Source organism: Burkholderia sp. Ed8 (assembly GCF_040761425.1).
Classification (GTDB): Bacteria; Pseudomonadota; Gammaproteobacteria; order Burkholderiales; family Burkholderiaceae; genus Burkholderia; species Burkholderia seminalis.
In genome coordinates, this window is sequence record NZ_CP142886.1 from 3,762,312 (window position 1) to 3,809,753 (window position 47,442).

Annotated in this window: 44 protein-coding genes, 1 tRNA gene and 1 pseudogene (1 of these 46 cut by a window edge); 19 read left to right on the forward strand and 27 right to left on the reverse strand. The window is 64.8% G+C overall.

Features of this window, described 5'->3' with window-relative positions:
- Positions 1 to 454, reverse strand: partial view of an acetyltransferase gene (locus VXM69_RS31280; protein WP_367189749.1) — the start only. Its footprint begins 527 nt before the window's first position; 454 of the gene's 981 nt are visible here — the first part of the coding sequence; the start codon lies at positions 452 to 454; its stop codon lies beyond the left edge, outside the window.
- A gap of 17 nt (positions 455 to 471) precedes the next feature.
- Positions 472 to 594: an SDR family oxidoreductase gene (locus VXM69_RS31285; protein ID WP_226103845.1), complete on the reverse strand. Its 123-nt coding sequence runs from the start codon at positions 592 to 594 to the stop codon at positions 472 to 474.
- A gap of 364 nt (positions 595 to 958) precedes the next feature.
- Here VXM69_RS31285 and VXM69_RS31290 point away from each other — a divergent pair, with 364 nt between their 5' ends.
- Both VXM69_RS31290 and VXM69_RS31295 read left to right on the forward strand, forming a co-directional pair.
- Positions 959 to 2,326, forward strand: a complete 1,368-nt coding sequence (locus tag VXM69_RS31290) for an MFS transporter (protein WP_034190376.1) — start codon at positions 959 to 961, stop codon at positions 2,324 to 2,326.
- Positions 2,313 to 3,359 carry a lactonase family protein gene (locus VXM69_RS31295; RefSeq protein ID WP_367189750.1) on the forward strand — a complete coding sequence of 349 codons (1,047 nt, stop codon included), beginning with the start codon at positions 2,313 to 2,315 and terminating at the stop codon, positions 3,357 to 3,359. Before VXM69_RS31290 ends, VXM69_RS31295 begins: the two co-directional genes overlap by 14 nt.
- 21 nt (positions 3,360 to 3,380) lie before the next feature.
- Here VXM69_RS31295 and VXM69_RS31300 read toward each other — a convergent pair whose 3' ends face one another.
- Positions 3,381 to 4,418, reverse strand: a complete 1,038-nt coding sequence (locus tag VXM69_RS31300; protein WP_034190374.1) for an AraC family transcriptional regulator — start codon at positions 4,416 to 4,418, stop codon at positions 3,381 to 3,383.
- A 200-nt stretch (positions 4,419 to 4,618) separates the two neighbouring features.
- Here VXM69_RS31300 and VXM69_RS31305 point away from each other — a divergent pair, with 200 nt between their 5' ends.
- Complete coding sequence (locus tag VXM69_RS31305; RefSeq protein WP_367189751.1) at positions 4,619 to 5,728, forward strand: fatty acid desaturase; 1,110 nt, start codon at positions 4,619 to 4,621, stop codon at positions 5,726 to 5,728.
- An 18-nt stretch (positions 5,729 to 5,746) separates the two neighbouring features.
- On the opposite strand, the gene VXM69_RS31310 is transcribed toward VXM69_RS31305, so the two are convergent.
- From VXM69_RS31310 to VXM69_RS31360, 11 genes and pseudogenes are all read right to left on the reverse strand, one after another.
- On the reverse strand, positions 5,747 to 6,367 hold the full coding sequence (locus VXM69_RS31310; RefSeq protein WP_367189752.1) for an HAD family hydrolase: 621 nt from the start codon (positions 6,365 to 6,367) through the stop codon (positions 5,747 to 5,749).
- Positions 6,368 to 6,505: 138 nt separating this feature from the next.
- Positions 6,506 to 7,381 (reverse strand): hypothetical protein, encoded by an 876-nt coding sequence (locus VXM69_RS31315; RefSeq protein ID WP_124610078.1) that lies wholly within the window; start codon positions 7,379 to 7,381, stop codon positions 6,506 to 6,508.
- Between the two features lie 51 nt (positions 7,382 to 7,432).
- Positions 7,433 to 8,089, reverse strand: a complete 657-nt coding sequence (locus VXM69_RS31320) for a TerD family protein (RefSeq protein ID WP_034190370.1) — start codon at positions 8,087 to 8,089, stop codon at positions 7,433 to 7,435.
- Positions 8,090 to 8,189: 100 nt separating this feature from the next.
- Positions 8,190 to 9,206 carry a DUF475 domain-containing protein gene (locus VXM69_RS31325; protein ID WP_034190369.1) on the reverse strand — a complete coding sequence of 339 codons (1,017 nt, stop codon included), beginning with the start codon at positions 9,204 to 9,206 and terminating at the stop codon, positions 8,190 to 8,192.
- Positions 9,207 to 9,250: 44 nt separating this feature from the next.
- Positions 9,251 to 9,991, reverse strand: coding sequence for a VWA domain-containing protein (locus VXM69_RS31330; RefSeq protein ID WP_049035304.1), 741 nt, complete (start codon positions 9,989 to 9,991; stop codon positions 9,251 to 9,253).
- A 20-nt stretch (positions 9,992 to 10,011) separates the two neighbouring features.
- Entirely contained in the window at positions 10,012 to 11,097 is a 1,086-nt protein-coding gene (locus VXM69_RS31335; RefSeq protein ID WP_367189753.1) for a toxic anion resistance protein, read from the reverse strand.
- A gap of 422 nt (positions 11,098 to 11,519) precedes the next feature.
- Positions 11,520 to 12,845, reverse strand: a pseudogene (locus VXM69_RS31340) (virulence factor).
- Between the two features lie 47 nt (positions 12,846 to 12,892).
- Positions 12,893 to 13,156, reverse strand: coding sequence for a PAAR domain-containing protein (locus VXM69_RS31345; RefSeq protein WP_027784933.1), 264 nt, complete (start codon positions 13,154 to 13,156; stop codon positions 12,893 to 12,895).
- A 9-nt stretch (positions 13,157 to 13,165) separates the two neighbouring features.
- The gene (locus tag VXM69_RS31350) at positions 13,166 to 14,647 is read right to left on the reverse strand and encodes a virulence factor (RefSeq protein ID WP_176730102.1); all 1,482 of its coding nucleotides are present in this window, start codon (positions 14,645 to 14,647) and stop codon (positions 13,166 to 13,168) included.
- Entirely contained in the window at positions 14,644 to 16,905 is a 2,262-nt protein-coding gene (locus VXM69_RS31355; protein WP_069706939.1) for a hypothetical protein, read from the reverse strand. The genes VXM69_RS31350 and VXM69_RS31355 overlap by 4 nt, the downstream gene beginning before the upstream one ends.
- A 23-nt stretch (positions 16,906 to 16,928) precedes the next feature.
- On the reverse strand, positions 16,929 to 19,706 hold the full coding sequence (locus VXM69_RS31360) for a type VI secretion system Vgr family protein (RefSeq protein ID WP_034190365.1): 2,778 nt from the start codon (positions 19,704 to 19,706) through the stop codon (positions 16,929 to 16,931).
- Positions 19,707 to 20,056: 350 nt separating this feature from the next.
- Between VXM69_RS31360 and VXM69_RS31365 the strand changes: the two genes are divergently transcribed.
- A tRNA-Ser gene (locus VXM69_RS31365) sits at positions 20,057 to 20,147 on the forward strand.
- A 193-nt stretch (positions 20,148 to 20,340) separates the two neighbouring features.
- Here VXM69_RS31365 and VXM69_RS31370 read toward each other — a convergent pair.
- From VXM69_RS31370 to acs, 3 genes are all read right to left on the reverse strand, one after another.
- Positions 20,341 to 22,356, reverse strand: coding sequence for a sodium:solute symporter family protein (locus VXM69_RS31370; RefSeq protein ID WP_034190364.1), 2,016 nt, complete (start codon positions 22,354 to 22,356; stop codon positions 20,341 to 20,343).
- A 4-nt stretch (positions 22,357 to 22,360) separates the two neighbouring features.
- Positions 22,361 to 22,708, reverse strand: a complete 348-nt coding sequence (locus VXM69_RS31375; RefSeq protein ID WP_059560139.1) for a DUF4212 domain-containing protein — start codon at positions 22,706 to 22,708, stop codon at positions 22,361 to 22,363.
- 83 nt (positions 22,709 to 22,791) lie between these two features.
- A complete protein-coding gene (acs, locus tag VXM69_RS31380) occupies positions 22,792 to 24,774 on the reverse strand; it encodes an acetate--CoA ligase (protein ID WP_059560137.1) in 1,983 nt (660 codons plus the stop codon).
- Between the two features lie 316 nt (positions 24,775 to 25,090).
- On the opposite strand from acs, the gene VXM69_RS31385 reads away from it, so the two are divergent.
- The 9 genes from VXM69_RS31385 to VXM69_RS31425 all read left to right on the forward strand — a co-directional run bounded on the left by VXM69_RS31385 (position 25,091) and on the right by VXM69_RS31425 (position 32,388).
- Positions 25,091 to 25,999 (forward strand): DMT family transporter, encoded by a 909-nt coding sequence (locus VXM69_RS31385; RefSeq protein ID WP_034190361.1) that lies wholly within the window; start codon positions 25,091 to 25,093, stop codon positions 25,997 to 25,999.
- A 113-nt stretch (positions 26,000 to 26,112) separates the two neighbouring features.
- Complete coding sequence (locus VXM69_RS31390) at positions 26,113 to 26,721, forward strand: TIGR00645 family protein (RefSeq protein WP_367189754.1); 609 nt, start codon at positions 26,113 to 26,115, stop codon at positions 26,719 to 26,721.
- A gap of 34 nt (positions 26,722 to 26,755) precedes the next feature.
- The gene (locus tag VXM69_RS31395; protein ID WP_367189755.1) at positions 26,756 to 28,279 is read left to right on the forward strand and encodes a fumarate hydratase; all 1,524 of its coding nucleotides are present in this window, start codon (positions 26,756 to 26,758) and stop codon (positions 28,277 to 28,279) included.
- A 193-nt stretch (positions 28,280 to 28,472) separates the two neighbouring features.
- The gene (bfr, locus tag VXM69_RS31400; protein ID WP_006478315.1) at positions 28,473 to 28,949 is read left to right on the forward strand and encodes a bacterioferritin; all 477 of its coding nucleotides are present in this window, start codon (positions 28,473 to 28,475) and stop codon (positions 28,947 to 28,949) included.
- A gap of 34 nt (positions 28,950 to 28,983) precedes the next feature.
- Entirely contained in the window at positions 28,984 to 29,841 is an 858-nt protein-coding gene (murI, locus tag VXM69_RS31405; RefSeq protein ID WP_367189756.1) for a glutamate racemase, read from the forward strand.
- 150 nt (positions 29,842 to 29,991) lie between these two features.
- Positions 29,992 to 30,228, forward strand: a complete 237-nt coding sequence (locus VXM69_RS31410) for a (2Fe-2S)-binding protein (RefSeq protein ID WP_034190359.1) — start codon at positions 29,992 to 29,994, stop codon at positions 30,226 to 30,228.
- A 218-nt stretch (positions 30,229 to 30,446) separates the two neighbouring features.
- On the forward strand, positions 30,447 to 31,178 hold the full coding sequence (locus VXM69_RS31415) for an energy transducer TonB (RefSeq protein ID WP_034190358.1): 732 nt from the start codon (positions 30,447 to 30,449) through the stop codon (positions 31,176 to 31,178).
- A gap of 36 nt (positions 31,179 to 31,214) precedes the next feature.
- Entirely contained in the window at positions 31,215 to 31,946 is a 732-nt protein-coding gene (locus tag VXM69_RS31420; RefSeq protein ID WP_034190357.1) for a MotA/TolQ/ExbB proton channel family protein, read from the forward strand.
- Positions 31,947 to 31,959: 13 nt separating this feature from the next.
- Positions 31,960 to 32,388 carry a biopolymer transporter ExbD gene (locus VXM69_RS31425; RefSeq protein WP_006478310.1) on the forward strand — a complete coding sequence of 143 codons (429 nt, stop codon included), beginning with the start codon at positions 31,960 to 31,962 and terminating at the stop codon, positions 32,386 to 32,388.
- Between the two features lie 387 nt (positions 32,389 to 32,775).
- Here the strand turns inward: VXM69_RS31425 and VXM69_RS31430 are convergent, their stop codons facing one another.
- A complete protein-coding gene (locus VXM69_RS31430) occupies positions 32,776 to 33,750 on the reverse strand; it encodes a LysR substrate-binding domain-containing protein (RefSeq protein ID WP_049028631.1) in 975 nt (324 codons plus the stop codon).
- Positions 33,751 to 33,872: 122 nt separating this feature from the next.
- Here VXM69_RS31430 and VXM69_RS31435 point away from each other — a divergent pair, with 122 nt between their 5' ends.
- The 3 genes from VXM69_RS31435 to hemP all read left to right on the forward strand — a co-directional run bounded on the left by VXM69_RS31435 (position 33,873) and on the right by hemP (position 35,712).
- Positions 33,873 to 34,745: a pirin family protein gene (locus tag VXM69_RS31435; protein ID WP_034190355.1), complete on the forward strand. Its 873-nt coding sequence runs from the start codon at positions 33,873 to 33,875 to the stop codon at positions 34,743 to 34,745.
- A gap of 100 nt (positions 34,746 to 34,845) precedes the next feature.
- Positions 34,846 to 35,328 (forward strand): SRPBCC family protein, encoded by a 483-nt coding sequence (locus VXM69_RS31440; RefSeq protein ID WP_034190392.1) that lies wholly within the window; start codon positions 34,846 to 34,848, stop codon positions 35,326 to 35,328.
- A gap of 138 nt (positions 35,329 to 35,466) precedes the next feature.
- Positions 35,467 to 35,712, forward strand: a complete 246-nt coding sequence (gene hemP / locus VXM69_RS31445; protein WP_034190354.1) for a hemin uptake protein HemP — start codon at positions 35,467 to 35,469, stop codon at positions 35,710 to 35,712.
- Positions 35,713 to 35,983: 271 nt separating this feature from the next.
- Here hemP and VXM69_RS31450 read toward each other — a convergent pair whose 3' ends face one another.
- The 5 genes from VXM69_RS31450 to uvrB form a co-directional block, all read right to left on the reverse strand.
- Positions 35,984 to 37,381, reverse strand: coding sequence for a 4Fe-4S binding protein (locus VXM69_RS31450; protein WP_049028633.1), 1,398 nt, complete (start codon positions 37,379 to 37,381; stop codon positions 35,984 to 35,986).
- Complete coding sequence (locus tag VXM69_RS31455) at positions 37,378 to 38,220, reverse strand: FTR1 family protein (RefSeq protein WP_034190352.1); 843 nt, start codon at positions 38,218 to 38,220, stop codon at positions 37,378 to 37,380. The genes VXM69_RS31450 and VXM69_RS31455 overlap by 4 nt, the downstream gene beginning before the upstream one ends.
- A 58-nt stretch (positions 38,221 to 38,278) precedes the next feature.
- Positions 38,279 to 38,611: a cupredoxin domain-containing protein gene (locus VXM69_RS31460; protein ID WP_034190351.1), complete on the reverse strand. Its 333-nt coding sequence runs from the start codon at positions 38,609 to 38,611 to the stop codon at positions 38,279 to 38,281.
- A gap of 55 nt (positions 38,612 to 38,666) precedes the next feature.
- Positions 38,667 to 39,218, reverse strand: coding sequence for an iron transporter (locus VXM69_RS31465; RefSeq protein WP_034190350.1), 552 nt, complete (start codon positions 39,216 to 39,218; stop codon positions 38,667 to 38,669).
- 227 nt (positions 39,219 to 39,445) lie between these two features.
- Entirely contained in the window at positions 39,446 to 41,536 is a 2,091-nt protein-coding gene (gene uvrB, locus VXM69_RS31470; protein WP_034190349.1) for an excinuclease ABC subunit UvrB, read from the reverse strand.
- Between the two features lie 260 nt (positions 41,537 to 41,796).
- Between uvrB and VXM69_RS31475 the strand changes: the two genes are divergently transcribed.
- On the forward strand, positions 41,797 to 42,996 hold the full coding sequence (locus VXM69_RS31475) for an amino acid aminotransferase (protein WP_367189757.1): 1,200 nt from the start codon (positions 41,797 to 41,799) through the stop codon (positions 42,994 to 42,996).
- A 118-nt stretch (positions 42,997 to 43,114) separates the two neighbouring features.
- On the opposite strand, the gene VXM69_RS31480 is transcribed toward VXM69_RS31475, so the two are convergent.
- On the reverse strand, positions 43,115 to 43,903 hold the full coding sequence (locus VXM69_RS31480) for a 3-hydroxybutyrate dehydrogenase (protein WP_069245676.1): 789 nt from the start codon (positions 43,901 to 43,903) through the stop codon (positions 43,115 to 43,117).
- 164 nt (positions 43,904 to 44,067) lie between these two features.
- Here VXM69_RS31480 and VXM69_RS31485 point away from each other — a divergent pair, with 164 nt between their 5' ends.
- Entirely contained in the window at positions 44,068 to 45,039 is a 972-nt protein-coding gene (locus VXM69_RS31485) for an aldo/keto reductase (protein ID WP_034191151.1), read from the forward strand.
- Between the two features lie 111 nt (positions 45,040 to 45,150).
- On the forward strand, positions 45,151 to 45,996 hold the full coding sequence (locus VXM69_RS31490; protein ID WP_034191150.1) for a 23S rRNA (adenine(2030)-N(6))-methyltransferase RlmJ: 846 nt from the start codon (positions 45,151 to 45,153) through the stop codon (positions 45,994 to 45,996).
- Positions 45,997 to 46,011: 15 nt separating this feature from the next.
- Here VXM69_RS31490 and VXM69_RS31495 read toward each other — a convergent pair whose 3' ends face one another.
- The 3 genes from VXM69_RS31495 to cueR form a co-directional block, all read right to left on the reverse strand.
- On the reverse strand, positions 46,012 to 46,380 hold the full coding sequence (locus VXM69_RS31495) for a hypothetical protein (RefSeq protein ID WP_049032286.1): 369 nt from the start codon (positions 46,378 to 46,380) through the stop codon (positions 46,012 to 46,014).
- Positions 46,381 to 46,494: 114 nt separating this feature from the next.
- The gene (locus tag VXM69_RS31500) at positions 46,495 to 46,641 is read right to left on the reverse strand and encodes a DUF3563 family protein (RefSeq protein WP_006478295.1); all 147 of its coding nucleotides are present in this window, start codon (positions 46,639 to 46,641) and stop codon (positions 46,495 to 46,497) included.
- A 215-nt stretch (positions 46,642 to 46,856) separates the two neighbouring features.
- Entirely contained in the window at positions 46,857 to 47,261 is a 405-nt protein-coding gene (cueR, locus tag VXM69_RS31505) for a Cu(I)-responsive transcriptional regulator (RefSeq protein WP_034191148.1), read from the reverse strand.
- Between the last annotated feature and the right edge of the window lie 181 nt (positions 47,262 to 47,442).

Sequence of the window (47,442 nt, forward strand, 5' to 3'; positions counted from 1 at the left end):
CCTCGCCGATCCCGTGCTCGCGTGCGAGCGCGTCGCCGAGCGCCGGCAGTTCGTCGCCGAATGCCGCGACGATCGCCCAGCGCACGTGCCGGCCGCCGAGATGGCGGTTCACGATCACACTCGTGCAGACGTCGGCCGCCGTGTCGATATGCGCGTCGAAACGCGGATCGTCGGGCAGTTCGCCCGCGAAGTGATGGTCGAAATAGCGGATCGTCGCGCCGCCGCGCAGCAGCCGCGCGCAGGCGTCGCGGTTCTGGTCGTGCGACACGTCGAGCACGGTGACGATGTCGCTCGCGCGTGCGTCGATCCGCTCGAGCAGCCTGATGTCGCGCTTCACGCCGGTCACGAGCGTGCCGCGCACGCGCTCCGCGAGCCGCAGCTGCTGCAGCGCGCACAGGCCGTCCGCGTCGCCGTTGAACGCGAAAAAATGCCGCGCGTGTGGGTTGTCCTGCATGATCCGTTGCTCCATCGTCAAGGCATGAAATCGCCGCCGTCCGCGTCGAGCGTCGCGCCCGTCACCGCGTTCGCTTGGTCGGACGCGAGAAACAGCGCCGCGCGCGCAATCGTCGTCGGTCGGCAGCTTCGCGAGCGCAATATTAGACGCGATCGGCGCGAGGATCTGCTCTTCCGTCATCCCGCCGCCTGCCGGAAACTCCTCGGGGGCGGCACGCCCCACCTCCAGCCCATGTGGATGCTGTTCGCGCGGATGCCGCGCACGCCGACCTCGCGCGTCAGGTAGGGCCGGCGTCTCCACCAATGTCATACGTCATCAGACATTAAGTACCGTCACGCCAATCTCGTGAGATTCCCCAATATTTGAACTAATTCCGGGTAAACCCGCGACGTCTTCGGTCGCGCTCCGGCGTACCATGTCATACGACGACATACTACATAGACCGCCAACCAGACGCGCACGCGGGTCGCCGCCCCGTCCGCAGCCGTCCGACCGGAGACACCGTTGAACCCGCCCTCGCCCGCCCTGCCTGGCCGCGACCCGCTCGCGTCCGCCGTCTCGAAAGTGAAGTGGCACGTGCTGCCGCTCGTGCTGATCATGTTCATCGCGAACTACATCGACCGCGTGAACGTCGGCTTCGTCGATCGCCACCTCGAAGCGTCGATCGGCATCGGCGCGGCCGCGTACGGGCTCGGCGCCGGGCTGTTCTTCGTCGGCTATGCGCTGTTCGAGGTGCCGTCGAACCTGCTGATGCAGCGCTACGGCGCACGCGTGTGGCTCGCGCGGATCATGGCGACGTGGGGCATCGTCGCGGCCGCGATGGCGTTCGTGTGGAACGACACGTCGTTCTATACGCTGCGCTTCCTGCTCGGCGCGGCCGAGGCCGGCTTCTTCCCCGGCGTCGTGCTGTACCTGTCGCAATGGCTGCCGCCGCAGGAGCGCGGCAAGGCGATGGCGATCTTCCTCGGCGGCTCCGCGTTCGCGTCGGTGCTTTCGGGGCCCGTGACCGGCGCGCTGCTGTCGATCCGCGGCTTCGGCCTCGAAGGCTGGCAATGGATGTTCCTGATCGAAGGGCTGTTCTCGGTCGCACTGTGCGGCGCGAGCTGGCTGCTGCTGAAATCGCATATTCGCGATGCAACGTGGCTCACCGCCGAAGAGCGCACGGCGCTCCAGAACGCGCTCGACGAGGAACGGGCGACGCGCGACGTCCGTTCGAACGTGCCGGTGCGCGCGACCGCACTGTTGCGCGACCCGCAGATCGTGCTGTTCTGCTTCCTGTACTTCTCGATCCAGCTGACGATCTACGCGGCCACGTTCTGGCTGCCGACGATCATCCGCAAGATGGGCGGCCTCACCGATTTCCAGGTCGGCCTGTACAACACGATTCCGTGGATGATCGCGATCGGCGCGATGTACGGCTTCGCGGTGCTGTCGTCGAAGTGGAAGCATCCGCAGCGCTGGCTCGCCAGTGCGCTCGTGCTCGCCGCGTGCGGGCTGTTCGCGTCGACGTCGCACGACCCGGTGTGGTCGTTCGCGTCGATCTGCTTCGCCGCGCTCGGCTTCAAGGCCGCGGCGTCGCTGTTCTGGCCGATCCCGCAGGGATACCTCGACACGCGCGTGGCCGCGGCCGTGATCGCGCTGATCAACTCGGTCGGCAACCTCGGCGGCTTCGTCGCGCCGACGGCGTTCGGCTATCTGAAGCAACATACGGGTTCGATCACGGGCGGCCTGTATGCGCTCGCGATCGCTTCGCTCGTCGCCGCGTTCGCCGCGCTGTTCGCACGCACGCAGCGGCGCAGCGATCCGCCGCGCGGCCTGCCGGCCGACGAATCCTTCACGAACGCCTCGATGCTCCGCCATGCCGAACACTGACCGCCTGACCGTCGTCGTCTCGAATGCCGCCGACGGCGACCTCGCCACGTTCTCCCTCGCCGGCGACGGCACGCTCGCACCGCTCGCGCGCTACCCGGCCGCCGACGTCGCGATGCCGATCGCCGTACAGGCCGACCGCGCACGGCTCTACGTCGCGACGCGCGGCGAACAACCGACGATCGTCGCGTTCCGCATCGCCGCCACGGGCGCGCTTGCGCGCATCGGCACGACCGCGATCGACGCGAGCCACGCGTACCTGTCGCTCGACCGCCGCGGTCGCTGGCTGCTCGGCGCGTCGTACGGCGGGAATTCGCTGAGCCTCTACGACGCCGCCCGCGTGCGCGACGGCGACGGCACGCCGCTGCAGGTCGCGCCCGGCATCGCGAACGCGCACTCGGTGATCGTGTCGCCGGACAACCGTTTCGCGTACGTCGGCTCGCTCGGCTCGGACCGCGTGTTCGCCTTCGCGCTCGTCGAGGATGCGGCCGGCCTGCGTGCGGTCGAACACGGCGACACGCGCGTGCCGGCCGGTTTCGGCCCGCGTCACCTGCGGTTCGCGGATGACGGTCGCACGCTCGTCGTCGTCAGCGAATTCCAGGCCACGCTCGCGTCCTTCGCACGCGACCCCGACACCGGCAGGCTCGGCGACGCACACGTGAGCGCACGCCATCCGGCCGTCGCCGGACTCGCGCCCGGCCATGCGCGCCCGCCCGCGCCCGCCGAGCCGTCCGTGTGGGCCGCCGACCTGCACCTGACGCCCGACGAACGTTTCGCGTACGTCAGCGAACGCACGTCGAGCCGCCTGCTCTGCTATCGCCGCAACGAGGACGGGTCGTTCAAACCCGCGCACGCGACGGCGACCGAGACGCAGCCGCGCGGCTTCGCGATCGATCCGTCGGGACGCTGGCTCGTCGCCTGCGGCGAACAGTCGGAACACGTGGCCGTGTATGCGATCGCGCCGGACGACGGCGCGCTGACGCTGCACACGCGCGTGCCGGGCGGACGCGGCGCGAACTGGATCGCGCTCGTCTGAAGCCGCGGCACGTGCCGGCGTTCAGCGCCGCTCGCTCGGCGCGACGCCGGTCCAGCGCTTGAACGCGCGCGTGAAATTGGCGCGGTCCGTATAACCGACGCGCGCCGCGATCTCGTCGACCGGCAGCCGCGTGCCTTCGAGCAGCCGCAGCGCGTCGCGCAGCCGGATCTCGTCGAGCAGCGCCGAATAGGTCGCACCGTATTCGGCGAGCTTGCGCTTGAGCGTGCGCGCCGACACATGGAGTTCGCGCGCGACGTCGTCGACCGACGGATAACCGTCGTCGCCGCAGATCAGCAGGTTGCGCACGCGCTCGACGATGCTCTCCGCATAACCGAGCCGCGCGAGTTCGGCCTCGCACTGCTGGACGATCATCTGCGCGGTCTGCGCGTTCGCGGTGCCGATCGGCTCGTCGAGCAGCGCGGCGTCGCAACGGATACGGTTCGCGCTCGCGTCGAAATGGCAGCGCGGCAGCCGTGCGCGATAACGCTCGAACCACGGCGGCTCGGGCCATTCGAAATGGAGTTCGGCACGCGACTGCAGCGTGCGGCCCGGCGTCGGATACAGCAGCGAATTGAACAGGATCGCCGTTTCGACCAGGAAGTTCTCGACCGCGAACTGGCGCAGCCGGCCGAGCGGAAACGCTTCGAGCACGTCGATGTCGACGATCCCGTCGAGCTGCGCGAGCCGCACCGAGAAAAACGGCACGCGCGTCGGCAGGTAGCGGATGCCGAGCGCGATCGCCTCGCCGAGCGTCGCGCAGCTCATCAGCCCGAAGCCGATCAGCCCCGCTTTCGTCAGGCTGCTGCGCAGGCCGATCTCGATCGCGATCGACGGGTCGTCGGTCGCATCGAGCAGGTTGAACACGATCGCCGCCTGCTGCAGCGGCGTGATGCGCGCATCGGGCTGCGCGAGCCGCTCGCGCTCGACGCCCGAGCCGGCGAGGATGCGGCCGCCGTCGATGCCGCGCTCCTCGGCCAGCATCAGCATGAACAGCGCATACGCGGACGACACCGTCGCCTTGTTCAGCTGGCGCGCGGCATCCGGGACGGACGGGACCATGCGGCGGACTCCGGAGCGGTTTCGGCGGATTGTAGCGTCGCTGGCCCGCAATGACACCGCGGCGGCACTCTAGCCCGGTCGCCAAGGTGGCCCGAAATGACACCGTCATTGGCACCGGCGGCCCTCGCGTGCGCTCCGGCGCGCGCCTATGCTTGTCACATCGGCATTGCGCCCCACTCTTTCCGCACGGATTCCGGTCGATGAGCCAACCCGCACGAACCGTCTTTCGCCACGATGCAGACAAGGTCGCGTACGTCCGCCGCGAGGTCAACGCCGCGAGCGACGCGATCCGCGCGCGCTTTCCGCTGCTCGACAACCAGAACCTCGTCGGCGCGTCCGTGATGGTCGTGTCGGTGAGCGCGATGCTCGCGATCGCGTGGCTGTATGCGCGCGGCGCGATCGCCTGGTACGTCGCGCTGCCGCTTGCCGCATTCGTCACGTCGCTGATCCACGAGCTCGAGCACGACCTGATCCACCTGATGTACTTCAAGAAGACCCCGTGGGCCTATCACCTGATGATGGCGCTGTGCTGGCTCACGCGGCCCGGCACGATCAACCCGTGGACGCGGCGGCGCATGCACCTGCATCACCACAAGGTGTCGGGCGGCGAATCGGATCTCGAGGAATTCGGCATCACGAACGGCGAACGCTGGGGCGTGAAGCGTCTGCTGATGATCGCCGACGGCATGCTCGCCGTCGTGCTGCGGCCGGCCGCGATGCGCCGCAAGGTGAAGCAGTATGTGGCCGCGCAGCCGGTGCAGGATCCGTCGGAACGGTTGCAGCTGCGCGTCGAGCAGGTGTCGTCGTACATGCCGGTCGGTCACGTGTACTACCTGCTGTGGCACGCGTTCATCGTCTATCACGTCGGCCTGTTCGCGCTGCATGTGTTCGGCTATACGGCAACGGTACCGGCCGCCGTCGAGCGCGTGATGAATGTCGTCGATTTCCTCGCGGTGGTGTGGCTCGGACCGAACTTCCTGCGCAGCTTCTGCATCAACTTCGTCAGCTCGAACATGCACTACTTCGGCGACATCGATTCGCGCAACGTGATCCAGCAGACGCAGGTGCTGAATCCGTGGTGGATGCTGCCGTTCCAGCTGTTTTGCTTCAATTTCGGCAGCACGCACGCGATCCATCACTTCGTGGTGCGCGATCCGTTCTACATCCGGCAACTGACCGCGCGCACCGCGCATGCGGCGCTGCGCGAGGTCGGCGTGCGCTTCAACGACGTCGGTACGTTCGCGCGTGCGAATCGCTGGGGCGCCTATCGTCCGTCGCGCGGCACGCGTCAGGCACCGGCAGACGCATAACGCCGGCGGCGCGCGCCCTCAATCGCCGATCGGCGGCATCGGCCCCTGCCCGCGGATCCACGACCAGTTCGCGAGTTCGGCCATTTCCTTGTCGCCGCGGCTGTCGCCATACGCGAACAGCAGCTTCGGCGGCCGGTTGCCCCACCACCCGCGCAGCCGCACGACCTTCTGCGGCCCCCAGCAGTTCTCGCCGTCGAGCCGCCCGGCGAACGTGCCGTGCTCGAACGCGAGCCGCGTCGCGAGCACCGCATCGAAGCCGGCCGTCCTCGCCCACTTCTCCAGATACAGCGACGGCGACGCGCTGACCAGCACGACTTCGTGTTCGCGCGCCCGATGCTCACGGATGCGCTCGAGCATTTCCGGGCGCACGAGGCCCGGCAGATAGGTATCGACGAACGTGCGCGCCTGCGCATCGAGCACGCCCTCGCGGATCGGCCCGAATGCGAACGACGCGAACTTCGCCTTTGCGTCGCCGCGCGACAGCAGCCCGGCCTTCATCGCGACGATCCACGGCAACGCGCGCAGCCCGGCCCATGCGAAGCGCGGCGTGCCGACCGCGTAGCGGACGAAATGACGAAAGCTGTCGGTAGTCGTGATGGTGCCGTCGAAATCGAATGCGGCGACGATGCGGTCAGTCATGGAGAGTCGGCGGGAAAGCGATCGAATGCCCGGGAAGATAGCAGACTCGCGCCGCCGTGCGCGAAACCGCGAGACGCAGCACGACCCCGGCAGCGGCCGCATGCGCCGCAACGCACATGGCCACACGGCGCCGTTTGCTCAGCGCTGCGGCCGCGCGGCAAGCGCCGCCGGCAGCACGACGTTCATCAGGTGATCGGCGCGCGACAGCAGATCGGTCACACGCTCGTCGAGTCCGCGCAGTTGCGCCGGCTGCATCCGGATCTGCTGGACCGCCTGCCCGACGATGTTGCGGCGGTCGAACAGCGTGCGCTCGACGCCCGCATCGTCGGGCGCGCGCACGACGTCCGACACCGCGCTCAGCGCCGCGAGCACGACGACGAGGTTTTCCTCCGCCTGACGGACCTGCGCGGCGAGCGCCTCGGTGCGGCGCGGGAAGAAGCCGAGCGACTGCTTGAGCGCGCCGATCGCCGCCCGGTAATCGACATGCCCCGATGCCGCGCCGAACCAGCGCTCGAACACGCCGGCCTTGCGCGTTGCCTGCGCGAGCATCCCGGCCATCATGTCGGCCGCGCCGAGTTCGTTGAATTCGCGCGTCGCCGCCGCGACGGCTTCGACGAGATTGCCGGCCGTCTCCAGCGCGCCGTCGCCGATCGTCGCGACCGTCGCGAGCTTCAGCGGCACCAGTTGCCGGATGTGCCGCTCGATGCGCGGCGCGTAGTCGGGATAGAGATTCGGGAAGCTGGCCTGCGCGGCGCGGAAGCACGCGTCGAGCTGCGGGTGGTTCGCTTCGCCGAACAGCGCGCGGCCGACCGCATCGGCGGGCGGCACGCGCGCGCCTTTGTCGGCCGCGGCTGCCGGCCCGAAGTCAAGCGCCTGCGGCGCGGGCCGCTCGGGCCGCTCGGGCACGCGCGCGGCCGGCGCACCGGGCGGCGCGTCGAACGCAAGACGCCCGGGCGTGCGCTCGGGCGTCGTATCGAACTCGAGCCGCTTCGGCTCGTCGGACGGATTCGTCATCGCTGCTTCCTGCCCGGCGCCGCGGTGTTCCGCACGCCGGGCTGCCGCCAGTCAGACCGCGCCACCGTACGCGCGGACGAAATCGCCGAGGCCGCGGTTGTAGCCGGCGCCGACGGCCTTGAACATGAAGTGGCCGTCGCGGCGATAGAAGCTGCCGACCTGCACCGACGTCTCCATCGAGAAGTCTTCCTCGAGCGCATACTTCGCGATCACCGCGCCCGTCACCTCGTCGGCGATCTGGATATAGCTGTTGTGCACCTGCCCGAAATTCTGGCGGCGCGCTTCGGCCTGGTCGATCGTCACGACCACCGAGATTTCCTCGACGTCGGCCGCGAGCTTCGTCATGTCGATGAAGATCACCTCGTCGTCGCCGTCGCCGCTGCCCGTGCGGTTGTCGCCGCTATGCACGACGCCCAGACACGTCGACGCGGGCATCCCGCGTTTCGGAAAATCGTCGCCCGGCTGGATGAAGGTTTCCTTGCGCTCCATCGTGCGCACTTCGCTGTTGTAAAACACGAAGTGCCGATCCGAGATCAGCTTCGGATTGCTCTGCGCGTCGTACTTGCACAGGAACACCGACACGTCGAGATCGAAATCCGTGCCCGTGTCCGTCGCGTTCGCGTCCCAACCGAGACCGATGCGGAATTTCTGCGTGCCGGGCGCTTCCTTCGACAGGTTGACGCGACCGCCTTTCGACAAATTGATCATCTGAACCTCTTCTGCTGGAACCGCCGTTGCGCCGGCGGCGATGTCGGGCCGCATGGTGCGGCCCTTCGTTGATGGTGTTCGTGTCGCGCGTGACGCGCGCTTATTTGCCCGCCACCGCGGTGCGGCCTTCCCTGCGCTGCACGACGATCGACGACCACACGGCGGCGGCGATCGTCGCTGCACCGATCAGGCCGGTGACGACCTCGGGCACCTCGAGCTTCACGCCGAGGAACATGATCGCGGCGAGCGCACCGATCGCCCAGAACGCGCCGTGTTCGAGATAGCGGTACTGCGCGAGCGTGCCCTTCTTCAGCAGCACCAGCGTCATCTCCCGGATGTAGGCTGCACCGACACCCAGGCCGAGCGCGATCAGGAAGATGTTGTTCGACAGCGCGAACGCGCCGATCACGCCGTCGAAGCTGAACGACGAATCGAGCACTTCCAGGTACATGAAGCCCGCGACGCCTTCGCGTACCACGCGCGTGCCCGTATCCTCGCCGCCGATCAGGTCGCCGATGCCGTGCGCGATCACGAAGCTGATCACGCCCAGCGCGCCCGCGAGCAGGAAGCTGACCTGCTCGGCCGCCGGCACGTAGAACGACGCGACGATCACGATCGCGAGCGTCAGCGCCACTTCCAGCGCGGTGATGCGGCCGAGATGGCGCATCGGGCCTTCGAGGAAGCCGATCCAGTGCTCGTCCTTCTCGGTGTCGAGCATGAACTTGAAGAACACCATCAGCAGGAACGCGCCGCCGAATGCCGACACCTGGTGATGCGCGGAGGTCAGGATCGCCGCGTACTGCTCGGGCGACTCGATCGCGAGCGTCAGCGCATCCCACATCCCGATGTGGCCGATCACCGCGACGATCAGCAGCGGGAACACGAGCCGCATGCCGAACACCGCGACCGGCAGGCCGAACACCATGAAGCGGTTGCGCCACTTCTCCGACCAGTTCTTGAGCACCGATGCGTTGACGACCGCGTTGTCGAGCGACAGCGATATTTCGAGCACGCACAGGACCGCGACGATCAGCATGTCCTTCACGCCGCCGAGGAAGTAGGCCGCGATCAGCGCGAGCGCCGTGAGCGACAACGGGATCTTGAAGTCTTTCAACATGATGGGGTAATCGAGTTCTGAAAAAATGGGCAGGCGGGCCGCGCTTACTTCGCGCGCACCCAGTCGCAGAATTCCTGCGTGATCAGCTGTTCGTAGATCTGTTCGTCGCTGAGGTCGAGCGATTCGAGATGCAGGAAGCCGACGTTCGGCATTTCGTTCGCGACTTCCGCGAGGAAGTCGAATTCGCGCGGATCGCCGACGCCGACGAGCGACCAGTACAGCGGGAAGTGCTGCGATTCGGCCAGTAGCTGGCGCACGCGCTTGCGGTCGTTCTTCGGGTTCTGCCCGTCGGTGACGAACAGCACCCACGCGGGCAGATGGCCGTTCGCCGATGCGGAGGCGGCCGGCGCGGACGTCTCGTCGGCACTGCCGAACAGCCGGCTCAGGAAGCCGCGCCTTGCTTCGCGCTTCGGCTCCGGCGCACGGAAGAAGAAATCGACGATGTCGTTCATGACCGGCGCGTACTGCGTGCCGCCCCACTTCTCGATCCGCGCGTCGAGCACGTGATCGGAGATGTAAGAACCGTAGTTCTCCGGCGTGGCGGTCGGCAGGCGGTCGTAGCCTTCGGTGAAGGTCCACGTGTCGACTTCGCCGTTGTCGTCGAACTTCAGTGCGATGCCGAGGATCCGGTCGTGCGTCTCCTGGATCACGCCCGACTGGTACAGCGGCTTCGCGGAGCCCGAGATGTCGAGCGCGGCGCCGACGCGCACGACGGGCGGCTTCAGGATCTGGCGTTTTTCGAGGACGATCGCGACCTTCGCCGCGCGCTTCTCAAGCGTAATCATGCGGTGTTCTCTCAGTTCTCTTAGTTGTGCTTCGGAGCGAATCGGGTGATCAGGTCCTGTTCGAGCTGGCGCAGGCGCGGCGCGTCCTGTTCGCGCTGGCGCTTGCCGTCGGCGATGATCTGCGTGATGTCGTCGAACGCGCCGAACAGCTGCTGCTGCGCGTATTCGAACGTGTCGGTCGAGATCACCGGACGCTGGCCGAGCTTCGCGACTTCCTGCGCGTTCTGGCGGTTCAGGTCGGCCTGCGCGCGGATCGCCTCGTCGGCCGCGTCGTACGTCGCGTTCGCGAGCGCCGCCGCGCGCTTCGTGCCGAGTTGCTCGAGGTAGAGCGCGAACGCGTTGGTCCACGCGGGGATCAGCACGGTCTTGATCGTCATGAACTTCGACGTCAGCGTGCGTTTCTGGTCCTGCTCCATCCGGATCTGCGGCGCGAGCTGCTTCGACATCAGCATCGCGCGGTCGAGGTCGTCGAGCTTGCTTTCGAGTGCATCGACCTTGCGCTTCACGTCGAGCAGGCGTTGCGCGGCGAACGCATCGTCCGCCGGCTGCTGGCCGGCCGCGAGATGCGCGCGCAGCGTCGCGAGCGCCGTTTCGCCGTGCGCCTTCGACTGCGCGAGTTCCTGGTGCAGCGCGTAGTTGTCGTTGTACATCCGCTCGAGCTCGTCGATGCCGGCCTTCTGCCGCTGCGCATGGTTTTCGAGCTCGACGACGAGCGTGTCCATCCGCTTGCTCACCGACTCGTATTGCGACAGCAGCTTTTCCTTCGTCGAGCGGAACAGCCGCGTCACCTGCGTGAGCAGCCCGCCCTTGTCGGCGCCGCGCGGGTCGAGCCCCTTCGCGGTCACGATCAGTTCGTTGAGTTTGTCGCCGAACCGGTCGGCATCCGATGCGCGGACGCTCGCCAGAATCTGCTGGGAGAAGGCGGCGATCCGCGTGCCCTGCGTCGCGCCGAGCTGGTCGATCTCGTCGACGGTGATCAGGCGGGCGTTCTCCGCCGGGCGGCCGGCCGGTATGGCTGCGGCTGGCACGGCGGCAGGTGACGAAGACGGAGTGGAAGGACGATCGCTGACCGCATCGGATGGGTTGTCGTCGAATAGCGGCTTCATGTGGCTACCACGTTTCCTTTTCTGCTTTTTGCTGCGTGTTGTCGTGCGCGCAACGTGCACATGCGCGGTTGCCGTCGTGCTCTCTCACGGGCGGCAGACGGACAATAAATGGCGACAGTGCGGCGCGTCAAGAGACGAAATCCTTTCAATCACAATACATTTTGTAATGTACGTGATGGAATTCCCGATGACGTTTCTGGTGAAGTGAAGACAGATGCCTTGATGGGACGGCAGCCGGGATTTCTCTAGATGCACAGATAACCAGAAATATGGAAAGTATTTTGAAAGAATTGCGCACCACCATTCCGCTGATTGTTACAGAATGCTTTACATCATCGCGATCGCTGCCGGGACTCATCAATCGGTGTACCGGACGATATGGCGACATGCGGCCGTACTGTGGCGGTCGTCCTGCGTCGGCCTTACTCCGAAAAGCCTTGGGACGCCGGACGCGCATCATGGCGACGCCCCCACCAAGGCAAATACGCGTTGTTTCCGCCGCGCGCGCGGAACCAGTTCTTGCCCGCGTCGATCGGCGTAAGTTTTGAAGGCGCCACAACGACCACTGCCGTCGGGTGCTCGGTATCGGTCGTTCCGGCCACGAGTACATTTCCGCCGAGATGATTCGCACGACCGATGGCCAGCGCCACGTCGGTCAACGCCGCGCCGGCCCCCATGTCGCCGAGCAACGCCGACGTATTGAAGGACTGCGTACGGAAATCGTATTCCGGCCGCACTTCCGCCAATGCCTGCGACAGTGACGCAATCCGTGTCGATGCAGCGTCACTGCCCTTGCCTGCGTCGTGCACGATGAAATTCACTGACGACATCGTCACACCCGCATTGTTCGCCGCCGCATCGATCGTCGACTTCCATGCCTGTGCCGTGTGGCTCACGCCGCTCGCGCCTTGTTTCGCCTCGAAATCCCCGATGTTGCTTCGCGCGGCTTTACCGATCCATGCCAGCGGCTCACGCTCGGTCTTCAGATCCGGGCCGGCGAGGAACAGCACTACCATATTCTCGTTGAGCTGTTCGTCCTGCGGTGGGAAGTTCGGCGCGTCCCAGTTCATCACCCAGGCACTTTTGTCTGGATGTGCCGCCAGATAGTCCAGTGCGGCGTTCAGCGACGTAAAGCCGGCATTGCCCTGACCCGACGTCACGTGTACATCGGGCGGCGTGTCGCGGCTCCATAGATTTTTTGCGGAGGGGTTGCCGATTTCGAAGATGTTGACCACATGATCCTGCAGATATGACGCTGCCAGTTCAGGGGCCAGCCTACTGGGAATAGCCAACCCGACTCGCATGCCAGCCAGTTCCCTCTATTTCCGCCGCGCTCTCGCACTGACGGTATAGAAGTAGTCCTCAATCGTGAAATATCGCACTCGAAAGAGGAACAGAAGTTTGTCGACGTACTTTTCATAGAACCCGGAAAACGTCTCACTTCCCCGGTTGCCGTCCGCGACGATAGATACCGCTTCCGGGCGCGTCCGGACCATATCGTCGTTGATGTTCGGCTTCACCAACCCGAGTGTCCAGAGCAATTGCCACTCTGTCGGATAGTCACGGCGTTGGAGCGGATTGAGCCATTTAAGTCCGACAACCTGGGGAACAAACGGCGCAGTGGACGCACCTCCGGCAGATTGTGCCGGTGCGGTACTAATCTCGGCCTGCAACGGCGAGCCGGACAAGAGTGTCGCCATGACGATCGAGACGCACCCGGTGCATCTTGCAAGAGTGAGGCAGCGCATGAATACTCCCGATCGAACCGGCCAATCCAGAGCGCCGGGTTGGCAATTCATTCCCGTCCGGACGACGCCAGACTCGAAATCAGCGTCGCGCCACACGACGTTTTGTGACCATCGAATGCGGCCGGTTTCCCGTCGACGATGACCTGCGGATCGCCTTCGGCGATAAAGCAGGCCTGATGGCCCGCGATCGGACAGACACACGTATCACCGAGCCGGGCGACCGGCCGCCCCATCACTTCGCTGACCGCGCTGCCGGTCACGACCTGACCGCCGTGGCTCGTTGCGTCGCCGACTCGAATGATTCCGCGCATGCGCGCTCCTTATTCCGAATAGCCTTGCGATGCCGGACGCGCGTCATGACGGCGCCCCCACCACGGCAAGTACGCGTTGTTCTCGCCGCGTGCGCGGAACCAGTCCTTGCCGGCGTCGATGGGCGTCAGCTTCGAAGGCGCGACGACGACGACTGCCGTCGGATGCTCGGTGTCGGTCGTTCCGGCTACGAGCACATTTCCACCGAGGTGATTCGCTCGGCCGATCGCCAGCGCCACATCGGTCAGCGCCGCGCCGGCGCCCATGTCACCGAGCAACGCCGATGTATTGAAGGTCTGCGTACGGAAATCGTATTCCGGCAGGACTTCCGTCAGCGTCTGCGACAGTGAGGCAATACGTGTCGATGCAGCATCGCTGCCCTTGCCCGCGTCATGCACGACGTAATTCAGCGACGACACCGGCACGCCTGCATTACTCGCCGCCGTATCGATCGTCGACTTCCATGCCTGCACCGCGCGGCTCGCGCCTTGCTTCGCCTCGAAATCCTTGACGTTGCTTCGTGCAGCCTTGCCGATCCAGGCCAGCGGTTCACGCTCGGTCTTCAGGTCGGGGCCGGCGAGGAACAACACCACCATGTTCTCGTTGATCTGTTCGTCGTTCGGCGGAAAGCTGGGCGCATCCCAGTTCATCACCCACGCGCTTTTGTCCGGATGCGCGGCCAGGTAGTCCAGCGCCGCGTTCAGCGACGTGAAACCGGCATTTCCCTGGCCCGATGTCACGTGCACATCCGGCGGGGTGTCGTGGCTCCATAAATTTTTGGCGGACGGATTTCCTATTTCGAAAAAGTTAACAATCTGATCTCGCAAATGTGACGACGCCAGCCCAGGATCGAGTCGACCCGCGGGAATAGCGAGCTCGATATGCATGCCAGCCAATTCCCGCCACTTCTTCTGGCTATCCGCGCTAACCGTGTAAAAATAATCTTCATTCGTGAAATACCGATTTCGGAAAAGTATCAGCATCTCATTGATATATTTCTTATAGAATCCGGAAAAAGATTCACGCCCCCGGCGACCATCGGCCACGATAGAAATCGGTTGCAATGTTGAATATTTTTTAGGATTTACCCGAACCATGTCATCGTTGACATTCGGTTTTACCAGGCCGAGCGTCCATAATATCTGCCACTCGGTGCTGTAATCCTTGCGCTGCAGCGGGTTCATCCAGCCAAGCCCGACGACCTGAGCAACGAACGGCCTGGACGCCCCAGCTCCGGTGATTGGAGCCGCCTTCTCGTTCGATGAAGCCGCAACTGCTCGCGGACCCGCAATCACCGTTGCAAATGCAAATACCATGATTGCCACAAGTCCTGGAACCAGGACTAACCGCTTCATCAGAGTTCCCATACTCAACAACGCTCCTGTCCCATCAACAGACGAAACCAATATCAAAACCGATACACCCAGCGCAAGAAGCAATGCACCGCCGGCGACTCCGGCTCGACGCGGCCATGTAGCGATGGCCGATCTCATAAAATGCCTCCAAGCTTCAGGAAAAATCCACCATCTCTTTCGTCGTGTATCTTGGAAGGCATTTTTGCATGATCATCCTTAACAACCCAATCTTGCAAAAATAATTTTTCACACTTTCCGGTTATAATATATTCCGCCATCTTACCATTTTGACCCTCATCACCCAAACTGTTGGCAAATCGCCAATCAGCCTGAATCCTGATTTCTTCAAAATCCATCTCGGTCAGATAGCAAAGCCCGATTGCCACATCATAAGCCAACGCCTTTTCAGCATGATCCTTGTTGGTCATGATGGTCGAATGGTTGGTGGGGTTATTCTTGTCCCCGCCGTTGAGAATCTGAAAAATCTCGTTGTTCCGCCATTCGTTATAGTCAGCACTCGCCGCCTCCGGATTGTCCTCTCCGACCACATTTCCTTCCTTGTCGACCCAGCGACGATTTCCGGATCTCCGCGCTTCCATGCGAAGAATCGAATGATCCTCATACCGCTGCGCAGCCTCGGACGCCGCGTCCCCCTGTGCCTTCAGCGCGTCACCCTCAGTCTTGAACTTTTCCGACTTCGCGTCGAAGGTGTCATACGGATCGTCATCCCGCTTGTTCTCCTTGGTGGCGTCACGCCCAGCCGACGGCGGATCGTAACCCTCGTTGAAGCCCCCTTCCTCAATCGGTTTCCCTTGCGCATCGCGAGCGCCCGATGGTTTGCCATAGCGGAACGCCTGCGGGAGGAAGCGCGTTTCCTTATCGAGCATCGGTGCGGTAATCGGGATTTCCCAATTTTTCGGTGGATCGGCATTGACCGCCATGTTCGTCAAATTGAACAGGTAGAGGGCCGGGCTCGTTGCAATCGTGAAAAACTTCGCGATCCACCCTTCATTGGAATGCGTGCCTCGCCCAAGACCATACCGCGCAGGTGGTGATGGCGGATACCAGAAACCCTCCTTCTGGTTCTTGTCCTTGCGCCAGTCATCCTGCCAATACCGATAGAGCTTGTTCTCTCCACCGACCTCGAAATTCGATGCAAACACGCGTTGCGAAAAAACACCCCACGCGTTCGTCGCACTGATGTCGTCGACACTCATCCCGCGCCAGCCGATTCCCTGAACGGTCAGGGCAGAAATGACCTGATCGTGCGGACAACAGTACAGCGTCACTCTCCCGTAGGTGTTTTTCTGATACAGCCCATGTGCCTCCCGGTCCTTGGCTGCGCTATACGGCTTGCCCCCGTTCTTCGACGGCCTTGCGTTTTCCATTGCGCGATCGAGATCCTCCGCGGGCATCTCGAGATCGGCCCGGGCACGCAGGATATCGAAGTACTCCCTCAGCGTTTCCTTGCGCGCGACATAGGTCTCGCGCCCCACGTGCCCGTTCTTGTCGCGCACCCCGCGCTGGGCCCATGAGTCGGTCATGTTGGCCTCGACGAGACTGTACGGGGGATTGGCGAGAACATAGGTGTCGGCGACGCAGCGCCCTTTCTTGCCCCACTGATCCGTCACCTCTGGCAACCGGTCACCGAGAAACGCTGCGGCAAGGCCGATCATGTTTCCTTGGCTGTGGCAAACGATCGTGATCGGCGCGTCGGCCTGTCGCTTGCGGATCGACTCGACCAGACGTGCAAGCCGCAGTGCGCCAAGCACACCGTAAGTGCGCGGTGGCGTGGAGTAGATCTTTCGATTGCCGATGCCATTCATGTGCTGGACGGTCAGCCACAGAAAAAGCCGATCGTTCAATCCGTCGTTCCACAGATCCGGCAGACTCGAACACCCGCCCGCGAACGGGCCACCGCCCCAGTAATTCCTTTCGTTGAGCATGATCTTGTCGCCATACTCCTTCAGCTCCTCCGCATTCGCGGCATAGCCCCACCGAAAGTGGATGACGGGCGAAAAGGACGGATCGGGCTTGATGTACGTCTTCGACGACATGTCCGGATTCAGGAAACCGTCTGGCGTCAGGCTTTCGATATAGCTGACCGGTGTCATCTGCCCGGCCACCGGCCCCCAATGGAACAGCTGATCGTCATAACGCCCCATGCGCCGGTTCAATCCGGCACACAGCCCCTTCTCGGCCTCCTTGAACCATTCCCCTTCCGAATTGACCCCGTGCACGAAAATGACGACGCCCGGCAGCGGCATCTGCATCACGCACTCGAGGTCGTTGCGGTTGAATAGCGTCGTCCCCAGTCCACCGCCCACCGAAGTCTGCGACGGTTCGTCCGTCGACGGTTGCCCGCCCGGGTTTTGCGCAAAGTTGTAGTTGAACATGTTGTTTTTCTGGAAGACTCAACTCAGGTTCTCGACTTGAAGAAGCGAACCGCCAATTGTTCGAACTGGTCGCTGCTGACCGGCGCGAGCTTGCCTTGCGCGTCGGTCTTCCCCTTGATCAATTCGCCCGACGCCTTTCGCACCTCGGCTTCCATGCCCTCGACCGGCTGCCCGTCCGTGGCCCGGACCAGCTTCGGCACCCGCCCCAGCGAGCCCTGGTCGAACTTCGGAAAATCGGCGCTCATGCTCGCCGGCCCGGCCCACGTATGCGACGCGGACTTGACGGTGAAACTCCCCGGACATCCGAGCTCGATATCGCCGCCATGCAGCTTCAGATACGCGCCGCCCGACGTCACGAACACGACCTGCTCGCTGGCCATGCCCGCGAGCTTGCCGCCGCCCGCCGACATCTGGATGTTCTTCGCCGAATCGATTTGCGTGTCGTCGTTCTGGCTCTGCAGCGCCACTTTCCCCTGGTTGGCGATCGCCGACACGCCCTCACTGTGCGCAAACATCGCCACGCCATGCCCGGCCTGCAGGTTGATCCGCTGCCCGCTCGTGTACTGCAGGTGGTTCTGCGCGACGACATCGATATTGCCGCCCGCATGGGTCGTCACGGTCTTCGGCGTCGCCATGCTGATGCCGGCCGGCGCGGTAATACCGATCGCGGCCATCGACGCGCCTGACGACTCACCGCCGCCGGACGCCTCGCCATTCGGCCAGCCTTTCACCGTGGTCATGAGTGCATCGTGCGGCTGCGTATCCGGCGCCACGCCCTGATGCTGGCCCGCATAGTCGCCGAGACTCTTGAACAGCTCGACGCATTCCTGCATCAGTTGCAGATACTCGTCCCGCGCGAGGTGGCCGTCACTCGCGCGCAGCCGCTCCCAAGCCGAAATCAGCATCGCCTTGCCGCTTCGAATCGCCACGTGCGCATCGCTGCGCAATTCGGCGCCTTCGCCGCGTGCCGCTCCTTGCCCGTTGTCGCGCGGCTGCGTCAGATAGCCGAGGTTCAGCTGACTGTACGCATGCTCGCTCGCCAGTTGGCTGCTGATCTGTCCGGGCGTATCGTCGAAACGGATCTGGTTGTACCGCTGCCCTTTGATTTCCTTCGTCTTCGTGCCGGAAAGATAGCGGTTTCCCGGCAGCGCGCCGGTGTGGCTGAAGGTCGCCGGCATGTTCGGCCCGTTGGCCAGCACGCCCATCACGACGAGCCGGTCCGGATCGCCGCCGATATGGCCGATCAGCACTTCCATGCCGACGCGCGGCAACGTATTCGCGCCGAAACTCGGCCCGGCGAGCGCGCAGGCGACGCGCACCGGCGCGCTGTCGGACGGCGTGCCGCTCGTACCGGCGCCCTGCGCGTGCGCATGATCGTCCGCGCTCAGTCCCTGGATCCGCACGCGGATGCGGCCCATTTCATCGCAGAACACCTCCTCGCCCTCCGGGCCGACGACGACGGCCGTCATCGGATGCACGGGCGGCAAGTCGACGTGCGGATCGTAGGCCGGCGTCAGCGGCACGCCGCGCCGCACGCACGAGAATGTGTTTTCGTAGCGTCGATCGCTTTCGTCGCCCGGCTTGCCACTCACGTCGGTCGGCACCGCGTCGAACAGCACGCGGCTTGCCGCGAACAGCGATTGCGCGCGCTCGTTCAGTTCCTTCGGCAGGTTGTTCCGCACGCAATGATGAAGCGACGTGACGACAAACTGCCGCTGTTCGGCCGGCAACGTATCGAGTTGCGGATGCTCCGCGAGCGCAAACCAGTGACCGACGGCCAGATCACGGACATTGCTCACGCCGTCGACGGATTCGGCACGCAGTTCATGCGCCAGCATCCGGTCCTTGCCGATCCGGTCGAGATCGGACGACGAATCCCCGGCGTGCGGGATATCGATGACGACATCGGCCAGCAAATGCCCGAGGTCGTTGCCGCCGTCGCCCTGATCGACGATCGTCGCCTGCTCGGTCTGGGACATCCGGCCGCTCTTGTAGTCCCACGTCGGTCGGACGATCTTGCCCGGGATCAACCGGCGGCTCGTCGCCCACAGCGTGATCGAGTCGCGCGCTTCGGTGGCGGCGTCGCGGTGGTAGCGGATGGTGCCGGCGGCCGTCGCCGGCAACTTCATCGAGTCGTCGGCAAAGACGAGTGTATGAACCGGCGTGTCGTGCGCATTGCCGCTCGCCCGCTCGCCGGCCTTGCCCGCCTTGACGAATACGGTCGCCCCCTCCCGTCGCAACAGCCGCCGGATGAAATGCGAGTCCGACTCGTTGACCTGCCGCGTAAGTTCACGCGCGGGGTAACGCTCGGCTTGCAGGCCGGACAAGTCGAACTCGAATGCGCCCGCGAGCGCCGAACTGCGCTGGCGCCATTCCTGAAGCAGCACACCCAGGATGTCGGGCAGGCTCTTCGACCGAAACAACCGCGAATTGGTCCGCCGCTCCATCACGGAAAGCACGTCGCGAATCGTCAGCTGGTAGCAGGTCAGTGAACCGTCCGATTGGCCGGTGCGAACGTCGGTGACAATGCCGTTGATGGTATGGAGACGCCCGCGATCGGTCGTCATCTCGACGGAGACCGGCAGCCCGATGAAGCTGCGAATCGGAAGATCGGCCCGTGCCGACACGCAGGTCAGATGCCCCTCGATGCCCGTCATCAACCCTTCGCGGATATCGGCATACTGGAGCGCAAGCACCTGCTCGAGCGTCTTCTGAGCAGGCCCCCAATTCATGCGAACCGGCCGATTGTTCTGATCGACCACCCCGGACGCAAACGTGCGTAGCAATTCGGCTGTATTCACAGCGTGACTCTCAGGATTTTGTTTGACTTCGTTGTTCGGCGAGCCATCACGCCCGCTGGTCCGTCCTGGGAGTGCCGCCCGTCTGGTTTTCGGCGAGCATAGCAAATTTGTCGGATTGGTGACGGCTTTTTGACAGGATTTAGAATCCTTTCTGCGAAGCGTCCGAACGGACTCAACAGTTCACATTCTTTCGAACCGGGACGGTCCATGTCCGAAGTAGCCGACAGGTCGTACGGCTCGTCACGATCTGACGTCGGGCGACGCGCGCTCGGTATGGATCGACGAATTTCTGACGGGTGCGGAAGGGAGTGGCGGGCTGCCGCCAGAGTTTGCTATACTCTCGGTCTTCCGGAGAGATGGATGAGTGGTTTAAGTCGCACGCCTGGAAAGCGTGTATAGGTTAATCGCCTATCGGGGGTTCGAATCCCCCTCTCTCCGCCAGAATTCGATGCCCGCGCCAGCGGGCATTTTCGTTTCCGGGGAGAAAAGCAAGCCGATCGTTCGGCTTGCCCGCGCTGTCTGGGCGAATCCGCCTCTCTCCGACAGAAATACGCGAAGCCCCCTGATTGCCCCAGGAATCAGAGGCTTTTCAACTTGGCGCGCCGGCACGCCATGCATCGCCCCCCTTCCCGCCTCACGGATGCCGGATGTAATCCACCAACGCCCGCGTATACTCATCCGGCCGCTTGTCGCACAGACTCACCGCGATCGCCACCGCAAACCCCGCCGGCACGCCGAACACGCCTGAACTGATCGGCTCGATCCCGAACCACGTGCGCCCCGCGAACCCGGTCAACTGCGTGAAATACGGATACGTCGACACGATGTAGTACACGCACACCGCCAACCCCGTCACCATCCCCGCGATCGCCCCGCGCGTCGTCGTGCGCTTCCAGAACACCCCGAGCACCAGCACCGGAAAGAAGCTCGACGCCGCCAGCGAAAACGCGGCGCCGACCAGAAACAGGATCTTCCCCGTATTGAGCGACGCGACATACGACGCGAACAGCGCGACGCCGAGCAGCAGCACCTTCGAGATCGTCACGCGCCGCTGGCTCGATGCATCGGGTGCGACCATGCAGTAATACACGTCGTGCGACAGCGCGTTCGCGATCGTCAGCAGCAGCCCGTCAGCGGTCGACAGCGCGGCGGCCAGCGCACCGGCCGCGATCAGTCCCGACACGACGTACGGTAACCCCGCGATCTCCGGCGCGGCCAGCACGACCATGTCCGGCTGCATCTGGATTTCCGACCAGTGCACGATCCCGTCGCGAATCACCTCGACGACGCTGATCAGGTCCGGTTCGAAGTGATGCCATTGCGTGACCCACGCGGGCAATTCCGCGAACGGCCGCCCGACGAGGTTCGCGAGGATCTCGTACTTGATCAGCACCGCGAGCACCGGCACGCTCAGGTAGAACAGCGCGATGAAGAACAGCGTCCAGCCGACCGAGCGTCGTGCCGATGCGACCGAGGTCGTCGTGTTGTAGCGCGTCAGGATGTGCGGCAGGCTCGCGGTGCCGAGCGACAGGCACAGCAGCAGCGCGAGAAAATTGCGCTCGCGCGGCTTGCGTTCGTCGTCGCTTGCAGCCGGAAACGGCTCGTGCATCGGCACGGGCGGCTCGGCGCGCGCCAGCAGGTCGTCGCGCGCCTGCGTCCACGCGACGCGCGCCGCTGCCGGGTCGCGCGGGAAGTCCGCCAGTTCGCGCTCGCGCAGGCTGATCTCGCGCAGCGGCCCGTTATGGCGTCGCAGGTCGGCCAGCTGGTCGACCAGATGCCGGCGCGCGTCCGCATACGACGACGGCAGCCGGTCGAGTCGCGTCTGGATCTCCGCGGCCTGCCGGCGGTACGCGTCGCGTACCCGCTGCTCGTCGGACGCCTCGCGCACCTGCGCCTCGCGCGCCGCGACGCGCTCCATCAGCTTGCCGTAATTGAATTGCGGCACGGGTCCGAGCCCGTTCTTCATCGCGATCAGCGACACCGGGATCAGGATCGCGCTGATCAGGATGATGTACTGCGCGACCTGCGTCCACGTGACCGCACGCATCCCGCCGAGAAACGAGCACACGAGAATGCCGGCGAGCCCGCAGAAGATCCCGATCGCGAAATCGACGCCGATGAAGCGCGTCGCGATCAGGCCGATCCCCTGGATCTGCGCGACCAGATACACGAACGAACACAGGATCGCCGCGCCGGCCGCGAGCGCGCGCACGGCCGTGCTCGAGAAGCGCGTGCCGAGAAAATCGGGAATCGTGTAGCGCGCGAGCTTGCGCACATACGGCGCGAGCAGGAACGCGACGAGGCAGAAGCCGCCCGTCCAGCCCATCATGTACGCGAGCGCGTCGTAGCCGGTCGCGTAGAGCGAGCCGGCCAGGCCGATGAACGACGCGGCCGACAGCCAGTCGGCCGCCGTCGCCATCCCGTTGAACGCGGACGGCACGCGCCGCCCGGCCACGTAGTACTCGACGAGATCGGACGTGCGCGACAGCAGCCCGATCACCGCATACACGGCGATCGGCACGAACAGGAACACATAGCCGATCCAGACGCCCGAACCGGTCGCGCGCTCGATCCGCCACATCAGCAGCACGAACCCGAGAAACCCCAGCGTGTAGAGCGCGTATGCACGGATCAGTCGATGCGTCAGCATGGGGTCAGCGCCCGCCGCCGTTCGCGATGCCGGAGCGCGCCGCATGATCGTCGTACGCTCGGCGCAGCGTGCGGTCCGCGCGCTGCATCAGCCCGATGTAGACGACGATCAGCACGAGGTACACGAGAATCGCGCCCTGCGCGCCAACATAGAACGGCAGGCTGAAGCCGGCGAAACGGACCGCGGCGAGCGCGGGCCCGAAGAACGGCACGATGAACGACACCGCGAAACCGATCGCCATCAGCACCGCGATCAGCGCGACGTTGAAGCGCCAGTAGCGCGCGTGGGCACGCGCGAGCGGCTCGGGAACGGGCGGTGGCGCCGCAGGCGCCGAACGGGTCGGAACAGTCATGCCGTTATGTAGCAAAAAGCCCCTGCGCGGGCAATCGGGATTGCCGCGCAGGGGCTCGTGCGCGAGACGCGCAGCCGGTACGATCAGCGCACTTCGGCGAGCTGCTCGAGGATGGCCGGATTCTCGAGCGTGGACGTATCCTGCGTGATCGCCTCGCCCTTCGCGAGCGAGCGCAGCAGGCGCCGCATGATCTTGCCCGAACGCGTCTTCGGCAGGTTGTCGCCGAAGCGGATGTCCTTCGGCTTCGCGATCGGCCCGATCTGCTTGCCGACCCAGTCGCGCAGCGTCTTCGCGAGCGCCGCGGCTTCGTCGCCTTCCGGACGCGCACGCTTGAGCACGACGAACGCGACGACCGCCTCGCCCGTCGTGTCGTCCGGGCGGCCGACCACGGCGGCCTCGGCCACGAGCTCGTGCGAGACCAGCGCCGATTCGATCTCCATCGTGCCGAGCCGGTGACCCGACACGTTCAGCACGTCGTCGATCCGGCCCATGATCGTGAAGTAGCCGGTGTCCTTGTCGCGCACGGTGCCGTCGCCGGCAAGGTACAACGTGCCGCCGAGTTCTTCCGGGTAGTAGCTCTTCTTGAAGCGTTCCGGGTCGCCCCAGATCGTGCGGATCATCGCGGGCCACGGGCGCTTGACGACGAGGATGCCGCCCTGCCCGTTCGGCACGTCCTGGCCCGTCTCGTCGACCACCGCGGCCATGATGCCCGGCAGCGGCAGCGTGCACGAACCGGGCACGGTCGGCGTCGCGCCCGGCAGCGGCGTGATCATGTGGCCGCCGGTTTCGGTTTGCCACCACGTATCGACGATCGGGCAGCGCTCCTGGCCGACGTGCTTGTGATACCACATCCACGCTTCCGGATTGATCGGCTCGCCGACCGTGCCGATGATGCGCAGGCTCGACAGGTCGTAGCTCTTCGGATGCACCTTGTCGTCGGCTTCGGCCGCCTTGATCAGCGAACGGATCGCGGTCGGCGCGGTGTAGAACACGGTGACCTTGTGATCGCCGATCATCTTCCAGAAGCGGCCGGCGTCCGGGTAGGTCGGCACGCCTTCGAACACGACCTGTGTGCCGCCGCATGCGAGCGGGCCGTACGTGATGTACGTGTGGCCCGTGACCCAGCCGATGTCGGCCGTGCACCAGAACACGTCGGTCGGTTTCCAGTCGAAAGTCCACTTCATCGTCTGCGCGGCCCACAGCAGGTAGCCGCCCGTGCTGTGCTGCACGCCCTTCGGCTTGCCGGTCGAGCCCGACGTATACAGGATGAACAGCGGGTGCTCGGCGCCGACCCATTCCGGCTCGCAGGTGTCGGACTCGCCGTCGGTCAGTTCGTGCATCCACAGGTCGCGGCCGGCATGCCAGTCGATCTTGCCGCCGGTGCGGCGATAGACGATCACGCTCTTCACCGCTTCGCAGCCGCCCAGCGCGAGCGCCTCGTCGGCAATGCTCTTGAGCGGCAGCGTCTTGCCGCCGCGCGCCTGCTCGTCGGCCGTGATCAGCGCGACCGCGCCGACGTCGACGAGCCGCTCGTTCAGCGATTTCGCGGAGAAGCCGCCGAACACGACCGAGTGCGTCGCGCCGATGCGCGCGCACGCCTGCATCGCGACGATGCCTTCGATCGACATCGGAATATAGATGACGACGCGGTCGCCCTTGCCGATCCCGCGTTTCTTAAGCGCATTCGCGAAGCGCGACACGCGCGCCAGTAGATCCGCATAGGTGACGCGCGTGACGGTGCCGTCGTCGGCCTCGAAGATCACCGCGACGCGCTCGCCGTTGCCGGCTTCGACGTGACGGTCGAGACAGTTGTACGACGCGTTCAGCTCGCCGTCGTCGAACCACTTGTAGAACGGCGCATTGCTCTCGTCGAGCACCTTCGAGAACGGCTTGTGCCACGTGAGGCCCTCGCGCGCGAGACGCGCCCAGAAGCCTTCGTAATCCTGCTCGGCCTCGGCGGCGAGCGCGCGATAGGCCGGCATGCCGGAAATGGTCGCCGCCTTCTCGAGCGCCGCGGGCGGCGGGAACTGACGGGTTTCGTGAAGAACCGATTCAATCGCAGACATCGACTACCCCTTGGTGAACATGAATCCTCTGGCGGCGCGATCGTGCGCGCCGCACGTGTCTTGGCCGGCGCATGCGCGCCGCTGTCTCCTACCCACCCGCACGCGGCCACGAAGGCCGCGCACGATGCTGCACCGCACCACATCACGCGAACGTGAACGGGCGGCCCGACGGTTTCCACGATAAGCGCCCGAACTTACCCGTCACTTACGCGGCATGGCCGTTTCGCACACCGGGCGGCACCGCATGACGGTCGGCTTTACGCTGTTACAACCGCGACCCTACAATCCTAACTGAACTCGCCTTCCGGATTCCAGCTTGAATCGCTACGCCCTCTTCCTCATCCTGTCGATGCTGTTCGTCGGCAGCAACGTCGGTATCGGTAAATCCATCGTCGCATTCGTTCCCGTCGCGATCCTCGCCACGCTGCGCTTCGTGATCGCGATCGCCGTCCTGTGGCCGCTGTTCAGCCCCGTGAAGATGCGCGCGGTCAAGCGCGGCGAATGGCTGAACCTGTTCCTGCAGGCGTTCTTCGGCACCTTCATGTTTACGCTGCTGATGCTCAACGGCGTGCAGCGCACGAGCGCGGTCGCGGCCGGCGTGATCACGAGCACGATCCCGGCGATCGTCGCGCTGTTCGCATGGCTGATCCTGCGTGAAAAACCGAACGGCCGTGCGCTCTTGTCGATCGCGCTCGCGATCGCCGGCGTCGTCACGATCAACCTCGCCAACGGCGGCGCGGCCGGGCATGACGGCCACGGCGACGCGTCCGGCTCGCTGACCGGCAACCTGCTGATCCTCGGCGCCGTGTGCTGCGAATCGATCTACGTGATCCTGTCGCGCCGGCTCACGCAGACGCTCGCGCCGATCGACATCTGCGCGTACACGCACCTGTTCGGCCTGTTCCTGATGCTGCCGCTCGGCGCGACCGCGCTGTGGCATTTCGATTACGCGAGCGTGCCGGCCGGCACCTGGGCACTCGTCGTCTGGTATGGCCTGTCGGCCAGCATCTTCTCGTTCTGGCTGTGGATGAAAGGCATCCGGCACGTGCCGGGCAGCCTCGCCGGCGTGTTCAGCGCGGTGCTGCCGATCGCCGCGGCCGCATACGGCATCGCGTTCCTCGGCGAGCGCCCGACGCTCGCACACGGCGTTGCGCTCGCCTGCGTGGTCACCGGCATCGTGCTCGCGAGCCTGCGCGTGAAACGCGTGCCGGCCGCCGCGTCCTGATCCGTCCCCGGCACACCCGGCGCGTCGCTGCAGTCGCGCCGGCCGACGCGTTACAATAGCGCGCCTTTTCAAGATTACCCCCGATACCTGCGCACCGCGCCCGTACCTCCATCATGTCCGCCCCGCATTCGCCCGGCCACCCGGCCCGCCGCCCGCTTCCCGCGCTGATTTTCATGAGCCGCTGGCTCCAGGTTCCGCTTTACCTCGGCCTGATCGTCGCGCAGGCCGTCTACGTGTTCCTGTTCCTGAAGGAAGTCTGGCACCTGCTGTCGCATGCGGCCGGTCTCGACGAGATCAGCGTGATGCTCGCGGTGCTCGGCCTGATCGACGTGGTGATGATCTCGAACCTGCTGATCATGGTGATCGTCGGCGGATACGAAACGTTCGTGTCGCGCCTCGGCATCGAGGGCCACCCCGACGAACCCGAATGGCTCGACCACGTGAACGCGGGCGTGCTGAAGGTCAAGCTGTCGATGGCGCTGATCAGCATTTCGTCGATCCACCTGCTGAAGACCTTCATCAACCCCGACCAGCACACGACGCACGCGATCATGTGGCAGGTGATCATCCACGTGTCGTTCCTCGTGTCGGCGCTCGTGATGGCGTGGGTCGACCGCCTGACGACGCACACGCACCCGGCCCATTTCCACGAGACGCACGCGCCGCACGCGAGCGCCGTGCCCGCGTCCCGCAAGCCGGCCGAAGCAGCCGCCAACGCATAAACGCATTCCCCACTGTCCCCACAGAGTCTCAGCCATGACCGTCATCAAACAGGAAGACCTGATCCAGAGCATCGCGGATTCGCTGCAGTACATCAGCTACTACCACCCGCTCGACTACATCCAGGCCCTCGGCCGCGCGTACGAGCTGGAAGAGAGCCCGGCCGCGAAGGATGCGATCGCGCAGATCCTCACGAACAGCCGCATGTGCGCGGAAGGCAAGCGCCCGATCTGCCAGGACACCGGCATCGTCACGATCTTCGTGAAGGTCGGCATGGACGTGCGCTGGGACGGCGCGACGATGGGCCTCACCGACATGATCAACGAAGGCGTGCGCCGCGGTTACACGCACCCGGACAACGTGCTGCGCGCGTCGATCGTCAATCCGCCGGAAGGCGCCCGCAAGAACACGAAGGACAACACGCCGGCCGTGATCCACTACGAGATCGTGCCGGGCGACAAGGTCGACGTGCAGGTCGCGGCGAAGGGCGGCGGCTCGGAGAACAAGTCGAAGTTCGTGATGCTCAATCCGTCCGATTCGATCGTCGACTGGGTGCTGAAGACGGTCCCGACGATGGGCGCGGGCTGGTGCCCGCCGGGCATGCTCGGGATCGGCATCGGCGGCACGGCCGAGAAGGCGATGCTGATGGCGAAGGAATCGCTGATGGAGCCGATCGACATCCAGGAAATCATCGCGCGCGGCCCGAAGGACTGGGTCGAGGAACTGCGCGTCGAACTGCACGAGAAGGTCAACGCGCTCGGTATCGGCGCGCAGGGCCTCGGCGGTCTCGCGACCGTGCTGGACGTGAAGATCATGGCGGCACCGACGCACGCGGCCTCGAAGCCGGTCGCGCTGATCCCGAACTGCGCGGCCACGCGCCACGCGCACTTCGTGCTCGACGGGTCGGGCCCGGCCAAGCTCGAAGCGCCGTCGCTCGACGCCTGGCCGAAGGTGCAGTGGGAGCCGAACACGGAAACGAGCAAGCGCGTCGACCTGAACACGCTGACGCCGGAAGAAGTCGCGAGCTGGACGCCGGGCCAGACGCTGCTGCTGTCGGGCAAGATGCTCACCGGCCGCGACGCCGCGCACAAGCGCATCGCCGACATGCTCGCGAAGGGCGAGAAGCTGCCGGTCGACTTCACGAACCGCGTGATCTACTACGTCGGCCCGGTCGATCCGGTGCGTGACGAAGTGGTCGGCCCGGCCGGCCCGACGACGGCCACGCGCATGGACAAGTTCACCGAGACGATGCTCGCGCAGACGGGCCTGATCTCGATGGTCGGCAAGGCCGAGCGCGGCCCGGTCGCGATCGATGCGATCAAGAAGCACAAGGCTGCGTACCTGATGGCGGTCGGCGGGGCGGCCTACCTCGTGTCGAAGGCGATCCGCGGCGCAAAGGTGCTCGCGTTCGAAGACCTCGGCATGGAAGCGATCTACGAGTTCGACGTGCTGGACATGCCGGTGACGGTCGCCGTCGATTCGTCGGGCACGTCGGTGCACCAGACCGGTCCGAAGGAGTGGCAGGCGAAGATCGGCAAGATCCCGGTCGCAACCGCTTAAGCGCGATCGAACGAAAGGCCGGACGGACGTCCGGCCTTTTTGCTTCTCGTTCTCATTATTGTGTACGGCCGGTTGTTCGAGGCTGATTCTCATTACACGCAAAAGGCAGGCCAGATAAGGCTTCGAGGCTTGGCTTTTCTCGTTCGAGCGATTATCGTTCGGTTTCTGAAGCCCCACTGAACAAGGAACAGCCATGCAAGGCGACAAGAAAGTCATCGAATACCTGAACGCCCAACTGAAGAACGAACTCACGGCGATCAACCAGTACTTCCTGCATGCCCGCATGTACAAGCACTGGGGTCTCGACAAGCTCGGCAAGCACGAGTACGACGAGTCGATCGGCGAGATGAAGCACGCCGACTGGCTGATCGAGCGCGTGTTCATGCTCGACGGCCTGCCGAACCTGCAGGACCTGCACAAGCTGCTCGTCGGCGAGGAAACCGAAGAGATCCTGAAGTGCGACCTGAAGCTCGAGCAGATCTCGCAGTCCACCTGCAAGGAAGCGATCGCCTACTGCGAATCGGTTCGCGACTACGTGTCGCGCGAGATCTTCGAAAAGATCCTCGACGACACCGAAGAACACATCGACTGGCTGGAAACGCAGATCGACCTGATCGGCAAGGTCGGCCTGCAGAACTACCAGCAAACGATGATGGGCTCGGCCGAGTAACCGGCCACATCGCCACCTTGCCGTCCGCATGACGATGACGCACCAGCCAGTCGCCTCCGGGGTCCGCCCCGCCGCCCCTGTCGGCATCTTCGACTCGGGGCTCGGCGGCCTGTCGGTGCTGCGCGCCGTGCGTGCGCACCTGCCCGGGGAATCGTTCGTCTACGTCGCCGATTCGCATCACGCGCCGTATGGCCCGCGCGACGAAGCGTTCATTACCGAGCGCACGCTGGCGATCGGCGAATGGCTCGCGCGCGAAGGCGCGAAGGCGCTCGTCGTCGCGTGCAACACGGCAACCGCACGTGCGATCGCGGCCATCCGCGAACGCCTGGCGATTCCGCTCGTCGGCGTCGAGCCGGGCATCAAGCCGGCCGCCGCGCTGTCCGCGACCGGCGTCGCCGGTGTCCTCGCCACGCAATCGACACTGAACAGCCCGCGCTTCCGGGCGCTGCTGGATCGCTACGGCGCCGGCCGCCGCTTCATCTGCCAGCCCGGCCACGGGCTCGTCGAGGCGATCGAACGCGGCGACACGAACTCACCCGCCCTACGTGCGTTGCTCGAGCGTTACCTGCAGCCGATGCTCGACGACGGCGCCGATACGCTGGTGCTCGGCTGCACGCACTACCCGTTCTTCACGGAAACGATTCGTGACCTTGTTGGCGATCGCCTGACGATCGTCGACACGAGCGACGCCATCGCGCGCCAGCTCGCCCGGGTGCTCGACGAACGCGGCCTGCGCGCGCCGGCCGGCACCCAGGCCGCGCCGCCCCGCTTCTGCTCGACGAGCGACGGCGTGCAACTGCGCGCCCTCGCGTCGACGCTGCTCGGCCTCGATGCGCCGGTCGAATCCGTCACCATTTCCTCGCCGAACGCGCGCGCCTGCGCGACTGCCTGACGCGGGCCCGCAGGCCCGCCCCCGCCGCAGTTCCGCCGCCCCAGCCATTTCAAGGGTCCGATGACCTTAAAAAAAGCCGGACCCAGGCTTGTCAACGTCTGCAAAATTAATGATAATAATTCGCATTAACGTTAGCTATCGCAACTCATCATGATCGTCTGCGTGTGCAAGTCTGTTTCCGATCGCAAGATTCGCGCGTCCCTCGCCGAGGGCGTCCACTCTTTCGATGAACTCCAGTTCGAACTCGGCGTGGCCACGTGCTGCGGCAAGTGCGAGGAGTCCGTACGCGACCTCATGGCCGAGCAAGGTGTCTGCGCAAGCCGGTGCGGTGTCGAGCATCACGCTCACCCGATCCCGGTCACGTTCTACGAACGCAAGGCAGCCTGAGCGGCGCCGAGCGTGCACATGCGGCCCAGGCCGCATTTTTTGTTTTGACCGTCAGCAAGCCACCGTCTGCGCGAGCCAGCGGCTTACCTGCCAAGGAGCCTGTCATGGAATTGCTGATCGGATTTGTGACCACCGTTTGCATCTCGCTGCTGATCTTCCGCAAGTGATGCCGATTCACCCGCCGCGCCCCGGGTGCGACATCGTTCTTTCAAGCTAACATGCAGGCTTCGCATCTCGCTCCTGCCGGCGCCATGCCGGCTGCACCACGTATGAATTCCCGAGTGATCGTCGTCGCGGTCGGTGTGCTTGCCGCACACGCGATCATGCTGACGGCCGCCTGGCTCCATCGCAACGCGCCGCCGCCGAAATCGGTCGAGGTCCAGACGATCACCGCGCAGCTCATCACGCCTGCCCCGATCGCGCAGCAGGTTGCGGCCGAATCGATCCCGCAGCCCGCGCCGCCGAAGCCCGTGCCGCGCGTGAAGCCGAAGGTCGAGCCGAAGCCGGTGCAGAAAGCGGCGAAGCCGACACCTCAACCGGTTGCGCAATCGCCAGCCCCGTCGCCCACCCCTGCGCCGGCCGCCGATCCGACGCCCGCGCCGGCCGCGCCCGCCCCCGCGGCACCGGCCGCCGCCCCCGGCCCGGCGCGCGAAACGATGCAGGTCAGCGCGCCGAAGAACGTGCCGACGCTCCAATGCAACTTCGTGAAGCCCGACTACCCGTCGATGTCGCGCCGACGCGGCGAATCGGGTACGGCCTACGTTCACTTCGTCGTCGGCGTGACCGGCAAGATCGAAAGCATCGACCTGCAGAAGAGCAGCGGCTACCCGCGCCTCGACGACGCCGCACTCGACGCGATGCGCTCGACCACCTGCCGTCCGTACATCGAGAACGGCCAGGCGATCCGCGCCGCCCGCACACAGCCCTACAGCTTCGGGCTCACCGACTAACCTGCCTCATCCGGAAGATTCAAAGGAAACAAGAAAATGCAAAGCTACGGTATCGCGCACGTCTGGGCGCAAGGTGATTTCGTCACGCGCGCCATCGCGATCACGCTGCTCGTGATGTCGGTCCTGTCGTGGATCGTGATCGTCATCAAGGGCTGGAACGTGATCCGCCTGAACCGTCTCACGAAGAATGCCGAACAGGCATTCTGGCATTCGGACAATTTCGACGACGGCATCAAGAAGCTCGGTCTCGCCGCATCGACGCCGAACGACAACCCGTTCCTCGCGCTCGCGCTGTCGGGCAAGGAAGCCGCCGACCATCACCACCAGACGCAACCGCACCTGCACGATCGCATGGACGTGTCGGACTGGGTCACGCGCTGCCTGAAGGACACGATGGACGAAGGCATCTCGCGCATGCAGAGCGGCCTCGCGATCCTCGCGTCGGTCGGCAGCACGGCACCGTTCGTCGGCCTGTTCGGCACGGTCTGGGGGATCTACCACGCGCTGCTCGCCATCGGCGCAACCGGCCAGACGTCGATCGACCAGGTCGCCGGCCCGGTCGGCGAATCGCTGATCATGACGGCCTTCGGCCTGTTCGTCGCGATCCCGGCCGTGCTCGGCTACAACGCGCTGACGCGCGCGAACAAGGGTGTCGTCAGCAAGCTGCGCCGCTTCGCGCACGGCCTGCACGCGTACTTCGTGACGGGCGCGAAGCTCGCATCGTCGTCGACGCGCGACGGCCTGCGTCTCGCGACGCGCGCCAGCTGAGACGAGGTGAACCATGGCCATGAACACCGGTTTCAGCGACGATGACGACGATGCAGTGATGAGCGAGATCAACATGACGCCGCTCGTCGACGTCATGCTCGTACTCCTGATCATTTTCCTCGTGACGATCCCGGCGATGCAGCATGCGGTGAAGATCGACCTGCCGCACGCCAGCAGCCAGCCCGTCGACGAAAAACCGCAGACGGTCGACGTCGCGATCCAGGGCGACGGCACGATCCTGTGGGACGACCACACGGTCACGCGCGAACAGTTGCAGGCTCGCATCGCGGAAGCCGCGAAACGCACGCCGCAGCCCGAGTTGCACCTGCGTGCGGATCGCAAGGTGGCATACGAGCACGTCGCGGAAGTGATGTCGGATGCGCAGGCCGGCGGCCTGACGAAGCTCGGCTTCGTCACGGAGCCGGGCGCGAAAGCGAAGTAACACGCGCCCGTCTCGCGATAACGCATCGCAGGCACCTCGCCGGCCACACCTAGCCGGCCGCCCACAAAGTAAAAGGCCTTCATCGCCAGATGAAGGCCTTTTTTCATGCGCACGCGGGCGCCTTCGGGCGGCGGGCTCTTCGGCGGTATCGGTTACGCCTCGAGCAACGCAAATGCGACTCTGCCGTGGTCTGCACGGACTGCGCGTTCTGCCCTATCTGGCTCACAATATATGCGGCCACCTGATTTCGCTCAGAACTTCCTTCACGAAATGGGATTTCAATATAGGCCCGCACGCGCACGCATTCAAGGTTCCGGCGATTGAAACTTGCGATTGCAGGCGACGCTTCAATGACAAAACAAATTTGCGTCGTCGTGCACGCTGTGTTCAGGTCGCCGAAACATCGGCCGCCGCTTCCTTCTTCGCGCGCTCGGGGCAGCCGGGCTCCTTGTACGCGCCATGATCGAGCTTCTCGACCAGGTAGTCGACGAACGCGCGCACCGCGGGCGGCATCCCCTGCCGCGACACGAACACCGCATACAGTTGCGGCACCGGCAGCGTCCAGCCCGGCATCACGGGTGACAGCTGCCCCGCACGCAGCGCGTTGCCGTACATCATCTCCGGCAGCGCCGCGATGCCGAGGCCGTCGAGCACGGCCTCGCGGATCGTCATCAGGTCGGCCGTCACGAGCCGCGGGTCATGCTCGTGCACGTGACGCGTGCCGTCCGGCGCGATCAGGTTGAACATGTGCCGCCCGTCGACGCTCGGCGTATCGAGCGTCTCGAAACCGGTCAGGTCGTCCGGCACCAGCGGCGGCGCATTCTGGCTCAGCAGGCTCGGCGCGCCGACCAGCATCTGTTCCGTGCGCCACAGCGGCCGCACGACGATGTTGGCGTTCTGCGGCGGTTCCGAGCGTACGCGCAGCGCGACGTCGATCGAATCCTCGAACAGGTCGATCACGCGATTCGTCACGCGGACGTGCACCTTCACCTCGGGATAGCGGCGCAGGAATTCGGGCAGGATGCGCGACAGCATCGTCTGCGACAGCGTGACGGGCACGCTGACCCGCACCGAACCGCGCGGCGACGCGCGCAACTGCTGCACCGCGTTCATCGCGGCCTGCGCTTCGGCCAGCATCGCCTGGCAATGCTGGTAGAACAGCTCGCCCGCCTCGGTCAGCGCGAGCTTGCGCGTCGAGCGCTGCAGCAGGCGCACGCCGAGCGCCGCCTCGAGTTCGGTCAGGCGCCGCGACAAGCGCGATTTCGAGATGCCCAGCACGCGCTCCGCGGCCGAGAAACCGCCATGTTCGACGACCTGGGAAAAGTACATCAGGTCGTTCAGGTTATGTGCATCGATATTCATCTCATCGTTCCAATTTCAGAACAATCCATTGCGAACCACCGCAAATCGAACGGTAAAGCGCCCAATATAATAGCGCTATGTTTCAGAAATGACGCTATTCCGATGATCTCGAGGGCTTCCTCATGACGACCGCTCGCTCGCTTGACCGTACCTACCCCGCGCTTCGCACCACCGAAGGCGGCGGGTTCGTGGTTCACCGTCCGTTCCCGACCCGATTGCTGATGGACTTCGATCCGTTCCTGCTGCTCGATGAAATGGGCCCCGTCGACTACGGCCCCGGCGAAGCCGTGGGCGCGCCCGACCATCCGCATCGCGGCTTCGAAACCGTGACGTATGCGCTCGACGGCCGCTTCCGCCATCGCGACTCGTCCGGCCACGCCGGCACGCTCGGCCCCGGCGACGTCCAGTGGATGACGGCCGGCGCCGGCGTCGTGCACAGCGAGATGCCCGATCCCGCGTTCGCACAGGCGGGCGGCCGCTCGCACGGCTTCCAGCTGTGGGTCAACCTGCCGCGCCGCGACAAGATGATCGCGCCGCGCTACCAGGAGATCCCGGCCGACCGCATCCCGACCGCGACATCGCCGGACGGCCGCGTGCACGTACGCGTGATCGCCGGCGAAGCGTTCGGCGTCCAGGCGGCGATCGAGACGCGCACGCCGATCCTCTACCAGCATTTCACGCTGGAGCCCGGCGCAACGGTCACGCAGCCCGTGCCGGCCGGTTATCGCGTGTTCGCCTATCCGATCGACGGAACGGGGCTCTACGGGCCCGACAGGCAGGCTGTCGACGCCCGGCACATGATCGTCTACGGCGACGACGGCGACACGGTCGCGTTCGCCGCCGGCGACACGCCGCTCGACCTGCTGCTGATCGGCGGCGTGCCGCTCAACGAGCCGATCGTCCGCTACGGCCCGTTCGTGATGAATACCGAGGAAGAGATCCGGCAAGCCGTCGTCGACTACCAGACGGGCCGCATGGGCCGCATCGACGCATGACGCCCGATCGGGGGCGGCAGGTGCCGCGAAACCGGCGGTTTTGCGTCACAATAACTTCTTGAACCATGTGGCCGCCCGCCACCAGAAGGAATCCGTCCCCTTGAACTTCGAACACCTGATCCAGATCAATTCCGACGATCCGGCCGTGCCGACCCTCACCCGCGACCAGCTCTGGGAGGGCCTCGTGCTGCGCGCCGAACAGCCGCAACTGTTCGTACTCGGCCTCGACAGCTGCGTCGTCCTCGAACGGACGGACACGACGCTCGAACGTGAGTTGCACTACGGCCATGCGACCGTGCGCGATCACGTCACGTTCACGCCGAACCAGCAGGTTCGCTACGACATCCGCGCGGCCGATGGCGAGATCGGCGGCTCGCTGACGATGACGATCGAGGAACGCGACGACCACGCGCTGTTCCTGCGTTTCGAGTACCGCACCACGCTGACCGTCACCGACGACAGCGAAGATGCGCGGCAGACGCACGGGATCGTCAAGGAGGCCTACCGCACGTCGGACATCGACACGGTGCGCCTGATCCGCGAATACGCGCAGGGCCGCAAGGACCCCGATCCGCTGCACTGACCGCGGCGGCGGCCTGCGGGCCGCCTTTTGATTCAAGCTATCAAGTCTGATGTTTCGATCGATAAAGAGTTTTTGTAAATGGGAATAGTTATCATTTAGAATTCATTCCATCGTATCGACAGTCACCGATCAAACCGAATGACCGACACCATGCGCCCGACCACGCTGACCCTGCGCCGCACGACCGGCACCGCGGCCAGCAGCCGCCAGAAGACGGCAGCGGTCACCACGCCGGCGAAACCGGCCGGCAACCGCGACACAGGCACGCGGGTCGTAAATAGCGACGCGCTGTTGCAGGGCCACAGCCACATCAGCATCGCGCACAACGGAGAGACGTATCAGTTGCGTGCCACGCGGCTCGGCAAACTGATCCTGACGAAGTAAGACAGAGTATTGTGGGGACCACCTCCCTGAGAGGTGTTGGGCAGTAGCCAGCGTAACGGCTTGCACGCGAGATCTAGACCCCTTCGTGCAAACACACTCAAGCAGCCGTTGCAGCAAGCCAAGCCACTTTTTTGGTTCTCGCACAAGGGTGAAAAAAAGCGGCACGTCGAAGGACGTGCCGCTTTTTTGTTAGCGCGGTCGATGCAGAAGGCATGCTGTCCACCCGCTTCGATACGCTGATGCATGCCGCCGAAGCCGCATGCAAAACCCGTCAGAAACCCCAGAACATCAGCCACCACGCACTGTCGACGACCGCCAACCCGACGGCGAACCACGCGAATGCCGCGAGCCGGCGCGGCCACGCCGCATAGCGCCCCGTCACTTTCCATGCGAGCCACGCGCTCCATGCATTGGCGCCGACTAGGATCGCGATGCGCACGTCGGTCGCCCACCCGAGCGGCACATGTTCGGCGCGCAACAGCGACAGCGTCGTGGCCGACAGGCCGAGGAACACGCCCGCTCCCGCGATCGGGATCAGTGCCTGCGCGAGATGATGCAGCCGCACGCGATCGAAGCGGCCGAGCATCAGCGTGGCGCCGCCCAGCAATATCAGCAGTGCAGTGCCGTACACGAGCCCCGTGCCGACGATGTAGCTGACGATCAGCCCGCCGTCGAGCCAGGAGAACACGTCGTTGCGATCCGGATAGTGCGTGAGCAGGAACCACGGCGCATTCGTTTCGAGCGGCCACGTGATGTCACGGTCGATCAGCCAGCCCGCGAGCCATTGCTTGATCTGCACGAACCACGGGCTGACGGTCCAGTGGAACGCGCCGATCGCGACACCGAGCAGGCCGTACAGGATCAGTGCGGTGTCCCACGCGCTCGCCTGCTGCGCACCGAGGTTCACGACCTCGTCGGACGGCGAGCGCAGCGACAGCGAGATCGCGTCGCGATGCCCGCTGCAGCGGCCGCACATATGGCACGCCGCCGCCCCCTTCATGCTGCGCAACGGCACGAGCGGCGCGCAGTTGATCGGAATCACGCGATGGCCGTGCTCGCCGTTCTTGTACGATCGGCGCCATGCATCCTCGTCGACCTTGTAGCGCATCGGCGCGAGCCGCGCGAGCAGCCCGAACACGCCGTTCACCGGGCACAGGTACTTGCACCACACGCGCTTCTCGCGGCCATACAGCAAGCCGATCACGATCGCGCCGACGGTCGAGCCGCCGAGCACGAATAGCACCGCGAGCGGGTACTGGTACACGCTCACCATCTGCCCGTAGATCGTCGTGATCCCGAACGCGACGAACGGCCAGCCGCCCCACCGGATCCAGCGCGGAATCGGGCCGCCGCGACCGAACTTGCTCGCGTATTCGGTGAGCGCGCCTTCCGGGCACAGCACGCCGCACCACACGCGGCCGAGCATCACCATCGACAGCAGCACGAACGGCCACCAGATGCCCCAGAACGCGAACTGCGCGATCAGCGTGAGGTTGCTCCACAGATGCGCGGAATCGTCCGGCAGCGGCAACACCGCCGGGACGATGATCAGGAACGCGTAGACCGCGACGACGATCCACTGGATGCCGCGGATCAGCGCGCTGTGGCGCTGCATCCACTGGCCGGCCTGTGCGAGCCAGCCCGGCTTGACTGCGGCGACCACGCTCATGCCGCGCGGCCCGCAGCGACGGCCGGACGGCGGCTCGCGCGCTTCATCAGCAGCCAGACGACGGCCCAGTACACCGCATAGGCGACCAGGTTGGTCAGTGCCGGGTGCGCACGATAGCCGGTCAGCGTCGCGACGAGCGAGCCGAACGTGCCCGAGTCATCGAGGATCGCGGACGTATCCCACACCTGCGAGATACCGAGCGGCAGGATTTCCTTGTCGATCAGCTTGTCGACACCCGTTTGGAACAGGCCCGCGCCGAGGAACAGCAGCATCACTTCGGTGACACGGAAGAAATGCCGCCACGAGAAGTACTTACCGCCGAGCTGCAGCAGGTAGAACGTGAAGAACGCCAGGCCGAGACCGATCAGGACCGCGAGCATCTGGTTGCCGTCGACGTGACCCGACTGGCCGAAACCGAGACCGTACAGGAAGATCACGGTCTCGCTGCCTTCACGCGCGATCGCGAGTGCGACCAGCACGGCGACGCCCCACCAGTTCGAATCGCGCGTGCTCTGCTGCAGCGATTGCTCCATGTCGCGCTTCAGCGTGCGGCCGTGCCGGCGCATCCACAGCACCATCTGCACGATCAGCACGCACGCGATCAGCACCATCGCGGTCTGGAAGTAGTCCTGCGCGTCGCCGGACAGCACTTCGGTGAAACCGACCAGCGCGGCGCCGAGGCCGACGGCCATCAGCAAGCCGACGCCGACGCCAGCCCACAGGAAAGGCAGGCCGCGGCGCGCGTCGTCGTCGCCGTTTTTCAGCCATGCATAGAGAATGCCGACGACGAGCAGCGCTTCGACGCTCTCCCGCCAGACGATGAACAAGATCTGACCCATCGATACCTCCTGACGCGCGGGGCAAGGGACTCGTACGCCCGCACGCAGATAAAACGCGTTACTTCGCGACGATCACGCCCTGTGCCTGCTGGTGGAAATCGTCGAAAAACTTGTATTCGCCCGGCGACAGCGGAGCGACGACCACGAACGAATCGGCGCCCGGTGCAAGCACCTTCTCCTTGCGCAACTGCACGCTCTCGAATTCGGCGGCGCCCTTGCCGGTGTTCTTGATCTCGATCTTGAAACGCTGGCCGGCCGGCACCTCGATGCGGGCGGGATTCAGCTTGCCGTCCGTCATCTCGAGCTTGAACGTCGGCAGATCGGCCGCGTGTGCGGCGCCGGCAAGCCACAGCGCAGCGGCCGCGGCAACGATTTTCTGGGGAATTTTCATTCTGGGTTCTCTACGCCGACGGCGCGCCGAAGCGCGCCGTTCGTGATGCTGCCGATCAGTAACCGCCCTTCTTGCCGATACCGGCGAACGGGAAGTCGTACTCGAGCGTGATGGGCTTGAACCATGCACCCACGCCCGTTTCCTTGTCGACGTGGCGGCCGAATGCCATGTGGCCCGACTGCATCGGCGGCTTGACGACCATCGTCAGGTGATACTTGCCGGGGCCGTTCAGCTTCACGTTGTCGCCATAGTGCGGGCCGTCGCTCGCGACCATGCCCATCAGGTCGCCTTCAGCCTTCCACTTCGTGTCGCCCTGCTTCGTCAGCTTGTACGTGACCTGCAGGTACGGCATCCAGTCGCCCTCCGCGAAACCCGTCGGGTTGTTCTTGACCGCATGGATGTCGGCCTCGAGGTGGATGTCGGAATCCGACGCCTTGCGCATCATCCCTTCCGGGTCCATCGTGATCGGCTGCAGGTACACCGCGCCGATTTCCATGCCGCCCTGGATCTGCTGCTTGCCGATCGGATATTCGGCAGCCGAGGCCGACATCGCGGCAAGCGCCGCCGCTACCGCAACCGTCGTGCGGATGAACGAAGAACCCAACATGGACACTCCTTGTTATTTGTCTGACTATCTTGACGACACCCGGGCCGCCGCCGGGGCCGCCCGCTGGAAACACTAACGCGACGAAGAACGTTAATGCGAACAATTCTCAATCATGGCGAAGTTTAGCACCGAACCCGATTCGGAACAAACGAAGAGCCACGTAAACCCCTGATCCGACAAGGCTTACAGGCGCTTTACCGCAAGGTTTCGGTGACGCTTGGAAAGAGTTACCGGCCGCCGCTGATGTGGTCGCCGACGTTCGCGCCGAACACGCGCTCGCGCAGCACGGCAAGCTGGTCGCGCGTCGCGGCGGCCTTCTCGAATTCGAGGTTCTTCGCGTAATCGGCCATCTGCTTCTCGAGACGCTTGATTTCCTTCGCGAGTTGCTTTTCCGACATGTCCTCGAATTTCGCGCGCTGCTGCGCTTCTTTCAGCTCCGCACGCGCGTCGTCGGCGTTGTAGACGCCGTCGATGATGTCCTTGATGCGCTTCACGACGCCGCGCGGCGTGATGCCCATCTTTTCGTTGTAGGCCATCTGCTTCGCGCGGCGCCGCTCGGTCTCGCCGATCGCGCGCGTCATCGAATCGGTCATGTTGTCCGCGTAGAGGATCGCCTTGCCGTTCACGTTCCGCGCGGCACGGCCGATCGTCTGGATCAACGAGCGCTCGGCGCGCAGGAAGCCTTCCTTGTCCGCGTCGAGGATCGCGACGAGCGACACTTCCGGAATGTCGAGGCCCTCGCGCAGCAGGTTGATCCCGACCAGCACGTCGAACGTGCCGAGCCGCAGGTCCCGGATGATCTCGACGCGCTCGACCGTGTCGATGTCGCTGTGCAGGTAGCGCACCTTGACGCCGTGGTCGGCCAGGAATTCCGTGAGCTGCTCGGCCATGCGCTTCGTCAGCACGGTGATCAGCACACGCTCGCCGGCCTTCACGCGCGCGTTGATCTCGGTCAGCACGTCGTCGACCTGCGTGCTCGCGGGCCGCACCTCGATTTCCGGATCGACGAGGCCCGTCGGCCGCACGACCTGCTCGGCGATCTGCCCCGTTACGCGCTTCTCGTAGTCGGCCGGCGTGGCCGACACGAACACGACCTGGCGCATCTTGCGCTCGAACTCGGGGAACTTCAGCGGCCGGTTGTCGAGCGCCGACGGCAGGCGGAACCCGTAATTGACGAGGTTTTCCTTGCGCGCGCGGTCGCCGTTGTACATCCCGTTCAACTGGCCGATCAGCACGTGCGATTCGTCGAGCAGCATCAGCGCATCGGGCGGCAGGTAGTCGACGAGCGTCGGCGGCGGGTCGCCGGGCGCCGCTCCCGAGAAATGCCGCGAGTAGTTCTCGATACCCTTGCAGAAGCCGAGCTCCTGCAGCATCTCGAGATCGAAGCGCGTGCGCTGCTCGAGACGCTGCGCCTCGACGAGCTTGCCCTCGCGATGGAAGAACTCGAGGCGTTCGCGCAATTCTTCCTTGATCGTCTCGACGGCCCGCATCACGGTGTCGCGCGGCGTCACGTAGTGCGACGACGGATACACGGTGAAGCGCGGAATCTTCTGCCGCACGCGCCCCGTCAGCGGGTCGAACAAGTGCAGCGTCTCGACCTCGTCGTCGAACAGCTCGACGCGTACGGCCATTTCCGCGTGTTCGGCCGGGAAGATGTCGATCGTGTCGCCGCGCACGCGGAACGTGCCGCGCTGGAAATCCTGCTCGTTGCGCGTGTACTGCATCGCGATCAGCCGCGCGATCACGTCGCGCTGGCCGAGCTTGTCGCCGGTGCGCAGCGTCAGGATCATCTGGTGGTATTCGGACGGGTTGCCGATACCGTAGATCGCCGACACCGTCGCGACGATCACCACGTCGCGGCGCTCCATCAGGCTCTTGGTCGCCGACAGCCGCATCTGCTCGATGTGCTCGTTGATCGACGAATCCTTCTCGATGAACAGGTCGCGCTGCGGCACATACGCCTCAGGCTGGTAGTAGTCGTAGTACGAGACGAAGTACTCGACCGCGTTGCGCGGGAAGAACTCGCGGAACTCCGCATAGAGCTGGGCCGCGAGCGTCTTGTTCGGCGCGAACACGATCGCCGGGCGGCCGAGCCGCGCGATCGTGTTGGCCATCGTGAAGGTCTTGCCCGACCCCGTCACGCCGAGCAGCGTCTGGAAGGCAAGGCCGTCGCCGACGCCTTCGACAAGCGTCTCGATCGCGGTCGGCTGGTCGCCGGCGGGCAGATACGGCTGGTACAGCTGGAACGGCGACCCTTCGAAGGTGACGAATTTGGATTCGTCGAGCGCGTCGCCGACTTCGGCATGATGTTCGGACATGGAGTGCGGCCGGAGCAAGGGCAAAGAAAGCATTCTAGCGCTTCGCGGCCGCGCGAACTGCTGTCGGCTCCTGACGCGCCACGGCCGCCCGAAATCGCGATTCGGCGGCGAATCGCGACGGATTCGCCGCCCCCGCCGGCGCGAATTCGCTACAATATCAGGCTGCTGCGCTTTCCGGCGCCGTGCCGTTGGCGCGCGGTCCGCTGCGCCCGCCCTGCCGGCTGAAAGCCTGACCCTCTTTTCACTACTGCCGAATCATCATGTCGCTCTTCTCCGCTGTCCAGCTTGCTCCCCGCGACCCGATCCTGGGCCTGAACGAAGCCTTCAACGCCGATGCGCGTCCGACCAAGGTCAACCTCGGCGTTGGCGTGTACACGAACGAAGACGGCAAGATTCCGCTGCCGCGCGCGGTTCGGGAGGCCGAGCAGGCGCGTGTCGAGGCCGGCTTGCCGCGCGGCTACCTGCCGATCGACGGGATCGCCGCCTACGATGCGGCCGTGCAGAAGCTGCTGCTCGGCAACGACTCGCCGCTGATCGCGGCGGGCCGCGTGGTCACGGCCCAGGCACTGGGCGGCACGGGCGCGTTGAAGATCGGTGCGGACTTCCTGCGCACCGTGAACCCGAACGTGAAGGTCGCGATCAGCGATCCGAGCTGGGAAAACCACCGCGCGCTGTTCGAAGCCGCCGGCTTCGAAGTCGTCGCGTACCCGTACTACGACGCGGCCACCAACGGCGTGAACTTCGAAGGCATGCTGTCGGCGCTGAACGGCTACGAAGCCGGCACGGTCGTCGTGCTGCACGCGTGCTGCCACAACCCGACCGGCGTGGACCTGACCGAAGCGCAATGGCAACAGGTCGTCGACGTCGTGAAGGCGCGCAATCTCGTGCCGTTCCTCGACATGGCGTACCAGGGCTTCGGCGAGAACATCGAGGCCGATGCCGCCGCCGTGCGTCTGTTTGCCGCGGCCGACCTGAACGCATTCGTGTCGTCGTCGTTCTCGAAGTCGTTCTCGCTGTACGGCGAGCGCGTCGGCGCGCTGTCGATCATCACGTCGAGCAAGGAAGAAGCGACGCGCGTGCTGTCGCAACTGAAGCGCGTGATCCGCACGAACTACTCGAACCCGCCGACCCATGGCGGCGCCGTCGTCGCAGCCGTGCTCGCGTCGCCGGAACTGCACGCCTCGTGGGTGCAGGAACTCGGCGAGATGCGCGATCGGATCCGCGCGATGCGTAACGGTCTCGTCGAGCGCCTGAAGGCGAGCGGCGTCGATCGCGATTTCAGCTTCATCAACGCACAGCGCGGGATGTTCTCGTATTCGGGCCTGACCTCGGCGCAAGTCGATCGCCTGCGCGACGAGTTCGGCATCTATGCGGTCGGCACGGGCCGGATCTGCGTTGCCGCGCTGAACACGCGCAACCTCGACGCGGTCGCCAACGCGATTGCTGCCGTCCTGAAGTAACGCGGCACCGGGTGGCAGCCGTCAACGGCTCCGCCCTCCGACATGAAAAACGCGCTCCACGGAGCGCGTTTTTTTCTGCCGTCCTACCCGGCAGGCGGCCATGCCGCCCGCCCCCGCGTTACTGCATGAACCAGCCGTGGCTGACGACGAGCGACTGGCCCGTGAGCGCGGCGCTCGGGAACGCCGACAGGAACAGCACCGTCTGCGCGACGTCCTGCACCGTCGTGAACACGCCGTCGACCGTGTTGCCGAGCATCACCTTCTTCACCACTTCCTCTTCGCTGATGCCGAGCTCCTTGGCCTGCTCCGGAATCTGCTTGTCGACCAGCGGCGTGCGCACGAAACCCGGACACACGACGTGCGAGCGCACGTTGTGCTTCGCGCCTTCCTTCGCCAGCACGCGGGCGAGGCCCAGCAGGCCATGCTTGGCCGTCACGTACGCCGACTTCAGCGGCGACGCTTCATGCGAGTGCACCGAACCCATGTAGATCACGACGCCGCCGCGATCGTCCTTGTACATGTGCTTGAGCGCGGCTTTCGTCGTCAGGAACGCGCCGTCGACGTGGATCGCCTGCATCTTCTTCCAGTCGGAGAACGAATAATTCTCGATCGGGTTGACGATCTGGATGCCGGCGTTCGACACGAGGATGTCGACCGAGCCGAATGCCTCGGCAACCTTGTCGATGCCGCTGTTCACGGCGTCCTCGTTCGTCACGTCCATCGCGACGCCGATCGCCTTGCCGCCCGCCTTGTTGATCTCGTCGGCGACCGCGTTCGCGCCGTCCTGGTTCAGGTCGGCGATCGCGACGGCCGCGCCCGCCTTGGCGAGCTCGAGGGCGATTTCCTTGCCGATGCCGCTCGCGGCGCCCGTGACGACTGCGGTCTTGCCATTCAGATCTGCTGCCATGTCCGTCTCCTCCCGTTATCGGATCGAAAAAGTACGCGCCCGCCCCTTCGGCATTCGTCGCCGGTGCGACGCGGCGGGCCAGCCGTCATTGTGCACGATCGGCCCCGCCGTTCGCGCGCAAAACGTCTAAGCTTAAGGTCGGTTCCGTCACGCGGGAGATTCACATGCACTATCGACGGCTAGGCCGCTCCGGCCTGCAGATCAGCGCGCTTTCGCTCGGCTCCTGGGTCACGTACGGCAACCAGGTCGACCAGCGGGTCGCGCGCGAATGCCTCGCCGCGGCACGCGACGCGGGCGTCAATTTCTTCGACAACGCCGAGGTCTACGCCGGCGGCAAATCCGAGGAGATCATGGGCCACGCGCTCAAGTCGCTCGACTGGCCGCGCGTCAGCTACATCGTGTCGACGAAGTTCTTCTGGGGGCTCGCCGAGGCGCCGAACCAGTATCACACGCTGAACCGGAAATACCTGTTGAACGCCATCGACGGCTCGCTGCGCCGGCTCCAGCTCGACTATGTCGATCTCGTCTATTGCCATCGCCCCGATCCGAACACGCCGATCGAGGAAACCGTCTGGGCAATGAGCGACATGATCGCGCGCGGCAAGGCGCTGTACTGGGGCACGTCGGAATGGAGCGCCGACGAAATCCGTGCCGCATGCGAGATCGCCGAACGGCATCACCTGCGCAAGCCCGTCGTCGAACAGCCGCAGTACAACCTGTTCCACCGCACGCGGGTCGAGCACGAATATGCGCGGCTCTACGAGGATTACGGTCTCGGCCTCACGACCTGGAGCCCGCTGGCGTCGGGCCTGCTCACCGGCAAGTATCGCAACGGCGTGCCGCCCGGCAGCCGCGCGCAGTTGCAGGGTTACGACTGGATGCGTGACCGCCTGACCGATCAGGCGGCCAACGATATCGTCGAGCGGCTCGGCGGAATCGCGGCCGAGCTCGGCTGCAGCACGGGCCAGCTCGCGATCGCGTGGGCACTCGCGAATCCGCACGTCAGTTCGGTCATCACGGGCGCGTCGCGGATCGAGCAGATCGGCGACAACATGCGCGCGCTCGACGTCGCGGCGAAGCTGACGCCGGACGTGAAGCAACGCATCGAGGAGGTGGTCGGCGACGCATATGAATAAGGCGATGCACGGCCACTCGCGTACAATACGCGGCCGCATCGGCGCCCGGCCCGACGGCCGCGCGCGATCGACCGCTTTCATCGATTCACCTTTCGTTTCAGGCAGCCCGCCATGCTCAGTTATCGTCACGGTTTTCACGCAGGCAACCACGCGGACGTGCTCAAGCACGCCGTCGTCGTCCAGCTGCTGCGCTACCTGAACAAGAAGGACAAGTCGTACTGGTACATCGACACACATGCGGGTGCCGGCGTGTACTCGTTGCGCGACGGCTATGCGGCAAAAACGTCGGAATTCGACACCGGCATCGGCCGGCTGTGGGACGAAAAGAACCTGCCGGAAGCGCTGGGCGAGTATGTCGACGAAGTCCGCGCGCTGAACGACGATGGCGAACTGCGCTTCTATCCCGGTTCGCCGTACATCGCCTGGCGATCGATGCGCGAACAGGACCGCATGCGCCTGTTCGAAATGCACACGACCGAAATCGACGTGCTGCGCCACAATTTCCGCGACGCGGGGCGACGCGCGATGATCTTCGCCGGCGACGGCTTCGAAGGGATCAAGGCGCTGCTGCCGCCGCCGCCGCGACGCGCACTCGTGCTGATCGACCCGTCCTACGAGGACAAGAAGGACTACGCGCGCACGGTGAGTTGCGTAACGGAATGCCTGAAGCGATTCGCGACGGGCTGCTATGCGATCTGGTACCCGCAGGTCACGCGGCTGGAGTCGCAGCGCTTTCCCGAGCAGTTGAAGCGCCTGCAGCCGAACAACTGGTTGCACCTGACGCTGACGGTATCGAATCCGCCGACGGACGGCCTGGGCCTCTACGGCAGCGGGATGTTCATCCTGAATCCGCCGTACACGCTCGCGCAGAGCATGAAAGAAACCCTGCCCTATCTGGTCGAGAAGCTGGGACAGGATAGCGGCGCCCGCTGTCAGATCGAGCACCGCGGCAACTGATCCGGCGACCGGCCGTTACGGCTGCGGCCTCGGCGCGAGCCGCGGCTGATTGACTGGCTGCCCGCCCCACGTGGGAACGTTGATATAAGGCGCGACGAACAGCGGAACCGACGTGTTCGGCGCCTGCCCGGCCGGGGCACGCATGCCCGCCGGCTCGACGATCGGCTCCGCAGACAGCGGTGCTGTCTGCAAGACCAATCCGCCCTTGCCGTCCTGGATACCGCGTTGCGTATCGAGAACCAGCGGTTTGGACGACGTTGCGGCACTGGCTGCAAGGCCATGGACAAGCACCGCCGCGCCCAGAACGAGACGCGCGCGAGCACTGCGACGCACATCGAGACGCAAACGCATGATCGTGTCCTTCAGGATGAAAAGCAGGCCCATACCATAGCGCTGCACTGACGATTTCGCCAGATCCGGTGCACAAAAAAACAAAGCCCCGTCAATACGGGGCTTGCTAATCGTTCGGTGCCACACGGCACCTGACGGTAACTCCGATTACAGCGAGTAGCCGTTGGTTTCGAGCGAGCGGATACGGCTCTCGAGCTGGACGATGTCCGACGACGTGGCGAGGTAAGCCTCACGGCGTTCACGTTCTGCGGATTCGAACCAGTTGCTCAGCTTTTCGACGATGTAGGCGATCATGACATTCTCCAAGGAAGAGGGACCCCTGGTGAATCGAGATTCAGGGATTTCCCGTATAGGGTTATCCCGAATTATAGCGATGCCGCACCAAGATGCCAGTGAAATACTTGCATGGAGACCATTCCAAATCGGAATGGCTGATCGCAAAACAAACCTAACCCGTTGATTTTTATAGATATTGAATTCGGGCGCGTTTTGCGACTCGAGCGCGCGCACTAATTTGGTTCACCGACCGGGTCGGCAAGGCGCGCCAAAATCGGGCATTCCGGCCGACCGTCACCATGGCAGTGCGCGGCGAGATCGGCCAGCGTGTTGCGCATGTCGCTCAGCTCCGCGATACGTTTGTCGAGCTCGGCCACGTGCTCAAGGGCGATCGACTTCACTTCGGCACTCGCACGGGAGCGATCCTGCCAGAGCATCAGCAGTTTGCGGATGTCCTCGACGAGAAAGCCAAGCCGCCGGGCCTGACGGATGAATCGCAGGATATGGATTTCGTCCGCACCGTAAATCCGGTAGCCGGCGTCGGTACGCTTGCTCGGTGCAAGGAGGCCAACCTGTTCGTAGTACCGGATCATCTTTGCGCTGACTCCGGATTCGCGTGACGCATCGCCGATATTCATTCCCCGCCCTCTCCATCAAGCCCCGGTTTCGACCGTGAACGTCGACGAATGCAATCGTTGACGACATATCGATCGTATCAAATCACGCAGTTTCGTTCCGCGATCGGGGGCTGGCAGCAGAATAGCGGTGGATCTGGCGGGCAGTGACGGGATGCGATGAGTTTTCTGCGCCGACGCGCAT

What these genes read in the sequence shown, in the direction of transcription:
- VXM69_RS31295 (WP_367189750.1), top strand. Translation starts at nt 2,313, where the DNA reads ATGCCGAACACTGACCGCCTGACCGTCGTCGTCTCGAATGCCGCCGAC.
- VXM69_RS31300 (WP_034190374.1), bottom strand. Translation starts at nt 4,418, where the DNA reads ATGGTCCCGTCCGTCCCGGATGCCGCGCGCCAGCTGAACAAGGCGACG.
- VXM69_RS31305 (WP_367189751.1), top strand. Translation starts at nt 4,619, where the DNA reads ATGAGCCAACCCGCACGAACCGTCTTTCGCCACGATGCAGACAAGGTC.
- VXM69_RS31310 (WP_367189752.1), bottom strand. Translation starts at nt 6,367, where the DNA reads ATGACTGACCGCATCGTCGCCGCATTCGATTTCGACGGCACCATCACG.
- VXM69_RS31315 (WP_124610078.1), bottom strand. Translation starts at nt 7,381, where the DNA reads ATGACGAATCCGTCCGACGAGCCGAAGCGGCTCGAGTTCGATACGACG.
- VXM69_RS31320 (WP_034190370.1), bottom strand. Translation starts at nt 8,089, where the DNA reads ATGATCAATTTGTCGAAAGGCGGTCGCGTCAACCTGTCGAAGGAAGCG.
- VXM69_RS31325 (WP_034190369.1), bottom strand. Translation starts at nt 9,206, where the DNA reads ATGTTGAAAGACTTCAAGATCCCGTTGTCGCTCACGGCGCTCGCGCTG.
- VXM69_RS31330 (WP_049035304.1), bottom strand. Translation starts at nt 9,991, where the DNA reads ATGATTACGCTTGAGAAGCGCGCGGCGAAGGTCGCGATCGTCCTCGAA.
- VXM69_RS31335 (WP_367189753.1), bottom strand. Translation starts at nt 11,097, where the DNA reads ATGAAGCCGCTATTCGACGACAACCCATCCGATGCGGTCAGCGATCGT.
- VXM69_RS31345 (WP_027784933.1), bottom strand. Translation starts at nt 13,156, where the DNA reads ATGCGCGGAATCATTCGAGTCGGCGACGCAACGAGCCACGGCGGTCAG.
- VXM69_RS31350 (WP_176730102.1), bottom strand. Translation starts at nt 14,647, where the DNA reads ATGAGATCGGCCATCGCTACATGGCCGCGTCGAGCCGGAGTCGCCGGC.
- VXM69_RS31355 (WP_069706939.1), bottom strand. Translation starts at nt 16,905, where the DNA reads ATGTTCAACTACAACTTTGCGCAAAACCCGGGCGGGCAACCGTCGACG.
- VXM69_RS31370 (WP_034190364.1), bottom strand. Translation starts at nt 22,356, where the DNA reads ATGCTGACGCATCGACTGATCCGTGCATACGCGCTCTACACGCTGGGG.
- VXM69_RS31375 (WP_059560139.1), bottom strand. Translation starts at nt 22,708, where the DNA reads ATGACTGTTCCGACCCGTTCGGCGCCTGCGGCGCCACCGCCCGTTCCC.
- acs (WP_059560137.1), bottom strand. Translation starts at nt 24,774, where the DNA reads ATGTCTGCGATTGAATCGGTTCTTCACGAAACCCGTCAGTTCCCGCCG.
- VXM69_RS31390 (WP_367189754.1), top strand. Translation starts at nt 26,113, where the DNA reads ATGTCCGCCCCGCATTCGCCCGGCCACCCGGCCCGCCGCCCGCTTCCC.
- VXM69_RS31395 (WP_367189755.1), top strand. Translation starts at nt 26,756, where the DNA reads ATGACCGTCATCAAACAGGAAGACCTGATCCAGAGCATCGCGGATTCG.
- bfr (WP_006478315.1), top strand. Translation starts at nt 28,473, where the DNA reads ATGCAAGGCGACAAGAAAGTCATCGAATACCTGAACGCCCAACTGAAG.
- murI (WP_367189756.1), top strand. Translation starts at nt 28,984, where the DNA reads ATGACGCACCAGCCAGTCGCCTCCGGGGTCCGCCCCGCCGCCCCTGTC.
- VXM69_RS31410 (WP_034190359.1), top strand. Translation starts at nt 29,992, where the DNA reads ATGATCGTCTGCGTGTGCAAGTCTGTTTCCGATCGCAAGATTCGCGCG.
- VXM69_RS31415 (WP_034190358.1), top strand. Translation starts at nt 30,447, where the DNA reads ATGCAGGCTTCGCATCTCGCTCCTGCCGGCGCCATGCCGGCTGCACCA.
- VXM69_RS31420 (WP_034190357.1), top strand. Translation starts at nt 31,215, where the DNA reads ATGCAAAGCTACGGTATCGCGCACGTCTGGGCGCAAGGTGATTTCGTC.
- VXM69_RS31425 (WP_006478310.1), top strand. Translation starts at nt 31,960, where the DNA reads ATGGCCATGAACACCGGTTTCAGCGACGATGACGACGATGCAGTGATG.
- VXM69_RS31430 (WP_049028631.1), bottom strand. Translation starts at nt 33,750, where the DNA reads ATGAATATCGATGCACATAACCTGAACGACCTGATGTACTTTTCCCAG.
- VXM69_RS31435 (WP_034190355.1), top strand. Translation starts at nt 33,873, where the DNA reads ATGACGACCGCTCGCTCGCTTGACCGTACCTACCCCGCGCTTCGCACC.
- hemP (WP_034190354.1), top strand. Translation starts at nt 35,467, where the DNA reads ATGACCGACACCATGCGCCCGACCACGCTGACCCTGCGCCGCACGACC.
- VXM69_RS31450 (WP_049028633.1), bottom strand. Translation starts at nt 37,381, where the DNA reads ATGAGCGTGGTCGCCGCAGTCAAGCCGGGCTGGCTCGCACAGGCCGGC.
- VXM69_RS31455 (WP_034190352.1), bottom strand. Translation starts at nt 38,220, where the DNA reads ATGGGTCAGATCTTGTTCATCGTCTGGCGGGAGAGCGTCGAAGCGCTG.
- VXM69_RS31460 (WP_034190351.1), bottom strand. Translation starts at nt 38,611, where the DNA reads ATGAAAATTCCCCAGAAAATCGTTGCCGCGGCCGCTGCGCTGTGGCTT.
- VXM69_RS31465 (WP_034190350.1), bottom strand. Translation starts at nt 39,218, where the DNA reads ATGTTGGGTTCTTCGTTCATCCGCACGACGGTTGCGGTAGCGGCGGCG.
- uvrB (WP_034190349.1), bottom strand. Translation starts at nt 41,536, where the DNA reads ATGTCCGAACATCATGCCGAAGTCGGCGACGCGCTCGACGAATCCAAA.
- VXM69_RS31475 (WP_367189757.1), top strand. Translation starts at nt 41,797, where the DNA reads ATGTCGCTCTTCTCCGCTGTCCAGCTTGCTCCCCGCGACCCGATCCTG.
- VXM69_RS31480 (WP_069245676.1), bottom strand. Translation starts at nt 43,903, where the DNA reads ATGGCAGCAGATCTGAATGGCAAGACCGCAGTCGTCACGGGCGCCGCG.
- VXM69_RS31485 (WP_034191151.1), top strand. Translation starts at nt 44,068, where the DNA reads ATGCACTATCGACGGCTAGGCCGCTCCGGCCTGCAGATCAGCGCGCTT.
- VXM69_RS31490 (WP_034191150.1), top strand. Translation starts at nt 45,151, where the DNA reads ATGCTCAGTTATCGTCACGGTTTTCACGCAGGCAACCACGCGGACGTG.
- VXM69_RS31495 (WP_049032286.1), bottom strand. Translation starts at nt 46,380, where the DNA reads ATGGGCCTGCTTTTCATCCTGAAGGACACGATCATGCGTTTGCGTCTC.
- VXM69_RS31500 (WP_006478295.1), bottom strand. Translation starts at nt 46,641, where the DNA reads ATGATCGCCTACATCGTCGAAAAGCTGAGCAACTGGTTCGAATCCGCA.
- cueR (WP_034191148.1), bottom strand. Translation starts at nt 47,261, where the DNA reads ATGAATATCGGCGATGCGTCACGCGAATCCGGAGTCAGCGCAAAGATG.